This is a genomic window from Frankia sp. R82 (assembly GCF_023716925.1).
Taxonomy (GTDB): Bacteria; Actinomycetota; Actinomycetes; order Frankiales; family Frankiaceae; genus Frankia.
Genome location: NZ_JAMQQG010000280.1, coordinates 1 through 57,262, shown reverse-complemented (window position 1 = coordinate 57,262; position 57,262 = coordinate 1). Strand labels below are relative to the sequence as shown.

Here is a 57,262-nt window from a genome sequence, read left to right as displayed (position 1 = left end):
GGCGTCGGCCGGCCGACGCCGACCGAGCAGCCCGCGTCGCGCCCGTGGACGGCCCAGCTCGCCATCGCCACGGCGCTTACGGCTCTTGCGCGCCGAACCATCGCCCGCGTCCGTCGCATCCGCGTCCGTCTCGTCCCCGCCGGCCGGGGTCGCAGCCAACGCGGCCTGGTCGGACGCCTCATGGTCCGCCCCGGTCTGCTCCGGCGCGTCGCCAGCGACATCGACATCGACGTCGGCGCCCTGCGTCACCGTGATGCCTTCGGCCCCGGAGGCCGTGATCTCAGCGGGAGCGATGATCTCAGCGGGAGTCGCGGTGGCCGGAGCAGCCGCGTCGTCCGTCTCGGCCTCGGCCGGCGCAACCTCGCCGGACCCGGTGGATTCCGCCGCCCTGTCCGGCTCGGGTACCGGGCTGGCAGCGGCCGTGTCCACCAGCGCGGCGTCGCCCGGCCCGGGCTCGACCGTCGCGGCCGGCTCGGTCACGGCCGGCCCGGCGGACCCGGTCGCGACGGGAACCTCGGCCGTCACGGCCTCGAGCACGGCTTCGGACTCGGCCGCGGTGGGCGCGGTCACGTCAGGCGCCGCGGCGGTCACCGTGAGCACGGCCTCGGATGCGGACCGATCCGCGTCCACCGGCGCGGCGGAGACGCCGTTGGACTCCTTGTGGGCGATGGCCGCATCCTGCTCGGTCAGGACGTCGAGGGCGATCGTGCGCCAGCCCTCGAGCACGTCGGTGACGACGAAGCCGGCGGCCGACAGGCTCTCGCGGTAGCGGACCAGCAGGTCGTAGGACAGCGCCGGGTCCGGCCCGGCCGCGTCGTCGTCAGCCACCGCGGCCGACACCCGATAGGTGGTCACCACCTCGGCCGCGGAGGTGGCAGGAGTCGCAAGGTTCTCGGTCAGCGTCCACGCCCGGCTGGCTGTCCCAGCGCCGACCGTGGCCCTCCCGGTGCCGGCGTCGCCGGCAGCTGCCGTGGCCGCGCCGGTGCCGGCGGCAGCCGTGGTCTGCCGGCTGCCTTCCGCCAACAGCGTGGCGATCCGCACCGCGGTCGGCACGGGCGCGGGGGTGTCTGTTTCGGTCGCTCTGGGCGTCTGGCTGTCGCTCTTACCCCATCGCACGGGCGCACGTCCTTTCGTCACACGATCATTGCGCCGCCCACAGACGCCCGCCGGTCCGACCCGTCCACCCGAAGCCCCGGCAGCGGGCGACCCCGACACCTGACGCCCTCGGCTGCTCGCTGACACCAAGGTGTCGCGGGCCGGACGCGCGCCCGTGACCAGGCAACCCGGCCCGGGCCGGACACCTGGACAACCCGACCGGCAGCGGCGGGCGACGACCAGCATTCTGACGGACGGACCTGACGCGCTCCGCATCGGGGTGTGTTTGGACACAGTAACGACATAAGCGCGCAAAGTGGACTTTTCCGCCGACAAGATGGGGTGGGCGAAGATGACGAGGCGCGTCGCGACGGGACTCGTGACGCGTCGAGTCAGCTACTACAACACTGTGCTGTCACGAGGATCGCGCTGCCTCGATCGGCGGCGCCGCACCGAGGCCGCCCCAACGCGGGCCAATGCGGTAATATCCTGCTTGCCGAACGTGACGTGCAGCGATGTTCTTCCTTACGACGGCGAGGTCGGGCGGAGTCAACGTGTCAGACGAACCGGCGGGCAGGTCCGCCGTTGGCGGCGCGGCGACCCCTGGGCCATCCAGTGAGGCCGACCGGGCCGGTGGGGCCGGTGGGGCCGACCGGCCCATCCGGGTGTTCCTGCTGGACGACCACGAGGTCGTCCGACGAGGCCTGCGCGACCTCCTCACCGAGGAGGACGATCTCGAGGTCGTGGGTGAGGCCGGTCAGGCCAACCAGGCCGCCGAGCGGATCCTCGCCTTGGAACCCAACGTGGCGGTGCTCGACGCGCGGTTGGAGGACGGCAGCGGGATCGAGGTCTGCCGGCAGGTGCGCTCGGCGAATCCGAGCGTGGCCTGCCTGATCCTGACCTCCTTCGACGACGAGGAGGCGCTGTTCACCGCGATCATGGCGGGGGCGGCCGGGTACGTCCTGAAACAGATCCGCGGCAACGCGCTGGTCGAAGCCGTCCGCCAGGTGGCCGCCGGCAAGTCGCTGCTCGATCCCGCCGTCACTCCACGGGTGCTGGTCCGCCTGCGGGAGGGCCCGGCCGAGGACGAGCGCCTCGCGGGTCTGACCGACCAGGAACGACGCATCCTTCGACTGATCGCCGAGGGCCTGACCAACCGGCAGATCGCCAGTCGGATGTACCTGGCCGAGAAGACGGTCAAGAACTACGTTTCCAGCATGCTGGCCAAACTCGGTCTGGAAAGCCGTACCCAGGCCGCCGTCTTCGCCACCCGGCTGAACAGCTAGCCACCCGGCCCCGCCACGACGGCACGGGTCACCGCAGGGGCAGGCCGTCCGGTGGGGTGAACACCCGCAGCGCCTCAGGCGTGGTGATCAGCGGTACCTGCCAGCTGACGGTCGTGCCGATACCGCTCTCCCCCGGCCCGAACGCCATCCGTCCACCCAGATCCACCGCGCGGCGGCGCAGGTTCGTCAGCCCACTGCTGCGCGACGCCCCGCCCGGGCCGCAGCCGTCGTCGCGGACCTCCACCAGCACGTCGACGCCGGTGACCCGCAGCAGGACGTCGATGCGGGTGGCTCGGGCGTGGCGGGCGATGTTCGACAGCGCCTCACGCAGCGCGGCGAGCATGTGGGGCCGGATGCTCGGAGGGACCCGCCGGTCGATCGGCCCGTCCACCCGGATCTGCGGGGTGATACCCAGGGCACGTTCGGTCTGGGTGAGGATCGCGCGGATCTCCGCGGCGAGGTCCGCACCGTCGGCGTCCGCCGAGGTCAGCGAAAAGATCGTCTGGCGGATGTCGGCGATGGTCTGGTCGAGTTCGTCGGCGGCGACGTGCAGCCGGGCGGCGACCGGGCCGCCGGCCATCCGGGCCATGCCCTGCAGCTGCAGGCCGGTGGCGAACAACCGTTGGATCACGACGTCGTGCAGGTCGCGGGCGATACGATCGCGTTCCTCGAAGACGGCGAGCCGTTCCCGGTCGCGGTGGATGCGCCCGAACTCCAACGACAGCGCCGCCTGGCCGGCGAACGCGGCGGCCATCTCCAGGTCCAGCCCGTTGAAGGGCACGGACGTGCCCTCGATCCCCAGCACCAGCACGCCCAGTGCCCGGCCGGCCGCCATCAGCGGCACCACCATTCCGAGCTCGGCCGGTGGATCGGGAAGATCCTCGCCGAACAGCGGACCGTCGATCGCCCCGGGGCCGACCAGCGTCGCCCGTCCGGTGCGCATCGCGTCGAGCAGACGGTCGTTACGCTGCAGGACCCGGCGGCGCAACCGTGCCGCACCCGCGCCGTCGACGACCTCGACCACCAGAGTTCCCTCCTCCCCGTCGGGGACGAGGACGGCGGCCAGCCCGGCGGCAGTCACCTGCCGGGCGCGGCGTGCCACCAACGCCAACGCCTCCTTCGGGTCGGCGACCGACAGCAGCGCCGTGGTGATCTCGGCACTGGCATGCAGCCACGCCTGCCGGCGCCGGGCCGTCTCGTACAGCCGCGCGTTCTCGATGGCGAAGCCGACCGCCGCGGCCAGCGCGCAGGCCAGGCTCTCGTCCTCGCGGGAGAACTCGCCGCCGCCGCGTTTGGCCCCGAGGAACAGGGTGCCGAAGGCCGCCCCCCGGACCATGATCGGCACATTCAGGAACGTGTCGAACCGGGGATGGCCCGGCGGGAACCCCACGGCCGCCGGGTGGTGGCCGACGTCGGCCACCCGCAGCGGCCGAGGATCACGCAGACTCTGCCCGATCAGGCCACGACCCAGCGGCAGCCGGCCGATCCGATCCGACACCTCGTCGTCGAAGCCGACGTGGAACAGGTCGGCGATCTCCCCCGCCGCACCGATGACACCCAGGGCGCCGTAGTCGCAGTCGACCAGGTTCGCCGCGGCCTCGGCGATCCGGCGCAGGGTCACCGGCAGGCTCAACTCCTGCGCGACATCGACGACGGCGTCGAGCAGACCCTGCATTCGCGACTGCACGGCTGCCACCTCGTCGACCGACGCGGACAACCGGTCGTGCAGGTCGTCCATCCTGGCCGTCCCTCTCCGCTACCCGCCGACGCACCCCGTACCCGCCGACGCACCGCGCCGCCCCATCCGGCCTCGCGGGACGGGGATCGCCGAAGCGGTTCACGCTGTCTCGGAGGATATCCACCAGGATCACCCAGGGAAACACCAACGCGGCACCCCGTATCTCCCACCTCCACCGCGCCACGCCCGGTCGGGGCGGGCCGGCTGGACGCACCGTCCGCGGCCGGGCCGTCGTACACTGTGCGCATGGCAGCGACGCGCCTCTTTCTGCACCGCGATCGCGTGACCGACCTTGGCCGGGCCGTCAGCGCGGCCTGTACCGGGCGGGGTTGAGCCACCGCCCTCGGTCCGTCGGCGGGTATCGGCCGCACGGTGATCGCGCCGGCCGCACCCGCAGGTCGACTTCGCCCGGGCAGGCCCCCCGTCTTCCGGTTCTTCCAGCCCTGACCCGCGTCGGCCACGGCTTCACTGCGCCGTAGCGCGCTCAGGTCGCGGTCCGCGTCTTTGCCCAGGGCATCCGTCCAGGCCACGCCGCCGTTGCGTTCGGCTACCTCCCTGGTCCGGGCGACGCCAGTGCCCGGTGCACCCGGCTTCGCCGGCCGACCGGCGAGCCTGCCACAGGTACCCGACCGGTTTCGCGATCGACGGCGCGGGCGTACCGCTGTCCGCTCCCCTGGAGATTCTGTGCCTCTGCTGCATCCGTCCCTGCTCGCCCAACCGGCTCTGCTCGCCCAACCGGCTCTGCCCGTCCAACCGGCTCTGCCCGTCCAACCGGCTCTGCCCGCGCGGCCGGCGCCGTCCACCGAGCTGGCCGCGCTGGCCACACTGGCGCCACTCGTCCAGCCGGCGGTGTTCCTGCCGCCGAGCTGCCTCAGCGACGAGCCCGGACGGGTCGATCTGGCGACGCTGCGCACGCTGACCGCCACGATTGCCGGCGCCCCGCAGGTGTGGCGGCCCGTCATTCACCACCAGCCCGACCGGCGCTGGTACACCCGGCTGTTGCTGTCCGCGACGGTCGAGGTGTGGCTGATCGGCTGGTACCCGGGGCAGCAGACCGAGATTCACGATCATGGTGGTGCACTCGGCGCACTGACGGTCGCCGAGGGTGTACTCGAAGAGGACCACTACGACCGTGCCTGGTCACTCGTCGGCCAGCGGACGTACACATCCGGCGACAGCGTCGGTTTCAACATCGCCCATGTGCACCGGGTCGCGAACCGCGGCACCGCACTCGCGACGACGATTCACGCCTACTCGCCGCCCGAGCTGCCCCTGCGCTACCTCCCCGCCGACGCCGCTTGCCCCGACGCCACGCCCGTCGGGGTGCCGGCCGCCGGGGTGGCGGTCGAGACCGGGCCCGAGATTCCACGACCGCAGACCCGCACCGCGGCTGTGCTGGCGACCGGGGACCCGCGTTGACCAGCTCCCACGCGGCGTCCGGGGCCGACCCGACGTCGAGGCCGGCGGGTGGCAGCCGAATCGACGCGATGCTCGCGGCAGCCCGGGCCCGGCTGCACCGGCTGGAACCCGAGGCCGCCGCCGAGGCGCTCGCAACGGACGACCACAGCGTGCTGGTGGACATCCGACCGGCCGCGCAGCGGGCCGCCGAGGGAGAGATTCCAGCCGCCCTCGTCGTCGAGCGCAATGTGTTGGAGTGGCGCTTCGATCCGACCAGCGATGCCCGACTGGAGATCGCCACCGGTGACGATCTCCAGGTGATCGTGATCTGCTCGGAGGGCTACACGTCGAGTCTCGCGGCCGACGCACTGCGGCACCTCGGCCTGACCCGGGCCACCGATGTGATCGGCGGTTTTCACGCCTGGGCCGCCGCCGGCCTGCCCGTCCGGCCCGGCACCACCGCCCACTGATCCGTCACCGGTCCACACCGCCCATCACGGCCCGGCCCTGATGCCACCGACGCCAGGCTGCCCATCGCGGGCTCGGACCTGATCCCACGCCGGCCTCCGCGGACCGCCGCGCACTCCCGCGCCGGGCGCCCCACCGGACCGACCGCATCCACCGCGGACCTGCCCGCGCACGGCCGGATGGCGGGTCCACCCCCCGGCCTGCCGCCTGCGCGCTACCCCGAACGGGGCGTCACGCGCATGCTCCAGCAAAGGCATTAAATGTAATTCTCAACACATTTAGGCCCGATGGGCCGCCCGAACGCGCCATGGCGGGCGGACTTCGCGGACTCGACATCTGCCCGTAATCGGCCCGTAGGCTAGCTGGAACACCGATCGTAGACCCCCGCACGGGGGACTACCCGCCGGTTGTCCCACACCCGACAGCGATCTTGCCATGGCCTGTTTCCGCTGCCCAACAGTACTTCCAGACCCCGGCCCGCCCACCGGCCCGCGGGTGACGGAGCCCGCCCGACGCCTCTCGCCATGATCGATTCGATCGTCTCCGGCGGCCCGACGATCTCTGGCGCGGACGCGTCCGACCCCTCTCGAACGACCGTCGACCGCTCCGGACGTTCGCGTTCCGGAACCCTTGCTATCCGGTCGAGAGGCGTCTACGTTCCTCGGTTAACGAGGCGAGACGGGATCGTTTCCAGGCGGAGCCACACCCCGGTTCACCGGTAGGTGCTGCTCCGCCGGAATCGAACCCGTGGCTACGCAGTACATCTCGCCTCGCCAAGGTTGACCTGCCTGTCTGGAGTGTCGCGCAACGCCGGATGTGGCGGTCTGCAAAGCATGTGTCCGCCTTTGCAACGTCAGCAGGAGTCGGTATGCCCAGTCAGCTCAGCGTGCTTCCCGCACGTGTCGTCACCGCACTCAGCATCCACTCGTCCGCGTGTCACCTCGGCTGCGGCGGCGCACGATGAGCGCCGGCGTACCGGTCCTGCCCGGGCGTGATCTGCCGCCGCAGCCCTTCGGCGCCGGTTGGCCCGCCTACTGGCGCCAGGAGGCAGCCTGCCGCGATGGCGATCCCGACGCCTTCTTCCCACCGGACGGTCGCAACACCAAGGCCCGGGCCGCCGCCGAGTCCCGCGCCCGCAAGATCTGCTCCGAGTGCCCGGTGCAGCGCCCCTGCCTCGCCACCGCGATCTTCCGGCAGGAGGAGCACGGTGTGTGGGGTGGTCTGACCTCGGACGAACGAGCCACCGTCGTCCCCCGCGGACGGCTGTCCGCCGACGACGCACTGGCTTTCGCTGACCGCCTGCTGCTGTCGACCTCCGTCGCGAGCTGATCGCGACCGCGGATACCGTAGTGCCCCGGCCACGCCCGCCCGGCTGACCGCCGCCAGGCGGGCGGGCCACCCCGGCCGGGGCCCCGGCCCACCGCCATCCTCCGCACCGACTCCGGCGCTCCGGGTGCCGCTTTCCGCCTGCCGGCCACGCACCGTCGCCATCGCCGTTTATTCGCGATGCGAACTTTCGTTCGGCGCGTTGATCTTCGTGGCCCTGCTACCGGGTTCAATCCGACATTCTTGTGTTTCCTCCCGGTAGAAGGACCCACGACCTCCAGTCACCTTGACCTCAACGCCCCAGCGGTCGCGAGATGCCAATCGCCGAACTGATTGATCGTCCCTGAGCGCAGATATCGATGCGCCGTGTGTCCGAGTCGGGGCATGGTATGGCATCCGCCGGTGCGTGACGCCGTTACCGGCGTGGCTGTGGACGACCCGAGGCCAGTGCCGCCCGCTCCCCTGGACGGCGCAGGGCCGGAGGCGCCAGCTGGCCTCGGACGACGCGGGACGGCACTGCGGACCATTGACGGGCGGGGCACGCATTGGCAGGCTGAGCCAGGCGGGGGTGGCACCAGTGCGGCTGCGATCGGGCAGTCAGACACGGACGACCAGGTCATCGGGGAGACGGCGGTGGACACGGCGGTGAACGGGGCACATGGAGCCCAGCCGAACCCGGCTCCGGTGCGCTGATGGCGGCGCACCGGTTGTTGTTGCTGCGCCACGCCAAGTCCGACTGGGCCGAAGGCGAGACGCCCGATATCGAGCGACCGCTGTCCGCATCCGGCCGAAAGGCGTGCGCCCTGGTTGCCGACCATCTGCGTGAGCACGCTCTCACCCCGGATCTCGTCCTGTGCTCAGCGGCCCTGCGCACCCGGCAGACCGTCGAGGAAATCGCGGGAGCGTTGCCGGCGGGCGTGCCCGTCGTCCTGGAGGACCGGCTCTATCTCGCCGAGGCCCAGACCCTGCTAGACCGGCTCCGCGACGTGGACGACGGAGTGCCGACCGTCCTGCTCGTCGGGCACAATCCCGGCATCCACACCCTCGCGGTGGCCCTGCTCGCCGAGGCCGACCGACCGCGGATTCCCACCTTCCCGACGGCGGCGCTCGCCGTCGAGGATCTCATCGTGCCCCGTTGGGCCGAACTCGGCCAGGCCGTCACCCGGCTGGCCGCGTTCGTCACCCCTCGCGAGCTGCGGGAATCCGCCGGGTCGAGCTAGTAGGCCTGCTCCATGATGCGGGCGGCCAGCGCGATCGCAGCCCCGCCGACCAGCAGCACGGCGGTCACGATCCACAGCGGCGTCGAGGCCAGCGGAAGGGCAACCGCCCCGACCACGAAGCCCGCGATGATCAGAAACACCGCAAGCCACGAACCCCTGTTCGCCTTGTGGTGACCGGTCTCGCTCACGTACCACTCCCGTCCTTGCGCCGCAGCCGCCGGCCGACCGCCCAGTGGCGGCACGCCCCGGCGTGCCTCGTTCCCGATGCGACCCTACCCGCGAACCCGTCCCGCGGGCCCGGGATGCCCACCACTGTTGGCCGGTCCATCCGGCCCCCGTCACCCGAGCCCTCCGGCCCCCGGCCTGACGCCGGCGGGCGTCGGCTCGGCGAGGGCAGTTCAGGTTCAGGTTCAGAGGAAGCCGGCGATGCGCCGAAGGTCGGCGATCTGGTCGTCGAGCCAGCGGTGCACGTCGTGGGTACGAACCTGGTCGGCGGCGGCGGCCAGGCGGCTGTGGCGCTCGGCCATCGGCATGGTCAGGGCGGTGTAGAGGGCGTCGGCCATCTGCTGCACGTCGAAGGGCTGCAGGGTGACGGCGAATTCCCCGAGCTCCTCGTGCGCGCCGGCCATCTCGGACAGGGCGAGGACCCCGCCGCGGCGGTTGACGACGGCGACCTCCTTGGCGACGAGGTTCATGCCGTCGGCGATCGCGTTGACGATCAGGACGTCGCAGATGGAGTAGGCGGCGACGGCGAGCGGGAAGTCCTCGACCATGCGCAGGTCGATGGGCTGGCGGCCCTCCTTGGTGTGCCGGGCGTTGATCTCGGCGACGACACCGCCGATGAGGGCGATGTAGTCGGCGTACTCGGGGACGTCGGTGCGGCTGGGCTGGAGCAGGGCGAGGAAGCTGACCCGTCCGACCAGTTCGGGGTGCTGGTCGAGCAGGGTGCCGAAGGCGAGAAAGCCGCGCACGACGTTCTTGCTCGGATCGGTCCGGTCGACGCGCAGCAGCAGCTGGCGGTCGTCGTCGAGGAAGAGATAGCGCAGCATGGCGACGTGCGCGGCGACCTCCTCGGAGGCCTGGGTGGCGTCGAGGGCGGCCGGGTCCACCGAGATCGGGTAGTAGCGAGCGCGGATCACCCGGTCGCCGACGGTGACGGTGAGCTGGTCGAGATCGGCGGGCAGTCCGAGCAGCTCCGCGGCGCACAGCACGAAGTTGCGGGCGTAGCGGCGGGTGTGGAAGCCGACGACGTCGCTGCCGAGCAGGCCACGCAGCAGCCGTTCGCGGATTTCGGCGGGCAGGATGCGCCATTCGTCCGGGCCGGGCCAGGGAATGTGGACGAAGTGGGTGAGCACGACATCGGGGCACTGCTCCCGGACCCAGTCGGCCACCAGGTAGAAGTGGTAGTCCTGCAGCAGGACCAGAGCCTTGCCGCCGCGGGCGCGGACCTCGTCGACGACCGCGTCGGCGTAGGCCCGGTTGACCGCCGCATAGCCGTTTTCGAACGCGTCGTGCTCGGCGCGGGTGAGCACCGGCGACAGCGAGCGGCCGTACAGGCCGTGCTGGATGAACCACAGGATCGGGTTGGACCAGACGCTGTAGAAATCCGCATAGGCCGCCGGGTCGGTGACGACGAGCCGCACCCGGATCGCGGGGCCGTCGGGTTCACCGTCCACCAGATGGGGTTGGGGATGGGTCTGGACGAGGATGGAACTGCCGGGGTTCTCCCCGGCGACGGCGGTGTCCTCCTCGCTGGCCGCGCCGCACACCCACACGGCGTCATCGAGGTGTTCGGCGAGCCCGGACAGGGCGGAGACGAGACCGCCGGCGCCCCGGCCGACGGTGCGACCGGAGGCATCCCGGTCGAAGCTGACAGGGCCGCGATTGGACAGGAGTACAAGTGGCAGGTCGAGGGGGTTGAAGTCCGACACGACGGATGTGGCCTCCTGGTCACGGGCAGTACTTGGACGTCCCGGAGCCCCGGCCGGCGCCAGCGCAGGGGCGCACGGGGACAATCCGGACTGTAGTGAGCCCCGGACCCGGATGCACCGCGTTGCGGGGCGCCCAGATGGTTGTTACCCAGACCTTCACCGGATTACTGACGACCGGCCAGCATCCATCTCAGCGCGACGACCGCCGCCCCGCCGGGCCGGCAGGTCCACCCGACGCCTCCCGTACCTGCACCGATGGTGACCAGACGATGGCCTACAGCCCGTCGCGGTAGTCCCGAACCTCCTGGACGGCGGAGCCCAGGGACGCCAGCGACATCTGGAGTGTGTCACGCGTCTCCACCAGCGCACTGGTCAGTTGTTCGACCGCTCGGTGATCACTGCCGTCGGTCGCCGCGATCACCATCGCCTGCGCCTCCTCGAGCATGCCGAGGGCACCCTCGAGCTGACCGGCGACCTCCTCGGTCCGCCGAAACGCCTCGTCGAGCTGTGCCTTGACGTCGGCGATCGTGCCTGACACCCGTTTTCATCCCTTCCTGGAAGCACCGCTGCGCGAACCGGCCTGCGCCGGTGGCTCCGCCGGCGCGCCGACGCCCAGACCGAACCGGGCCGCGGCGGCGAGCGCGACGAGTGAGCCGGCGACGGCCACCGCGTCGGTGGGCGCCAGTCGGAACGTCGCGAGCACGGCCACCGCCGCGCAGCCCGCACCCAGCATGCCGGCCCGGGCGATCGGCTTCACCCCGACCTCCAGCCCGGCGGCCGCAGCCACCAGACCCGCGGCAACCAGTGCGGCACCGACGATGCACGGCATCCCGGGGGCGTGGGCGAACACCCGCAACAGCCCGACGACGGCGAGGCTGAGCAGGCTCGCCAGCGCCGTCATCAGCCCCGCGGACGCCGACGCGGCGCCCCTGCTGACCGCCCGTAGCTCCGCGGCCTTGCTCATCGCGTCCAGGCACAGCTCGTAGGCCTGCCGCGGCGCCGTACGCGGGTCGACCAGCCCGCCACCCGAATGATCCGCGCCGGCCGTGCCGCCCGTACCGCCCACGCCGGCATGTCCCGAACGGGCCAGCGGCCGGGCGGCCCGCCGTCGACGCCGGCCGGCGCTGTCACCCGCGCCGTGGCCTCCCGCCGGGGCGCCGCCCTTGGTGAGTTTCACCGCCCCGGCCGTGCTGGCCGTGCTGGCCGGTTCGGTGGGACGTAGCTGGTCGAGGTCGGTCAGTCCGTACTGGACCAGGGGCTCGGCCACCTGGCCCCACACGCCCTCGACCCGCGAGCGGATCTCCGCGGCGGCCTCCCGGTGGCGCCGGGCCTGGGCCTGGCTGCCCTGCCGCCGGTGGTGCGCGTCGCGCCCCGCCCGGGCGCGCACCACATCGGAGGTGCCGAGCAGCTGCCGGTAACGCAGGGCGGCCCGCCACGGATCCTCCGACTCCGCCGGCTCCAACCCTGCCGGCTCCAACCCTGCCGGCTCCAACCCTGCCGGCTCCGACCCTGCCGGCTCCAACCCTGCCGGCTCCGATCCCGCCCCGACCCCAGGCACCTGCACCGCCAGCGATGCCGATGCCGACACGGCCGCTCCTCCGGCCGGATACCCGGCTGGAACGGGGGGTGGGGTGGGGTCGGGCGGCAGGTCGAACGTGGGGCCGGCATGCGGCCAGGAGCCTGCGATCGACCACAGCTGCGCCGGATCGCGCGCTTCGGTTCCCGCCATGACCCCGACCACCTCCTCCCCTGCTCCCACAGCCGTACGAGCCGTACCAGGTGTACCAAATGTTCCAGAGTTACCCGAGGTTCCCGCTACACCCGATGTTCCCGGTACACCTGAGGTGTCAGACGGCTTCGGCTTCCCCGCCGCCTCGGGGCCAGCGTCCCGGGTCGGCCGCACGCCGACCTCCGGACGCCAGCCACCGACCTGCGCGGGACGCACGGACCGTTCGGCCCATGCGGCGTTCGGTGCGGCGGGGTCGTCGGCGTCCGCGGAACCGCGGTACGGATCATCCTGACCGATCATCTTGGTCTGCCTACCCTCGGACCAGCGGGGCGAACGGGACCACCGTGCGCGGTTCGGACTGGGAATGCCGGTCGAACAGAACGGCCCGGTTGGGCATCGTCCCGCCGGCGACCGGGCGGTGCCCGGCCAGGGCGAACAGCTCGCTGCCCGGTACGCCCACCGCCGCCCAGGCCGCGATGTCATCCCGGTTCACCGGACCGAGGTCCTCCGACATCCGCGACACCCCCCGCCACCAGCCGATCAGATGGACATGCTGGGCGGGTCCGCGACGGGTCAGGGTACGGAGATCCTCCAGGCCGGTGCGGCGGGTCTGCTCGTCGCGGGCCTCCAGGGCCGCCCGCCCGGCATCCAGCGCGAAGACCACCACGAGCCGCAGCGGCAGGCCCGCGCCGGCGGTGCCGGCCAGAGCCGACTCCTCCCTCGCCCGGGTTTCGCCGGCGGCCGCGGCGAGCACGGCCCGCAGCCCGGTGACGTCGGTGACCCGGGCCGGATGGTCGGCACGCCGGATCCGCTCGGCGAGCACCTCCGCGGCGCCCCGCGCGGTCGGTTCGGCGGCCACGATCTCGACGATCAGCCCGCCGGGCCCGGCCTGGGCGGCGACACTGGCCGCGGCCGCCTGCAGGATGCCCATCGCCTCGCGGCGCAGCGGCCCGAGCACCGCGAGATGCCGGCCGGGCGAGGCCGCCAGCCGCACCCCGACCGCCGCCGGCGCAAGATCCACCGGAACCCCGACAAGGGCCAGCGGATCCTCCCCCGGTGCCAGCCACCCGCCGGAACCGGTGCTGCCGACGGCAGCACCCATGGGATCGACACTGGTGGGTGCGTCCGCAGTGGTGGCGACGTCGAGGCCGGTGGCGACGTCGAGGCTCGCGGCGGCGGCACTGTCCAGACCGGTGCCGATGCCGATGCGTTCGACAGCCAGCGGTGCGGGGCGGCCGTCGAGCGCCCGGTAGACGGCGTTGTCGTCGAGCAGCGCGGGAGCGTGCCCGACGAACACCCGCGGAGGACGGGCACCCGGCAGGCTGCGGGCGGTGGCGCTGGCGAGCCGGTCACGCAGGCCCGCGATCGTGGCGGCGTCGGGATAGGCGACACGGACCAGTTCGTTGCCCGCCGGATGCCCGTTACGCCGGTTGACGATGGCCTCGCCGACACCGCCGAGGGCGCCCGCGGCCTCGTTCGCCGTCGACAGCAGGACCCGCGACTCCGAGATCGACGTGCGCAGCGCCACCCGCAACGCGAACTGCCCGAAGATCGAGCCCCGCTTGCCCGCGGTGGAGTCGAGCGCGTCGATGCCGGACAGGGTCTGGCTGGCGAGCAGCAGATGCACTCCGTACGCCCGGCCCTGGCGGGCGAGGACTTCCAGGTGCGCGACAGCCTCCCGGGCGATCTCGTCCAACGGGGTGAGCATCACCTGGAACTCGTCGACGACGACGATGATCCGCGGCCAGGCCGAGGAACGGTCGGTGGCGCGCAGGCCGCGCAGGTCACGGGCGCCGACGGCGCGCATCGCCACCGCGCGCCGACGCATCTGCTCCCGCACCGCGCGCAGCACCGCGACGCCGAACTCCCGGTCGCTCTCGATGCCGACGGTGTCGGCGTGCGGGAGGAAGAACGGATCGGCGGGGCCGCCGGCGAACTGGGCGAACTCGAGCCCTTCCTTGAAGTCCAGCAGGTGGAAGCGGACCTGTTCGGGTGAGTACCGGGCGGCGATGCCGTAGACGACGTCGAGCAGCAGGGTCGACTTGCCCGCGCCGGCCTGCCCGCCGACGAGCGCGTGCACGGTGTCGTCGTCGAAGGTCAGCGCGACCGGCCCGTCGACGCCCCGGGCCACCGAGACGGTGACCCCCGAGGAGCTGTCGGATTCCCACAGGACGTTCGGCAACAGCTCGGTGATGCCGGGCGGGCGGGCCGCGTGCTGACGCGCCGCGTCGGCGATCTGGTTGCTCACCAGGGTGACGATCGGAGTGGGCGGTGGCCCGTCCAGTTCGACGGGGAGCTGGCCGGTCAGCGAGGTACGCCACAGCCCGGGCGGAGTCTCCCGCCAGATGGCCCGGTGGGCGAGCAGGTCCACCGAGGTGAACACGACCGCGTTCGGCAGCGCCTGGGTCACTGGATCGGTCTCGTCGTCGAAGCCGAGGTCGGCGTCAGGGTCGGGCGGCAACGCGTCGTCGTCGGCCGCGAAACCGAGCTCGCCCGGCTGGCGTGGCGACGCCAGGACGACGGAGATCACGCTGACCCCGCAGGCCGGGCCCTGCGCGGCGATCGCGGCCAGGGACCGGCCGCCCTCCTCGTAGAGCTGCGGTTCACCCAGCAGAACGAGCACCTGCCACGGCTCCGGACGGCCGTGGCCGGCGTCCTCGCGGTCGCGCAGGGAGTCGAACTGCCCGCCGAGCCGCTCGACGGTGATCCGGCCCACCTCGTCGGACAACCGGGCCAGCCGCTCCTCGAGCCGGACCCGGGTGGTGATGGTCGCCTCGACCACGCCGGCGGCACGCAGCGGCGCGAGACCGGCCAGCCCCGCGCCGAGCTCGTGCGGGTCGTAGACGATGACCCGCACCCGGCCGGCCGGCACCGCGGCCAGGATCCGGGTGAGCAGGCCACGGACCAGGTCCACCGCCGCGCCGCGGTTCGCCCGCGACGTCTCGATCCGCAGGTTGCGGGCATCCAGCAGCGGCACGGCCAACGGCACTCGGGCCGCCGTCACCCCGGTGCCGACGATGACCTGCCCGGCCCGCCACAGACCCGGCCGGTATCGGGCCGGACGAGCCGTCCCGGCGCCGCCCCCCGCGGCTCCGAGATAGCCCGCGCGTGCGGTTTCGGTGCCGAGGCCGAGCAGGCCACGCTGCCAGTCGGAGGCGGACCAGGCGAGCCCGGCGAACCCGCGGGACTGGGCGCGGGCGATCGCGCGGGCCTCGGTGAGTTCCGCGTCGATGGCGAGCGGGTCGACCGGATCACCCGTCGTTCCCCGCGCGCCGGGGCCGCCGCCCTGCTCGAGCTCGTCGGCCTGCGCATCCAGCCGATAGGCCAGCGCCAGCGCCGCGCCCAGCGAGGACTGGATCCCGGCCACGAGCGTGCGTGCCCGCCGGGTACCCGACATCGACCCAACCTCCCCTCGCCCCGCCACGACGCGCGCCGCAGCCCACGATCATGATGCTGACGGCAGCTCTGACGACCATGACACGTCCAGGAGTGCAAACATCCCAGAACGCGCCGGACCGGCCGAACCACCATGCCCGATCGTGGCCTCGATCGACTGATCACGGTCACACCGACCGGACGGCCATGCCCCGTCCGGGCCAGCGCCCGTCCGCACCGGTCGACCGACTCCGCCCGCCCGCGCTGCCCGCTGATCCCGCTCACCGACGCTGCCCGCCGACCCCGGACACGCTAGCCACTGATCGGCCTCGCGGTGCCACCTCCGACCCGGATCACAGCGGCAGGACCATCCATGGACGACGGATGGACCACGCGGAAGCCCGTCGTCGTGGGCCTGCGGGAGCGCCCGGGCCGGCCAGGACCGCCCGGTGCACGACCCATGTGGGCGAGCTGACACCCGAGGCGGGCATCACCGACCGGCCACGGCGCAGGACGATGCCATGGTCTGGACCATCAGCCACCCGCCATCTGGCCCCCGCTGGCGCAACGACGCAACGTCACACCGTGGAGCGGGTGTCCCGTCCCGCGTGGAAAGGTGCGATGGTCAGGACGACACGAGGGAGGGGAGCCTGGTGACGGACGCGGCGCACAGCGCGGACAGCCTCGACGGGGTGGGCGAGGCGGTACCCGCACAGCAGCGGCCGCTCGCGGTTGTCGACGTGGACGGGGTGGTGGCCGACGTGCGGCACCGCCTGCGGTTCCTGCGGGCAAGCCCCGGCGACTGGGACTCGTTCTTCGCCGCGGCCCCGGCGGACCCGCCGCTGGCCGAGGGCGTCGAGCTGGTCGGCAGGCTCGCCCGCGACCATGAGGTCGTGTGGCTGACCGGCCGCCCGGAACGGTCCCGCGACGACACCGCGCGCTGGCTGCGGGAGCAGGGTCTGCCGCTGGGCGAGCTACGGATGCGCCCGGACGACGACCGGCGCCCGGCCCGGGTGTTCAAGCGCGCCGAGCTGCGCAGCCTCGGTGCACGGCGCCGGGTTGCCGTGGTGGTGGACGACGACCCCGCCGTCGTGGATCTGCTGCGCGCCGACGGCTGGCCGGTGCTGCGCGCCGAGTGGCTGGCCTACGAGGCCACTCTCGGCAACGCCCAGGAGGCCGAAGGCCGGACCTGAGCGGGCACCGAACCGGTCAGGCCGAGCTGCGGCGGGTGCGGCGGCTGGCCAGCTCGTCTCCGGGATGGGCCGCCGGGGGTGAACCGGGCCGCTCGCAGGGCAGTTCGGCGAGCTGGCCGCGCATGTCGCGCAGAGCCCGGCCGACGGCGATCGCGAACACGCCCTGCCCGCCGCGAACGAGATCGATCACCTGGTCGTCCGAGGTGCACTCGTAGACGGTCGACCCGTCGCTGATCAGCGTCAGGTGGGCCAGGTCGTCCACGCCGCGGGTGCGCAGATGCTCGACGGCGACCCGGATGTTCTGCAGCGACACCCCCGCCTCGAGCAGTTTGCGCACCACCCGCAGAACGAGGACGTCCCGAAACGAGTAGAGCCGCTGGCTGCCCGACCCCGACGCGTCACGCACGCTGGGCACGACCAGCCCGGTCCGGGCCCAGTAGTCGAGCTGGCGGTAGGTGATCCCCGCCGCCGCGCAGGCCGTCGGCCCGCGGTACCCGACGTCGTCCCCGGGTGGTTCGGGTATCTCACCCGGGAACAGCTGGCCCTGTTCGATCATCGCTGTACGCACTTCGCCGCCATAGCCAGCCTCATCCTCCGGATCGATCCGCGCCCATCCTCGGCAGCCGGCATCCAGGGGCCGCCGTCCCGGACATCCGGTCCGGTCGAGTCACCTTTCGCAGCGCACCAGAACGCCAGGCCACGCGGGCACCAGGACGGCCATGATGCCGAGGCGCCACATCATCCGCGACCTCGCGGTGCCCAGGGCCAGGCGTCGGCACACCCGGTGGAGCCGGCCAACGCTGACTGCGGGGTAGGGCTGTCCTGACCGTAGGAGCGGCGCGCGATTCCTTCAATGATCTAAGACGCCGTGTCCCTAGTCCAGCGGACACGGCGGTGCAGAATCGACAAAAAGGAATTGCTACTTCCGCTCCGCACCAGACCTGCGCTCCACTGACGGACATCGACGCACACAGTGTTGAAGCGAGCACCGACGTGACCCCGGCCGGCGACCCGGGCCCGGCCCGGCGACGCGGACCCGAGCGAGCTGGGCGTCGAAGCGCCGTCAGGAGCCAGGGGTGTTGAAGTCCTCGGGAGAGATCGTGTCGAGGAACTCGCGGAACTTCTCCAGCTCGCTCTCCTGCTCCTGTTCCTGCTCCTCGGGGACGGTGATCCCGGCTTCGGCCAGAACGGCCTCGACGCCGTAGACCGGCGCCCCCATCCGCATCGCGAGCGCGATCGCGTCCGACGGCCGGGCGGAGACCTCCACGCCGTTGCCGAACACGAGCGTGGCAAAGAAGACCCCGTCCTGCAGGTCGGTGATGGTCACCCGGGTCAGGTCCGTCTGCAGGGCGCGCAGCACGTCCCGCATCAGGTCATGCGTCATCGGACGCGCCGTGGTGATGCCTTCCTGGGCGAACGCGATCGCGGTCGCCTCGACAGCGCCGATCCAGATGGGCAGGTACCGCTCACCGCCCACCTCCTTGAGCAGGACGATCGGCTGCTTCGACGGAAGCTCGACTCGCACGCCGACGATGTCCAGCCGATGCACCGATCTACCTCCTCGCGCAGGTGGGGCAGGGCGGGATGTTGGGACCGGAGCCAGAAAACCCCACAGGGGAGACAGTATCCCCGCTTGGGTCCCGCGTCAGCGCGCCGAGGGGTTCCGCTGCCCACCACGACGGTTCCGGCCACCCACCCGAAGCCGGCCCGTCCCGGCCGAACTGGCCGTTCAGCCGGGGCGACCGGCGCTGAGCCGGGAACGCAGCAGGGCCGCATGCAGCCGCACCAGCAAGGCAGCGAGCTCGTCCGCGGTCTGCGCATGCCGGCCGGCGCCGTCCTCACCGCGCGGCCCGCGCAGGGGGGCGGCGGCGGCCTCGATGAGACCAGCCTCACGATCGGCCACCGTCCGGGCGGCCCGCAGATGCCGGGGCTGCACGCCGTGCCCGGCGAGCAGCGCCACGGTGCGGGCCACAAGCACCGCATCGGAGTCGTAGTAGCTGCCTCCGCCGATCGGGGCGACCAGACCGTGACGTTCCAGGTCTGTCAGGGTCTCCTCGTCGAGCCCCACGGTTGCCAGGAGCTCACGACGCGACATCCGCACCCGCTCGGCACCGAGAATCGCGTCCAGGCCGGTAGGGGCCGGATGCGGGGGCAGCGCGCGGGGGCCGGGACGGTGCACCGGAGCCTCGTCCCGATCGAGCGAGGCCAGCTCTTCCTTGATCACCCGCAACGGGAGAAAGCGCTCACGTTGCGCATGCAGCACATAACGCAGACGCGCAACGTCGTCGGCAGAGTACTTTCGGTAATTGGCGGAGGTGCGGGCCGGCTCGACCAGCCCCTCCGCCTCCAGGTAACGGATCTTCGACAGCGTGATGTCGGCGAAGTCCGCCCGCAGCTGCTCGAGGACCTGGCCGATGGTGAGCACCTTCGCGGCCGGGCCTTTCGCGTTGCCACGGCCCCGACCCGGCAGCTCCTGGTGCGACGCGGACGCCGCCGCGGTCGCGGCGAACCCACTCACCGTTGGACCTTCCCGATCACCGCGCCGCCGACCCCCCGTAGCTCGTGCCGGTGAGGAACACCAGCCGGAACTTGCCGATCTGCACCTCGTCGCCGCTGGTGAGCTCGGCGGAGTCGATGCGCTCGCGGTTGAGGTAGGTGCCGTTGAGGCTGCCGACGTCCCGCACGGAGAAGCCCTTCGTGTACGGCGAACGATGGAACTCCGCATGCCGTCGCGAGACCGTCACGTCGTCGAGAAAGATGTCGCTCTCCGGATGCCGCCCGACGCTGGTCATGTCCGCGTCGAGCAGGAACCGGCTGCCCGCGTTCGGGCCCCGTTTGACCACCAGCAGCGCCGAGCCCGGCGGCAACGCGTCGACCGCGGCGACCGCGTCGCGCTCGGTCGACTCGTCGACATGGTCTCCCTCGATACCCGACAGCGCGGCGGCCAGGTTAAGGGTCGACGTCTGTTCGGCGGGCCGCTCCGGCGCCACGGGCTCCCCCGGGCGCACCAGAGGGGACCCGCACCGCGCGCAGTACAGCGCGTCGGACGGGTTCTGCTGTCCGCACCTCGTGCAGAACACAGTCGCGTCCGCTTCCTGCCGTCGATCCCCGCGTGAGCGGGCTCGCCAGCCGCCTCGGCCGCCACCGAGGCGGCGGCGGGAATGTCTTTACCAGCATTGCGATGGTGAAAGCCTGACACACCCAGCCCACCGCCACCACCGGGATGATCACATGCCGACGGCCGGACCGTTCATGACCGTACCCCCGGCGCACTCCGAGGCTAGTGCATCGGGGGCACGGTCGCGAAAAGGGTGCGACCCGTGTTGTTCGGCGTGGCGTGACCCAGCCCCCACCACCCGACCACACCAGCTACTATGAGTGCTCCTTGACGTACTCCTCGTACTCTGCGGCAGTCAGCAGCTCCCCGAGGCCGGCGTCCGCGAGGGTGAGCTCGACCAGCCATCCGTCACCGAAAGGATCAGAGTTGATCAGCTCGGGCGAGGTGGCCAGCACCTCGTTACTGGCGATCACCCGCCCCGCGGCGGGAGCGTAGATCTCCGAGACGCTCTTGGTCGACTCGACCTCGCCGAAGGACTCGCCGGCGGCGATCTCGGCCCCCACCTCGGGTAGGGACACGAACACGATGTCGCCCAGCGCCTCCTGCGCGAACGACGTGATACCGATCACGGCCGTGCTCCCGGAAAGCCGAACCCACTCGTGCTCACGGGTGTACTTCAGGTCGTCCGGATACACCGGAAGATCGCCTCCCCTTGATCGACGTGCTCCCGCGGCCACGGCACAGCCACGGAACCAGCCGCAAGGCCATGTGGCCCTGCGGCTGCGCGGTCAGCCTGCCGGGCGAGCGTAGCGGGGACTGGGCGTCGGCCGCAGGCTCCGGATCTCCATCCGTCCGAAGGTCCGCACACCGGCCTGCGCACCGTCCCGCGCCGCTACCGTATCGAGCACCCCACCGGGGATCCGCAGCGCCCGGTCCAGGGTGTGCGCATCACCGATCGCCCGCAGCACATAGGGCGCCGTGATCGGCCGTCCGTCCACGACGAGTCCGTGCCCCGGATGGTCGGCGACATACGTCGACACCCCTGCCCGCACCCCGGCGATCTCGATGGCCTCCGCCCCGGCATCCCGCAGTTCCTGCAGCGCGTCCAGCAGTACCGAGGCATCCACCGACCGGTTCGGGTCCCGCACGGTCAGCTCCAGCCCTGGTCCCGTCACCGGCACGGTTCCCGCCAGCACCGCCAGCTCGTCCGCCGCGTCACCCGGCCCGGTCCCGCCGGCCACGGCCAGGTCGCCGGTGCCGGCCGGATCGCCGTCAGCTGTGCCGGTCGCCGGCGACCGGGTGGACGTTCCGGACGGCCTGCCCACCCCGGGCACCGATGCGGCGGGCGAGGCGGAGGTAACACCGGCCGTCTGGCGCAGTCGTCCCTCCTGCGCCGCGAGAGACCGGTCCGCGGCACCGATCGCACGCAGGGTCGCGGCAAGCCGGTCCGGACCCGCCCGCGCCACCGAGAAGGACGGGCTGGCCGACCGGACGGCGACCACACCCCCGAAGCCGAGCGCCGCCAACAGCACCAACGTCGCGATCCGCAGCACCCGCCCCGCATGGCCGGCCGCACCACCGTCGGCCGCACCGCCGTCGGCCGGCCCGACCGGGTTCCCGGTGCCGGCCCGCTCCTCGACCTCCGCCCGCTCCTCGACCTCCGCCCGCTCCTCAGCCTCTGTCCGGTCCGGAGCCTCCGCCCGGTCCGCAGCCTCCGCCCGGTCCGCAGCCTCCGCCCGGGGCGCAGCCTTGGTTTTCGGCGCCGACGACTGCCGCTGTGGGGCGGCGACCGAGGTGGGATCCGCCTCCTGTGCGGACTCTGCCGGCTCGTTCATGGGCACCCCGCGACCTTCCAGCCACCAGATTCACAAGCTGCAACGGGCACACGGGCGGCCAGGGGGGCGGCAGATCCAAAGGGGTCGCCGTGGGGGCATGTGTGTCCGATTTGTCCCCCACGACAACCCGTGTAGCGCCATCTTGTTGGATGGCCCGTCACGGGACGTGGCGAGCACGGGATTCGGGTGCCCAAGGGCACGCTCGGTGTACTTTTTAGTTGCAGTGCGTACCCATTCTGGTGGGGGACGGGCATGTCAGCGGCCGACCAGGGCACGGCGCAGGGCCGTCGCGGTGGTGAAGATGCGGATGCCGAGAACGACGACGACCGCGGTCGACAGGGCGTCGGCGAAGCCGACGAGCTCGCCCACCAGGACCAACAGCACGGCGACGGCGACATCACCGAGGAAGGACACGACGAACACCCGGTCGTCGAAGGTCCGCTCGACGAAGGCCCGCGCAGCCCCGAGGACGGCGTCGAGGGCCGCGACCACCGCCACCGCCAGGTAGGGGACGAGCCAGCCGGGTGCGGCGGGCCCCAGCAGCAGGCCGGCCACGACACCGACGACAAGGGCGAGCAGGGCGGTCGTCATCCGGTTCGCCACCATCCTGGTGATCATCCGTGCCATGGGGTCAGCCGCTCCGGCGGGCGTCGCGCAGCACCGGCAGCTGCGCGGCGGGCAGGATGACGGTCCCCGCCGGGGACACCGTCAGCGTGGTCGCCGGAGAGTCCGGGCGATGCCGCAGCCGATCGATGACGGCGGAGTGTCCCAGACGGGTGGTGAGCTCGTCCGCGTCGCCGACAGCCTCGATCACGTATGGCGCGGTGACCGGGACGAGGCCGACGAGGATGACGTCCGCAGCCGCCCGGATGGCGCTCAGGGTCGTGAGCCGCACCTGGTTCACGCTGATCGCCTCCGCACCCGCGATCCACAGCACGTTGACCAGGTCGGCGACGTCATGGTCGGTGATGCGACCGCGATCATCCCCCGCTCCGGAGCCCGCCCCGGAGTCGGAGTCCGCCCCGGAACCGGTGGCGCCCACGCCGGCCGGGAGGCGACCGGACACGGTGATCCGAACTCCTGGGCCGCGCACCGCCACCCAGCCGCCGGGCGGGCCGAGTGCGGCGACCTCGGCGGCGGAGCGGGCCTGCCGTTCCGCGGCCCGGCGCTGCTGCGCGCGTCCGGCCGCCACCTGCCGGCCCAGCTCACCGACCCGGTCCCGGGTGAGCGCGAGCTCGGCAGACCGGACCCGCACCTGGACGCGCAGCGCCTGCTCGAGGCGATCTCGGGCCGGCGCATCGGCGGCACCCCGGCACACCCCGAGCGTGACCACACCAGCGAGCAGGATCAGCGTCCCGGCCAGCGCCACCAGCCGACCGCCCACCAGCCGCTCCGGCCGCCCATCGATCGGTGGACTCCCGCCGAGCGCACCGTCCGTCTCGGGCCGGCCCGAGACTGGGCCGTCCGAGACAGGGCCGTCCGAGACAGGGCCGTCCGGAGCGGTGTCGCTCTCGGGGCGCCTGCGCAGCCGTCCGGCCAGATCCCGCACAAGGGGCATTTTGACGGACGGCGGCCGGGTTTCCGCCGAGCGTCGCCCCGCGCGCCACGTCGGATGTCCAACCACGCACGCCAGGTGGGGTATCCGGCCGGCGTCCCACGTCGGATGTCCGGCCGCGCGGTGTCCGGCCGCGCGATGTCCGGCCGCGCGATGTCCGGCCGCGCGATGTCCGGCCGCGCGATGTCCGGCCCGCGGGTGCAGGCCGCGGACCGCGGGCGGCGGCGTTCAGCGGGACTCGACGACGTCGGCCCAGTGGCGCAGCAGGGTATGCGCCTCGGTCAGGTCGGCACCCTCGGCCCACAGATGGGTGACCGCTTCGCTGGGGTCGGGCAGGACGAGGATCCAGGAGCCGTCGGCGCCCACGACGCGCACGCCGTCGGTGGTGTCCAGGACGTAGCCGGCGTCGACGTCGACGGACTCGACGATGCGGCGCATCACGGTGCCCTTGACGGCCCACGGGGTGGGCACGGAACGGCGCAGGATCGCGATCGCGGGAATCCGGGCGTCGATCACGGACAGGGTGAGGCGGGTGCGGGAGACCAGGGCGAGCAGCTTGACGAAGGCGGCGAGGCCGTCAATGGCGGGGCCGAACTCGGGGACGACGAAGCCGCCGCGCCCGTCGGCGGCGAAGACCACGCCGTCCTCACGGGCGACCTGGGACAGCGCCGGCGCGGACATGGCGGTGCGCCGCACGCTCAGGCCATGGAACTGGGTGACCTGATCGGCGACCCGGGTGGTCGTGACGGGCAGGGCGACGGCGGCGCCGCGGCTCTCGGCGGCGACCAGGTCGAGGAAGACCAGCAGGGCGCGGTCGTCGTCGATGAGGTCGCCACGCTCGTCGACGATCGCCAACCGCTCACCGGTGTGGTCGAAGCGCACGCCGAAGGCCGCGCCGGAGCTGGCGACGAGCGCGCCGAGGCGGTCGGTGGCCCGCAGGTCCTCGGCGACGTCGTGGGCGGGAACGGTCTCGTCGACCCGTCCGTTCACGGTCAGCACGTCGACGCCGAGCCGGCCGAGCAGGGTCGGCAGCACCAGGGAGGCCGCGCCCCCCGAGGGATCGACCACGATCTTGAGCGCGGCGTCGGCGACGCCGGTCGTGTCCACCCGGTCGAGCAGGTCCTGGATGTAGAGGTCCACGGTGCGCGCGGGGAAGCGCAGGTCGCCGATCTCGCCGGGGAAGGCCCGGCGGAACTCCTGGCGGGAGAAGACCCGGTCGAGCTTGCGCTGGGCGGCCGGGGAGAGATCGTCCCCGTCCGCGTCGAGGAACAGGATGTCGATGCGTTCCGGGTCGCCGGGGGTGGTACGCACCATGATGCCGCCGGCCGCGTTGGACGAGCGGACGTCGAAACGGGTCACCGGCATCGGCGCGACCTCGAGGTCGCGAATGTTGATCGCCCCGGTGGTCAGGGCGCTGATCACGGCGCGTTTGAGGGCGCGGGCGGCCCGGGAGCCGTCCCGGGCGGTGGTGACCGTGGCGCCCTTCTTCAGGGTGGTGGCATAGGCGGCGGCGAGGCGAACCACCAGCTCCGGGGTGATCTCGGCGTTGATCAGGCCGGAGACGCCGCGCGGACCGAACAGGGTGCGCTGCCCACGGGACTCCCAGATCACCGAGGTGTTGACGACCGCGCCCGCCTCGATCGTCTTGAACGGGTAGACCTTCACGTCGTGGGAGACGAAGGCCTCCTCCCGCACGACGCACTCGTCGCCGATGACCGCGCCCTCTTCGATCCTTGCCGCGCGCAGCACGTCGGTGCTGCGGCCGATGACACAGCCGCGCAGGTTGGTCTGCGGGCCGATGAGCGCGTTGTCCTGCACGATCGCCCGGTGCAGGAACGCCCCGGACTTGACCAGCACGTTGCTGCCGAGCACGGAGTACTCACGCAGTTCCGCGCCGGCCTCGACCTTGCTGTAGTCGCCGACGACGAGCGGGCCCTTGAGGACGGCGTCCGGGTGCACCTCGGCGTCCTCACCGATCCACACCCCGGGTGACACCTCGAACCCGCCGATCTCGACATCGACCCGGCGACCCAGCACGTCGGCATGGGCGCGCTGGAAACTGGCGATGGTGCCGACGTCCTCCCAGTAGCCGGCGGCCACATAGCCGAACACCGGGGCGCCGGCCTCGACCAGGCGGGGGAACACGTCCCCGGACCAGTCCACCGCCTCGCCGGGCGGCACGTACGCGAGGACCTCGGGTTCCATCACGTAGATGCCGGTGTTGACGGTGTCGGAGAACACCTGGCCCCACGTCGGCTTCTCCAGGAAGCGCTGGATGCGGCCGTCCTCACCGGTGATGACGATGCCGAACTCCAGCGGGTCGGGCACCGACTTGAGCGCCACGGTGACCAGGGCGCCGACCCGGCGATGGTAGGCGACCAGATCCGACAGGTCGATGTCGGTCAGCGCATCCCCGCTGATCACCAGGAACGCCTCGTCGCGCAGCGCGTCCTCGGCGTTCTTCACGCTGCCGGCGGTACCCAGCGGCGTCGTCTCGGTCGCATAGGACAGATGCATGCCCAGCTCGTCGCCCGCGCCGAAGTAGGTGCGGATCATCGAGGCGAGGAACTGCACCGTCACGACCGTCTCGTCGAAGCCATGCCGCTTGAGCAGCCGCAGCACGTGCTCCATGATCGGCCGGTTGACCACGGGCAGCAGCGGCTTGGGCAGGTTGGCGGTCAGCGGACGCAGCCGGGTGCCCTCCCCGCCCGCCATGACGACCGCTCTCACCGCTGACCTCCCGCCGCTGCCGCGCTGCCGGCTGACCCGGCGCTCCCGGCCGGTCGCCCTGGCCCGACTGGACCGCCAGGGCGACCGCGATGTGCCCGGATCAGCTGCGCCGCCTGGACGAAATAGAGCACACCGGACCACCAGTACAGGGCGATACCCCAGATCGCGAACGCCCATCCGACCGGACGGGCCGCAGTTGCCAGCCACGAGTCACCGGCGGACAGCAGCAGCAGCGGGAAGGCGTAGAGCAGGTTGAACGTCGCCGCCTTGCCCAGGTAGTGCACCGGCAGCGCGACCCCGACCCCGATCCGGCGCAGCAGCGGCGGCAGGGCGAGCAGCGCCACGTCCCGGGCGAGCAGCGCGACGGCGAACCAGACCGGAACGATGCCGCGCACGGTCAGCGCGATGATCGTGGAAAGGATGTAGAGCCGGTCGGCGAGCGGGTCGAGCAGCACCCCGAGCCGGCTGGTCTGGTTGAGCATGCGGGCGAGCTTGCCGTCGAGGTAGTCGCTGATCCCGGCGAAGGCGAGGACGCCGAGAGCGGCACCGTCCGCCTCGGGCCCCAGCACCAGCCACAGAAACAGCGGCACGCCGAGCAGGCGCAGGGCCGACAGCGCGTTGGGGATCGTCCAGATCCGGTCCGGCGGCGCCTCGGCTGGCGCGGCGTCTGACATGCGACGTCCTCCTCCACCGGGCGCCCCATCGACCACACGGTCGGACGGCGCTGTCGCTCGACCCGGCGGGCCGGACAGTGCTGACGCTAGCGGATGCCCCGCTCAGAGGATGCGGCCGACCTTGTAGGTGGAGCTGTAGATCGGACGCAGCGACACCACACCACCGGTCTGCGGAGCGGCCCACATATACCCGTTGCCGGCGTAGATGCCCACATGGTAGATGTTGCCCGGCGTCCCGTAGAAGATGAGGTCACCGGGCTGCTTGCCGGACTGCGGGACCTTGGTGGAGACGTCGTACTGCCCCTGCGCCGTGCGCGGCAGGGAGCGGCCGAGCTGCTTGAACACGTACTGGACGAGCCCGGAGCAGTCGAACGAGTACGGGCCCTCCGCGCCCCACACGTACGGCTTGCCCTTGTTCAACGAGGCCAGGTAGACGGCCTTCTCCCCGATGGAGCTACCCGGAATCACCTTCGGGATGGCCTGGCCGATGACCGAGCCGTCGATCCCACCGACCCCACCGATACCCGAGCCGGCCCGGGTGGGGCTGGAGATCGTCACGGTGGCGGCGCCGGCCAGGGAGGGCCGCAGCGCGCTCGAACCGTCGAAGACGGCGGTGATCGTCGTGGTGGACAGCAGCCGCGCGGTGATCTGGGCGTTGCCGCCGGCGTCGGTGTGCAGCCGGGTGGACGTCTGCCACTGCGGCCCGTTGACCACGACGATGCGGATGTCCTGGCCGGCCAGCGGCGCACCGGTGTCGGCCTCGGTGGCGCGCACGCTCAGCACCACCGGGGTGTTCGGGGCGACGTCGGTCTTGTCCGCGGTGATGGAGACGTTGGTGAAGACCGGGTCGTGGTCGGCGATCGCGGTGGCCAGGGGCGCGAGGGTGCGGGCCGCCGTCTGCGCGGCGGAGGCGCCCTGGGTGGAGACCATGGACGCCTCACGCGGCAGCGAGTTCGCCTCCAGCGAGGCGGCTCCGTCCGCACCACCGGGGACGGTGGCGGCAAAGGCCGCGGTCGAGGCGGCGATCGTGCCGGTGGTGAAGGCCGCGATGGTCACGGCCCGGCGAGGCGGGGCGGCGTTACGGCGGCGGGCCACGCCGGAACCGGTACCGGAGGCGCTGCGGGGCACCGGCGGGCGCTGGCGACCACGGACGAGCTGTTCCCAGTCGTCCGGCAACCAGGCCATACCACGACGTGGCAAAACGCGTCCTTCCCGTGCGCTGGCGAGGTGAGACGCCGGAGGCGGGCCGGGGTGCCCGATTGCCGGCGGACCCAGGCGACACGAGGGCACACCACCCCGCGACGAACGACGGTGGTGCTCCCCCGGGACCATGAGTCCCCACGCCTGCCCCGGCATACTCGGAGGGGCCGCCGAACCGGGGGCAGGACTAGGCGCATCGGTTCGGCGGGTATCGCTGTTGGCTTGCAGGTACGCGGCGCTTCGCAGCCCGTGCATCACCACTGAAGGCCTCGGCCGGAAGTGCTGTGGATGACGATAGTGGACATACCGCTATTGCCGGCAACCACCCCGAACCCAACGCTTGAACACCCCCCGCCGACACCCTCGCCCGCCAGCGCGTTACGCCCAACCCATCACTTTGGGTAGGCGCCGGCGGGTACCCGGGCCAAGGTCGGGAACCGGCTGCGCCGGTAAGCACCTGACCCCTGACGTGACGTGGCAGGTACCCGCATAATTACGACCATCTGCGTGCATACCGGTATGCCATCCAGGGGCCGACCACATCCGGCACCCCCACCCGAACTCGCTCCGCGCGGTCTCGCCTTCTTTCGGGACTCCGCAGGCCAATGCGGTGGCGACAGAGGCGTCCTGATTCCGGCGCCGCGGGCCCGCTCACCAGCCTGGTCACTATCCGTAGAAAAAAGCCATCCCATTCGCACGGAAAGTAACTCCGCTCCCACCACCATCACGCCCCGCAACGAACCCCGAAGCAAGATCCACCCACGGGGGTCGCCGTAGTCCGCACGGACACGAACCCGACCATGACCACCCCTGTGCACCCGGCACGACGCGGCCTCCCGAAACAGCGTCTCCGAAGGTGGCCATGGTCGAGGGGTGGCGCCGCATCGCATGAACACGCCGGCAGGATCCCTCGGCCCTCGGCTGGTCGAGCGCCACGATGGTGGTGGTGGCCGGGGTCGGATGTCGGGGCCCACAGGTGCGCCGACAACGGTGTCGACCGAGGTCGCAGGTGTGTCAGGACGCCGCGGGCGGCCGGGGTGGGCCGGCGCCGGGCCGGGGCGGGTCGGCGGCGCGTCGAGGCGGGCCCGGTGTCACGCAGGATGGACGGATGACGTCCGATCCCCTGATGACCGTGACCGAGGTGGCCAACCACCTGCGTCTGACCGCGTCGTCATGGCGCGAGCAGGTCGCGGAGGGCACCGCCCCTCCCCCTGACGAACCGGACGCCGACAACGACAAGCCCGACTACCGGCGCCGCCCCCGCTGGCACCGCTCCACGGTGGACGCCTGGAGCGAACAACGCCGCGCCGAACGGCGCGCCCGCGCCGCCGGCGGCGGCTGAGCCCGTCCCCCCGGCTTCCCACCCACAAAAAGCCCGCTGACCAGGTACCACCTGTTCAGCGGGCGAGAAAATCACTCTGTCGATCAGAAGTGCATTCTGTCGGGACGACAGGATTTGAACCTGCGACCCCCAGACCCCCAGTCTGGTGCGCTACCAAGCTGCGCCACGTCCCGTACGGGAGCAACACTACCGTATCCGCGGGCGAAGCTGTGACCGGGGGTCGCGTCGGCGCTCGACGCGACCCCCGACCCTCGGGCGCGGCCCCGCGTGGGACCAGGCCGAGGCCGTCACCCACGAGGGAGTCCGTGCGTGTCTCCAGCCGTCAGGCAACCGCGGCACGGGGCCGCTCGGGAGGTGCGGCTGACGACCGCGGGGATTCTGACTACCGCAGGGAGAGCGAGCCTCAGCTGGCACCCTGGGTGCGACGGCGGGCAACCCCGGCACCGATCAGCAGGGCACCCATGGTCGCCCCGGCGACCGGAAGGAGGGGCGAGGACGCGCCACGCTCGGCCATGCCGCCACCACCGGCGGGCACGCCCCCGGCGACCCCGCCGACACCGACGCCGACACCGACACCGGCGACAACGCCGGTACCGACCGGGCAGTCATCCTTCTTGTCCTTGTCATCCCAGTTGAACCAGTCGCCGTCCTTGTCCTTGTCACCGTCCTTCCCGTCGTCCTTGGCCTTGTCGGCGCCGAGACCGTTGCCCCCGTCACCCTTGTTGAGCTCGTCAGCCTCGGCCTTCTTCTCCGGGTTGTCCTTGCCCCCGTCCTTGTTCTTGTCGTCGAAGATGCCCCAGTCGTCCTTGTCCTTGTCCTTGTCCTGATTCCCACAGTTGGTCTTCTTGTCGTCGAACGCGTGGGCCGCGGAGGTACCAACTCCCGCGGTGAAGGCGACGGTCGCGATGCCAGAGATCGCAAGCGCGGCGGCGCGACGACCCATACCCTTCGTCATCTGGTCCCCTCTCTCACTGACGGTGATCTATGCATCACTGCGAGTGACACCATAGCGACCGGCTGTGAGCATCCGCGCCAGGCTGGGCGGGCGTGGTGCGCCCCGCCTCGGCGTCCGACCCGGGGTTGATCGCGCAATCGCGTAGGCGGATGTCGGATAAGGATTGATCTGCACCCCGGCAGGACGGCCCACCACACACATCCCCGCCATGGTCACCCATTGTTTTCGCCCCGATCGCTAGAGTGACGCTCTGTCAGGGGCGATGCGGGCGCGATTCCTGCCGTCCCGGCGAGGACAGGGGGTGCGAGATGGGCGAGCAGACGCGGTGGCAGCGGTTGTCGGCGTGGCACGGTCTGCTGCTGATCGGCGTCATGCTCGTGCTGGTCAGCGGATTCCGACTGGCGGAACCGGCATTCGACGCCGTCCGCGGCGGTTCCGGGACGGACGCGGCGAACGAGCTGCCGCCGATCCCGGCACCGCCCCCGTCACCGCCACCGCCACCGAGCCCGACCGGGACGGCCACGGCGGGGATCCCCACCCGGCCCGCGGTGGTGATCAGCGATCCGACCCGGCTGCAGATCCCGCGGCTGAGCGTCGACGCACCGGTCGTCCATCTCGGCCTCGCCGCGGATGGCACGATCGCGGTGCCCACCGCGTGGGGGGACGTGGGCTGGTACGACCGGGGGCCCGCGCCGGGCGGTGTCGGGCCGTCGGTGCTCGTCGGGCACTACGACTCGACCTCGGGGCCGGCGGTGTTCTACCGGCTCAACCGGCTCGTTGTCGGGGACCGGGTGGTGGTGGTCGGGGCGTCCGGAACCAGTCAGGCATTCATCGTCGACCGTTCCGAGCAGGCCACCAAGACGACGTTCCCAACCGAACGGGTCTACGGGCCGGTGGCCCGCCCCGAGCTACGACTGATCACCTGCGGGGGGGCGTTCGACTTCACCACCCACCACTACCTGAGCAATCTGATCGTGTATGCCCATGCCGACACCACCGCGCTCCCGGCCGCCCCGGCAGCCGTACCAGCCTCGGCTTCGGTTCTGGGCGCCGCGGCGGCGGTGCCACCGCCGGCCGCAACACCGACACCAACCGCAACACCGGCACCGGCACCGGCACCGGCACCGGCGGGACGCTGACCGCCCGTCAGCTGGGACGGCGGCGGTCGCCGCGCTCGCGGACGCGCACGGAGATGGAGATCGGGGACCCGGCGAAGCCGAAGTCCTCACGCAGGCGACGCTCGAGGAAACGGCGGTAGGTGGGCTCGAGGAATCCGGTGGTGAACACGACGAAGCGAGGTGGGCGCACCCCGGCCTGGGTGGCAAAAAGGATCTTCGGCACCCGGCCGCCGCGCGGGGGCGGCGGGGTGGCCGCGACGACCTCGCCGAGCCAGGTGTTGAGCCGGCCGGTGGGCACGCGGGTGCCCCACGAGTCCAGGGCCGTGTGCAGCGCGGGGGCGAGTCGGTCGGTGGCCCGGCCGGTGCGGGCGGAGACGTTCACCCGCGGGGCCCAGGCGACCCGGCCGAGGTCGTGCACGATCTCACGTTCGAGGGTGAGGCGGCGGTCCTCGTCGACGAGGTCCCACTTGTTGAACGCGAGCACCAGCGCACGGCCGGCGTCGACGACCATCGAGATGACCCGCTGGTCCTGTTCGGTGAGCGGCTCCCCGGCGTCCAGCAGGACGATCGCGACCTCGGCGGCCTCCAGCGCGGAGGCGGTGCGCAGCGAGGAGTAGTACTCGGCGCCGGAGGCCTCCCGCACCCGGCGGCGCAGGCCGGCGGTGTCGATGAACATCCACTGCTGCCCACCGACGGTGACGAGCTCGTCGACCGGGTCCCGGGTGGTGCCGGCGACCTCGTCCACCAGTGAGCGCCGACTACCGGCGATCTTGTTCAGCAGGCTGGACTTGCCGACGTTCGGCCGCCCGATCAGCGCGACCCGGCGCGGACCGGTGGTCTCGGCGAACACCTCGCGGGGTGCCTCCGGCAACGCGGCGAGGACGGCGTCGAGCAGGTCGCCGCTGCCCCGGCCGTGCAGGGCGGACACCGGGTGCGGCTCGCCGAGCCCGAGACTCCACAGCGCCGCCGCGTCCGCCTCGAACCGCAGGTCGTCGACCTTGTTCGCGACCAGGATGACCGGCAGACCGCTGCGGTGCAGAACCCGGGCGACGGCCTCGTCGGCGTCGGTCGCGCCGGTGACGACGTCAACGATGAACAGCACCGCGTCGGCGGTGTCCAGCGCGGCGCGCGCCTGCTCGGAGACCTGGGCGGCGAGCCCGGACGCGTCCGGCTCCCACCCGCCGGTGTCGACCAGGGTGAACCGCCGACCGTTCCACGTCGCGTCGTAGGCGATGCGGTCCCGGGTGACACCGGGGACGTCCTCGACGACGGCAGCGCGACGGCCGAGAACCCGGTTGACCAGCGTCGACTTGCCCACGTTCGGCCGGCCGACGACAGCCACGACCGGCTGGCCCAGCGCCGGGCCGCCGAACTCGCCGCCGTCGTCGGTCGGGTCGAACCCGGCGAGTTCCGCCGCCTCGGCCAGCCAGTCGGCCTGCTCGGCGCTGTGCCCTGCGGCGCTGCCGCGCTTGAGGCCGTCCAGTTCGTTCGTCACTGTCATCGTCTCGTCACTGGCATTGCTGCCATACCTGTCGTCAGAGCCGGTGATCCTCGCTGATCACGCGGTGGAGTCGCCGTGGGTCGCCCGGGCCGTCTCGAGATGGTCGAGCAGGCGTACCCGGATGTCCTCGGCGACGGCGGCGAGCGCACGACGCGAGCGGGGGTTCGCCGGCACCTCCACCTCGAACGGCTTGCCGTACACCACCCGCACCCGCACCGACCGGCGTGGCCAGCGCGCGCCCTTGGGCAGCGCCGCGGCGGTGTTGAGGCAGGCCACCGGAAGCACCCGACAGCGCCCGTGGACCGCCAGGTAGGCGATGCCGTGCTGGACGGCGGCCATCTCGCCGCTGCCGCGGGTGCCTTCGGGGAACACCCCGATCGCGCCGCCGCGGGACAACTCGTCGAGCGCGGTGTGCAGGGCATCCCGGTCAGGCCGACCGCGGTCGATCGGGATCTGCCCGCTGAAGCGGAGCAGCCGACCAGCGATGCCAGTGTACATCTCGGACTTCACCAGACACCGCACGGTCCGTGGTGCCTCGATCACGACGAGCGGCCCGTCCAGCCAGCTGCTGTGGTTACCGGCGAAGATCAGCGGCTCGCCGTGCGGAACGTTCTCCACACCCTCCAGGCTGACCCGCATGACCAGCCGGTTGAGTACCGCCCGCACGCCGGGCTTGAGCAGCCGGTGCGGCCGGTCGCTGTAGACCGGCGACGCCGCCCCCCGGTGCGCCGCCGAGGCGGTGGGGGACGCGGTAGCGACGGCGGGTGTCGGCTCGGGGGTGGCCAGGGGGTCGGCGGTCATGACGCGACGTTGGTTGGCTGACCTGCACCGGACGGCTCGGCCGCACCGGTGGGCTGGGTGCAGTGGCGCAGCACCTCCTCGACCACTTCGGGGACGCCCATCGCCGTCGAGTCGAGCACGATCGCGCCGTCGGGGACGGCCAGCGGGTCGGCGGCGCGGGTGCTGTCGAGGACGTCGCGCCGGTCGAGCTCGGCCAGGGTGCGGGCGACGTCGTCCACCCCCTTCTCGCCCAGCTGGCGGGACCGGCGCAGGGCGCGGACCTCGGTGGACGCGGTCAGGAACACCTTGATGGCGGCGTCCGGCACGACCACGGAGCCGATGTCACGGCCCTCGACGACGATGCCACCGCCGGGACCGGCCGCCTCGATGATCTGACGCTGCTGGGCGACGAGCCGCCCGCGCACGGCGGGCACGGCGGCGATCGCACTGACCGCGTTGGTGACCGCCCGGGTGCGGATCTCGGCGTCGACCCGGGTGCCGTCGACGGCGATCGTCGGGGCATCGGGATCGATCCCGACCGAGATCACCGCCCGCTCGGCGAGTTCGCCGACGGCGGCCGCGTCCTCGATGTCGATGCGCTGCTCCAGCGCCAGCTGGGTGAGCGCGCGGTACATCGCACCGGTGTCGAGATAGCGCAGACCGAGGCGGCGCGCGAGCTCGCGGGCCACGGTGCTCTTACCCGAACCGCCGGGGCCGTCGACCGCGACGACCAGCCCCTGCCCGTGCGATGTGGTCGCTGCCTGCCCCGCGTCGTCGGCGCTCGCGCCGGTCGACAACGAAGACCCGTGGTCGGGCTCCACCCGATTCCTCCGTCCGGATACGTGCGGATCATCGGGTCGCGTCCGTCGCGTGCGACCCGGATCAGGCTACTCGGTACCGCTTCACGATCGTCGGTATGCCGTCCAACCGGTATCGGTCAACCGACGGACCACCTCGTCGGTGACCGCCGGATCGACGGCGAGCTCGACGATGCCGGCGGGGGCGTCCAGGCTGTGCTCGAAGGGGCCCACATCCTCGATGTTGACGCCCCAGTCGCTGATCAGGCCGACGATCGCGGCGAGCTGGCCGGGCCGGTCGTCGAGCACGACTCCCACCCAGCCCCACTCGCGCACGGTGGCACCGGCCTTGCGGGGCAGCCGTGCGCGCCCCGCATGCCCGTCCTGCATCAGTCGGGTGATGGCGGTGGCGACCTGCGCCGCATCACCCGTCTCGAGGACGTCGGCGAGGGCGACGAGCGCGCCGCCGAGGGTCCGCACCCGCTGCCCGATCGGCTCCCGGTTGCCCTCGATGATGCCGGCCCACAGCGCCGCGTCGCTGTCGGCAAGCCGGGTGGTGTCCCGGAAACCCTGGCCGGCCAGCGGCACGTCGTGCGCGTCCAGCCCGCGCAGCGCCCCGGCGAGCACGCTCGCGACCAGCTGCGGGACGTGGGAGACCGTGGCCATCGCCTCGTCGTGACGCCCCGGGGTGGTACGCACCGGCGTCGCCCCGCAGGCCAGCGCCACCGCGATGGTGGCCGACAGCGCGGCCTCGACGGTCTGCGGCAGCGGGCACACCGCCCAGACCCGCTCGGCGAACAGGTCGGCCCGGGCGGAGACGGCGCCATGGCGTTCCCGCCCGGCGATGGGATGCGCCGGGCACCACGACGACAGGTCGCCCCCCAACCGCGCCCCGTCATCGACGGGACGGGCCTTCACACTGCCGGCGTCACTGACAGTGTCGGCCAGGCCGCCCACCACCAGCCCGTGAACCTCCCGGGCGATCGTGGGCAGCGGGGTGGCGACCACGGCGTGCTCGACCCGCTCCCCCGCCCACCGCCGCCCGGCCCCCATCTTCTCGGCGATGGTGACCTGGGCGTCGTCGGCGTCCCGCAGCAGCACCTCGACGCCCTGGGCGGACAGCGCCAGGCCGATGCTGGTGCCGATCAGGCCGGTGCCGACGATCCCGACCCGGCGTGGCATCCCGTCCCCCGCGGCGGCAGCAGCGGCGGTCACGCCAGTGGCTGCGGCTGCGGCGGACGGGGCGTGGTTACTCAAAGGCCGACGTCGCGGTAGAGCGCGCCGATCTCCCCGCGACTGAGGTGCCGCGGCCGACCGGCGCGCAGCGTCCCGAGCGTGACCGGACCGAGCTGGGTGCGGACCAGGCGGTGCACCGGATAGCCGACGGCCTCGAGCATCCGGCGCACGATGCGCTTGCGTCCCTCGTGGATGATGACCTCGAGCATGACCCGCCCGTTGGCGTTGTCGATGACCCGCACCGAGTCCGCCCGGGCCGGCCCGTCCTCCAGCTCGATGCCGATCTGCAGCGTGCGCGGCACCTCCCGGCGCATCGGCCCGGACACCTCGACCAGGTAGGTCTTGGCCACCTCGAAGGACGGGTGGGTCAGCCGGTGGGCGAGCTCACCGTCGTTGGTGACCAGTAGCAGGCCCTCGCTGTCGGCGTCGAGCCGCCCGACGTGGAACAGCCCGGGCCCGAACTCGGTGAGCAGGTCGGCGACGGTCGGCCGGCCACGGTCGTCCGACATGGTGCTGAGCACCCCGCGCGGTTTGTTCAGCGCCAGATGGACGAGCCCGCTGCGGGTGACGACCCGCGCACCGTCCACCTCGATGATGGCGGTCTCGGGGTCGACGCGGCGCCCCTGCTCGCGCACCACTTTTCCGTCGACGCGGACGCGACCCTCGTCGATCATCTCCTCGCTGGCCCGCCGCGATCCGACCCCGGCTGCCGCCAGGACCTTCTGCAGGCGGATGCCCTCGGAGGCCGCATCGCCCCGCCGGGCTCGGCTGTCGCCCGTGACCGGCTCTTCTCGACGAGCGGGGACGTCCCGACGAGCGGGGACGTCCCGACGAGCCGCACCGTCCCGGTGCGCGGGGACGTCCCGGTAGGCCGGCGCGTCCCGACGAGCGGGGTTGTCGCCGCGGACAGGGACCGCGCGGCGCGCGGGAGCGTCCCGACGGGGCGGAACGTCCCGGCGAGCTGAGGGATCTCGGCGAACGGAGCCGTCGCTGCGGGTGGCCGGATCCCGACGCGCGGGAGCGTCTCGGCGAGGTGCCGCGTCCCGCCCGGCCGGAGCGTCTCTGCGGGCTGGGGCCTCCCGGCGGCTTGGAGCGTCCCGACCCGCGGGAGCGTTCCGACCCGCGGAAGCGTCCCGACGAGGCGCCGCGCCCCGACGGTCTGGGGCGTCCCGACGGTCTGGGGCGTCCCGGCGAGGTGCCACGTCCCGGCGGGCCGGCGCATCCCGGCGAGCTGCGGCATCCCGGCGAGCGGGGCCATCCCCCCGCACAGGGGCATCCCGACGCGCAGGAGCATCCCGACGCGCAGGAGCATCCCGACGCGCAGGGCCGTCTCCCCGCGTGGGTGCGTCCCGGCGGGCAGGAGCATCCCGGCGGGCGGGCGCGTTCTGCCGGCGCGAAGCTGGGTTTTCACGGCTGGAACCGGCGCGTTCACGGCGGGTACCAGGGTTTTCAGGGTGCGACAAGGTCATCCAGATCGTCGAGTCCTGGCAGCAGGGGGGCCAGCGGGGGCAGCTCCTCGAGGCTGCGCAGGCCCATCCGTTCCAGGAAGTAGTCGGTCGTGCCGTAGAGGATCGCACCCGTCTCCGGGTCGTGCCCCACCTCCTCGACCAGCCTACGGGCGGTCAGGGTACGGATGACGCCGTCGGCGGAGACTCCGCGCACCGCGGAGATCCGGCCACGGCTTACCGGCTGCTGGTAGGCGACGACGGCGAGGGTTTCCAGCGCGGCCTGGCTCAGCCGCGCCGACTGGCCGGCGAGCACGAAACCCTCCACCCAGGGCGCGCACTCGTCGGCGGTGTAGAACCGCCAGCCGGTCCCGACGTGACGCAGCCGAAAGCCGCGGCCGTCGTCCACGTAGGACTCGGCGAGCCTGGGCAACAGCCGTTCGATCTCCCTGGCGGAGGCGCCGAGCCCGGTGGCGAGCTCGGCTACGCCGACCGGCTGTTCGGCGACCATCAGCACCGCCTCCAGCAGGGCGGCCAACGGTGGCCGCTCCCCCCGCGGCACCGGCGTCGGCTGGGACGGAGTCGGCAGCGGCGGCACGGCGGCGGTCTCCTGCGGAGGTTGCGGCTGCGTCACGAGGCCTCCTGTCGCGCGATGTCGTCGGCATCGGGGTACGGTCCGTCGTCTCCGTACGAGGCGTCGTCCCCGTACAGGCCGCGTCCGACGGCGTGCAGGTCGGCGGCCGGGTCGTCGGTGGCGATCCAGCGCACGATCAGCTCTCCCAGGGGGACCTCCTGGTCGAAGGACACCCGGCCCTCCCGGAACAGCTCGAGCAGCGCGAGGAAGCGCGCGACGACCTCGATCGTCTGGCGGCAGCCGGCGCACAGGGTGCGAAAGTCCGCGCCGCCGAGTTCCCGCAGCAGTCCGATGATAGCGATCATGTGTTCGCGGACGCTGACCCGGGGCAGGTGGACGTGGTCCGTCGCGACCAGCGGCGGCAGCGGCGGCTCACGCAGTCGGGCGGCCATCGCCGCGAGCTCGCTCGGGCCGATGCCGATCTGTACCTCGGGCAGCGCGTCGGCGTAGCGGGACTCCAGTGCCACCGCCCGCGGAACATGGCGGGACTCCAGGGCCATCAGACCGGCGAACAGGGCTGCCGCCTCCTTGTACGCCCGGTACTGCAGCAGCCGGGCGAACAGCAGGTCACGGGCCTCGAGCAGGGCGAGGTCCTCCGCCTCGTCCTCGGACAGCGCCCCAGGCAGCAGCCGGGCGGCCTTGAGATCGAGCAGGGTCGCGGCGATGACCAGAAACTCGGTGGCCTGGCCGAGGTCGAACCGGTCACCCAGGCGGCGCAGATGTGCGACGAACTCGTCGGTGACCTGGGACAGGGCCACCTCGGTGACGTCCAGGCGGTGCTTGGCGATGAGGGAGAGCAACAGGTCGAACGGCCCGGAGAAGTTGGCGAGTTCGACGACGAACGGCTCCGGCTGCCCGCCGCGCGCCGTCATCGCCGGCCTCGCACCCGAGGTGCCGGCAGGCTCACCCGCGGACGCGTCGTCGGCGCCCGTGTCCTGCGTGGCAGCTCGGGAACGGGTCATACGGCCACGCTACGCCTGGCCCTGCCGGCATGATCGCCCGACTCCGGTGGGCGTCTGACCGGGCTGCGCACACCGTCCGACCTGGTGCGCAGCGCGGCCGACCCGGGCGCGCACCGCCGTCCGGACAGGTGCGCACCTCCCTCCGGACAGGCGCACGCTGCCGCAGAGCCGGGTATGCGGTGTCACCGAGCGGAGTACGCGGTGTCACCGAGCGGGGTACGCCGCGGCGGCGGACCGTCAGAGCAGATGCAGGCCGATGAGCGAGCCGAGGCCGCGCAGCAGCGGGGCGACGAGCTGACCGACGACCGAGGGGAACCCGACGAACAGCGCCGGCAGCAACAGCAGCGCCAGCAGGATCACCAGGCCGATGTTGCCCTCGGTAAGCCGGTGGTGGGCGTTACGCCAGCCTTCGGAGGTGCCACCGAGCAGAAACACCAGCCGGCCGGCGTCCGTCGGCGGGACGGGAATGAGGCTGACGATGAACATCGACGCGAACGTGACCGCAAGCCAGAGGGTGAACTCCGCGCCGAAACCGTTCACCACGGTCACCTCGGTGACCCGATCGCCGAGGTCGATGGACGCCCGGTCGCCGAGCAGGCCGAACAGGGCCAGGGAGCCGAGGGCGAGCAGCAGGTACGCGAGCGGCCCGGCGAGGACCGCGGCGGCCACGTGGAAACGGCGCCGGCGCCAGACGTCGTTCATCGGCACCGACTCGGCCCAGCCGTGGCCGACGATGAACACGGCCAGGCCGCTGAACGGGGACAGCCGCTCCTTCACCCTGGTGGTGGTCAGCCGGCCGGCCCGCATCGGGGTCGGGTCCCGCACCAGCCGGGCCGCGAGTACCTGGGCGGCATCGTGCACGAACACGCCGATCACGAAGGCCACGATGATGCCGAGCAGGACCGCCGGTTCGGCGAGATGGAACAGCACGGTGTCACCTTTTCACGTACGTCCCCGGGCAGTACGCCCCGGCGTCCGACTCGGCCGGCTCGACCGTCGGCGGACGGGCTCAGCCGACGGCCGGACGGGCTCGGCCGACTCAGCCGACGGCGGGCGGCGTGTGGTGGCGGACCATCAGCTCGCGAGCCAGCCGCCGGTAGCCGGCAGCGCCGACCGAGGTCGGGGCATAGGTGGTGATCGGCTCGCCGGCGACGGTGGTCTCCGGGAAGCGCACCGTCCGGTTGATCACCGTGTGGAACACCTCGGCCGGGAAGCGTTCGACCACCCGGGCGAGCACCTCGCGGGCGTGCAGGGTGCGCGCGTCGTACATGGTGGCGAGGATGCCGGCGACCTCCAGCCGCGAGTTGAGCCGCTCGCGGACCTTGTCGATGGTCTGTAGCAGCAGCGCCACCCCGCGCAGTGCGAAGTACTCGCATTCCAGCGGCACGATCACGGCGTCGGCGGCGGTGAGCGCGTTGACGGTGAGCAGACCCAGCGAGGGCTGGCAGTCGACCAGGATGACGTCGTACTCGTCGAGGACGGGGGCGAGTGCGCGGGCCAGTGAGTGCTCCCGGCCTACCTCGGTGACGAGCAGCACCTCGGCGGCTGACAGGTCTATGTTGCTCGGCAGCAGGTCAAGCCCCTCGACCTGGGTCTCGACGATGACCTCGCGGACGTCGCCGGTCCCGCCGAGCAGCAGGTCGTGCACGGTCAGTTCGAACTGCATCGGGTTGATCCCGAGCCCGACCGACAGCGCCCCCTGCGGATCGAAGTCGACGAGCAGGACGCGCCGGCCGTACTCGGCCAGCGCCGCGCCGAGATTGATCGTGCTCGTGGTCTTGCCGACCCCGCCCTTCTGGTTACACATGGCGACGATCCAGGCCGGACCGTGAGCGGTCAGCGGAGCCGGGACCGGGAAGGACGGCAGCGGCCGACCGGTCGGGCCAGGCTCGCCGACCCCGTCGTCCAGGTGCTCGCCGCCGGTCTCGAGCTTTCCCTCCTCGGACAGTCGGGGATCACCGACAGTCACTTCGCCATAGGACAGGCGGATGGGCGGATCGACGGAGGGGGCGTCGGCGGAAGGGACCACGGAGGGGTTGCTCCTTCTACAAAGAGCAGAAACGGACCGGTAGGAGCGTACCGACCCTGACCCGTTCCGGGCGTTCCCGGGTGGTCGTAAAGCGGCGTGTCGCGTGATGGGCGGCGTGTGCACGTTGCCACGGGCACGTGCGGCGAAACCCTAATCAGGTACCCGGTGTAACGAGTGGGATGCGATCTGACCTGCATGTCCCGATGTCACCGCCGGTGAGCACCGGCGTCGGCCCGGCCGCGCCGACGCCCGCCGCCCCGCCCGCCGTGCGACCTTCGGGCCGCAACGGTCCGCACCCTTTGGTGGGTTCGGCGATGGCCCGGAAGCGGCAGTCCGCCCGCCTGCGCGGCCGTTGTCGCGCTCGGACGTCCGGCCGGGCGTCCAAGCGGCCCGTGGTCGCGCGCCGTAACGGTCGTCGAGGCACGGGCGGCAGGTCGGCCACCGCGGAGCTACCCCGTTCGGGGGCCACCGGAACACGCTCACCGCGCGGAGATGCATACCAGCCCGGCCTGGTACCGCAAGCCACCGATGCGACGGATACGGTCGGGCCACGGAGACCGTCGCCGGAGGGCCGCCCGGCCGGCCGACCGGGCGGCCGACCGGGCGGACACACCGCGCCGCGGATCGCCGGCCGCCCGCACCGGGCGGGCAGCTCCGCGTTCGGGTCGGAGTCAGGTTCGGGGTGAGGAGCGGGCGGCATGACCGGCAGTGCGAATCTCCGGGTGGACCGGGTCATCACTCGTGGCGGGTTCACTCTGGACGGCCAGACCTTCATGGTCGACAACAACGTCTGGCTGATCGGCGACGATCACGAGGTTCTCGTCGTCGACGCGGCCCATGATCCATCCGTGATCGCCGCCGCGGTGGGCGGTCGCACTGTCACCGGCATCGTCGCCACCCACGGTCACAACGACCACATCAACGCGGCCGCCGAACTTGCCGACCTCGTCCGGGCCCCGATCGCACTGCACCCCGCGGATCTCGAACTGTGGCGGATGGTCTATCCACACCGCGCCCCCGACCGGGAGCTGGCCGACAACCAGATCCTGACCCTGCCCGGCGGCGGCGTCCTGCAGGTGCTGCACACCCCCGGTCACTCGCCCGGCGGGATCTGCCTCTACGGCCAGCTGCAGAACAGCCCCGTGCTGTTCAGCGGCGACACTCTCTTCCGCGGCGGCCCCGGCGCCACCGGACGGTCCTTCTCCGACTTCCCGACCATCCTTGCCTCGATCCGCAGTCGCCTGCTGACCCTGCCGGCCGCGACGATCGTCCACACCGGCCACGGCGATGACACCACCATCGGCGAGGAGGCCCTCGATGCCGACGAGTGGGCCCGCCGCGGCCACTGACGGCCGGGTCCGGCCCGGACAGCCACCGGCCCGGCCTGGAGGTCGAGCCATCTGGTCGCGGCCTCGGCGGCGGCCGACCACGGCGTCGGCGTCAGAGCCGACCGGCGGTGTGATGGCGGTCGTTGTGGTGATGGGAGCTGCCTGATCCGCGGGCGGCCCACAGCGGCGCCACGACCAGCACCAGACCGACGGCAACCCCGACCTGCAGAACGTGGCGGATCCAGTCGATTCCGCCAGTGTGACGCACCCCGATCGCACTGGCGATGAGGTTGCCGACGAGCGCACCGACGATACCGATCACAACCGTCAGCCACACCGGGATGTCCTGGCGTCCCCGCACGATCAGACGTGCCAGCACACCGATCACCACACCAGCGATGACTATCCAGATGGCTTGGAACATCCTGCACCCCCAGGTAGAGATCCTCCCTGTTTTCTCTCCGCCAGTGCCCGCTCACAAACCCGGCCCCGGCCCGGTGGCCGGTGCCGGTCACGGGCCGTGGCCTGCGGCTGCCGGAGGAGGGTTGGGTGGAGGAGGATCGGGGCTGATCAGCGGCTTTCGGCAGCGCTGTCCGGGAGCGTGTCGGGGTCGACGGCGAGCAGATTGACGGCGGTGATGCCCGTCCGTGTCGTGCCGATGATGTGGACGCGGAAGTAGCCGTGCAGCCGGTAGAAGCCCCGGGAGGAGTCGAAGGTGGCGCCACGGCCAGCCATGTCGCTCAGCCGATAGGTGGTTCCGGTGCAGCCCAGGGCGGCATCTGGTCCAGGGACCTGACCGAGGGTGAGCCCGTCGCAGGAGTCGTAAAGGGTGAAGTTCGGCACCGACTCGCCGCCGAGATCCGGTCCGGGGAAGAAGGCCTGGCCGTTGCCGTCGGTCGGGGCGAGCAGGTCCAGCAGGACGACCTCGGCCTCGTGGTCCCCCACGAACGCGACGAAGGACTGCCCGGCGGCGAGCTGGCCGACCGCGCCACGAAACGCCGGCACGTCGTTGCGCGTGGGAAGCGGCGCATCGGTGGGCGACGACGAACCGTTGGCCGAGGTGAACCCGCTGGCCAGCGCCGCGCCACTGGCCGCCGGCCCGGTCAGGCGCGTCCCGACCCTCGGGTACGGAACGGAGCCGGCCATGTCCGGGGAGACCATCCGGACCACGGGCGTCGGTGCCGAACGGCCCGCCCCACCGGAACCCTCGCCGTCGGACCCGCTGGAAGCGTGGGCCGCCCCCAGCGCCGCGACCGTGGCGATCGCGGCTGCCAGCGCCGCGACCATGGCATTGCGCCGAGGATGACGCCCCGACTGCGCTGCGGACGATCGACCTGGCGACGCCCCGCCGACCCGCACAAGCGCGCCGCCGCCGGCACCGGCACCGGCACCGACACCGACACCGACATTGCCTGCATCGACGCCGATCTGAGCCACGACCAACCGCTCCCGCGCCCACGCCGGCCCCGCTGGCACCGCTGGCACCGCTGGCACCGCGCCCGCGTCTGTCAGGCTCGGGCTGGCGTTGACGTGGACGTCCTCACCGGCATCGCGATCATCGTCGTGGGCACCCGCCCCATGGGCACCGCCCGCAGGGAAACCGTCGCCAGCGACGTTGTCGTCATGGGCGCCGTCCCCACGGGCGCCGTCCCCAGCCGGTCCGTCGTCGATGGCATGCGCGTCGCGCGCCTCATGCCTGTCGTGGACCTCATGACGGAGGTCGAGATCCTGGTCTGCGTTCCGCCGACGGTCCGCTTCGTGGTCCGGATCGACCTTGCCGGCCTGGACGTCCTCGGCACCGGAGTGGAGGGCCGGGAGGCCACCGGCAGACTCCTCCTGACCAGGCGCACCAGCCTGGCTGGTCTGCTCGGGCGCTCCGTCCGGGACAGCCGCGACACCGGGCAACCGAGCTGCGGCTCGCCTCAGACGACCAGGCGCGGGCAGCATGTCCTGCCCCCCGACCTGGTCACTCACCTCGGTCTGGTGATCCACGCCAGCTCGGTCGACGGCGTCCGGATGCTCCGCGCCTTCCCAGGCGGCCTGGACCGAGGCGCCGGCCATGGCCGCGGCCATGGCGGTAGCCCGGCCGGCCCTGGCCGACGGCCCGGCGGGCAGCTCCAGAGCACGCCGCTGGTTGGGCACCTCGGCATCCCGGGCCGCACCGCCGTTGCCGTCAGCACCGCCCTTGCCGTCAGCAATGCCGTTGTCGTCAGCACCGGCATTGTCGTGAGCACCGCCGTTGCCGTCAGCACCGCCATTGCCGTCAGCACCGCCATTGCCGTCAGCACCGGCATCGTCGTCAGCACCACCGTCCCAGGCAGCAGCGTTACCCTGGGCACCTCGGCCGTCACGAACGGCATCGCCATCACGAACGGTGGCGTCGTCTCGTCGGCGCGGCGAGGGCGGGCCACCGAGGGTGTGCCAGGGGCTGAGTGCCTGCGGGTCGAGCAGGCCGGTGACGTTGTCGGACGCCGCGGCTCCTGCACCGTCTGCGCCGGCGTCGCCGTCGGTCCGGCCACGGCGGGCGGCGTCGCGGCCGGAGGGGCTGCGACGCGAGGAGCGACCGCGGCGACCGGTGCCGGTGCGCCAGCCCGCCGGGGAGCCGGTCACACCAGGGGCTACCGGTGCCGGCGGGACCGGTGGCGCGCCCACGCCCGTCGATCCGGCCCCGGGCAGCTGGCCCGGCTGGAGCCGTCCATGGGCGATGCCGGAGGGGAAGGCGTCACTTTCGGGCGCGGTGAAACCGCCGGGACCCCAGGCCCGCAGCCGGCGGGCGGCCCGTCCGGAGGGACGGGCCGACTCGGGACGGCGTTCGCGGAACGCGTCCATGCTCACCGACGGTCGCGGCAATGGCAGGCCGGCCAACGTCTGGCTGTCGTGGAAGTCGATGTCGCGCAGGCTGTCGCCCTGCGACGAGCCGGATCCGGAGAACCCGGAGGAGCCGGACGGGGTCCGCGCCGCGACGGCCAGCAACTCCGCCGGGTCGACCGACGGAATGTCCCAGGCCTCGTCCAGCAGCCGTCGGGTGGCGGCGGCCGGGTCGTCGCTGCGTCCGATCAGGTCGCGCAGCAGGGCGGCGGCGGTGGGTCGGGCGGAAGGATCCTTCGCCAGCGCCGAACGCACGACCCGTCGCAGCCGGCCGGGAACGTTGCCGGTGTCGGCCTCGCTGTGCACGACCCGGTAGAGCAGGGCATCCGCCCGCCCGGTGCCGAACGGCGGACGGCCGGTCGCCGCGTACAGCACGGTGAGGCCCCAGGCGAACACGTCCGCGGCCGGACCGACCTCGCCGTGTCCGGTGACCTGCTCGGGCGCCATGTAGCCGGGGCTGCCGAGCAGGACTCCGGTGCGGGTGGCGGCGGTGGCGTCGACGGCGGCGGCGATGCCGAAGTCGATCACCTTGGGACCGTCGCCGCTGAGGATGACATTGCCGGGCTTGAGGTCCCGGTGGACGATCCCGGCACCGTGGATCGCGGTGAGAGCCTCGGCCAGGCCTGCGGCCAGGGCAACGACGACCGGAGTCGCCATCGCACCCTTGGTCGCGATCGCCTCGGCGAGACTCTGGCCGCCGATCAGTTCGGTGGCCATCCACGGGTCGTCGGCGTCGGGGTCGGCATCGACGAGCCGGGCAGTGCAGGCGCCACCGACCGCGCGGGCCGCCTCGATCTCCCGGCGGAAGCGGGAGCGGAACTCCGGGTCGGCGGCGAAGTCCGACCGGATGACCTTGATGGCCACCGCCTGCCCGGTGCTGTCATCGGATCCGAGGAACACCACGCCCATGCCGCCGGAACCCAGACGCGCCTTCAGCGCGAACCGGGCGATCTGCTGGGGGTCTCCCGCGCGCAGCGACCTCGGCGGCACGTCGACCTCCTCATGTCGTCGGTGTCCACGGCCTTGCCGGCTGTGGCTCCGGCCTTACCCGGTATGCCCGGTATGCCCGGTTCGGCAACCTGTGTGCGGGGCCGAAGGTCCCCACACCGGTCGCCGCACCGTGTTCTGCGTTCACCATGGCGCCGCAACCTGTGGTCCGGTTGTGAACCTGACCTGCGCAACCCGTGAAACCTGCGCCAGCCACCAGAGCCGTGCGGCCCGGATGGGCTACCCGATCCGGGCGGGGTGTGCCAACCCACCGGGCATGCCCGGATGGACGGCTTCCCGCACCGGATGAGGGACTTTCGGTCCCGGCGCGCCCACCGCCCAGGGGCCGCGGACGGCCCCATCAGACGGATCGGTTCGCTGCGGCGTCACAAATTGGACTGTACCGATGGAACCGCAGCTACCCGGCCATTCGGCTCTCGGAGGACACACCTATCGGTTACCCCAACCGGCCAGTGATCTCGGTGATCTGGGGGCCGTTCTGCACAAACGCGTCGAAGAGGTGACGGAAATAGCGGCGGCGGCGCCCGTTGGACGCCGCCGCCGAAGTGCCCTGTGCGCTCAGTTCAGCTGCGGGCTCCGCCGGCCTCGAACCAGAATGAAACGATCCACGAGTTCACCCTGGCCGCCGTCCGGCCCGGTCCCGCGCTGGGCCGGAACCGCTGTCGCCCGTACGGTTTCCCGGGCCCCCGCAGGGCCTGGGACGGCTGCCGCCGCCGGTGCAGCCGCGCAGGCAGGCGGACTCTGCACCGTTCGCACCACCTGCCCCTCGGCAGTGACGCAGGACGCGCCCGAATGGATGATGACATGCCGCACCGGGGATCGACCCAGTCGGCGAATGGCGCGTGTTTCCGCCATGAAACCCCTCCCAGATCAGGATGCCTTTTAAGGCCAACATGACCACACAAAAACGACAGGGACCCAACCGAATTTCTTTGCCACGAATCGGTTGGTGCGCCTGCCAGCCACCCGCACGCGCCGTTGGAACGCCTGGGCGAATATCGCCCGGCCACGGCGCTCGTCCCGGCCAACCGGGCGGCCACGAACATTACGACCAGCTATAGCCGCACCCCGCGGGACCACCTGCGATGACCCCCGCCCCGACCACCCGCCGCCACCACACCACGCAACCATCTCGCCCCTCGCCTCCAGCACCGCCGGCCCGGCCGTCCGACCGCCTCCCGACCGTCCGACCGCCCCCCGACAGCCCGCCCGTCCCCGGCAGCCCCAGCCGCCCCCCGACAGCCCCACCCGTCCCCGGCAGCCCCACCGTCCCCGACCCGGCGAGTGCGTTGTCCATGAATGTTCCCGGTTGTGGTCCGGTGCTGGCGGGGTGACTGCGGGCGCCCCATCCGCGGCGGTAGGCAGCTACCGGCCACCGGCCACCGGTCACCGGCACCCACCTACTCATGTCACACATCGTGACCACATTGGCTCCACGGGTCGAGACAATCCCGGGCGTGTCGATCTTTGTGGTCCTTCTACAGGGTTCAAGGCGGAATTTTGTCCGTTTCATCCCAGTAGAAGGACCCATCCGCCTGACCAGGCCGCCGACATCGACGACGGTCCGTGACTGCGGCGACGTCGACCGTTCGGACCAACCCAACGGAGCGACGTGATACCGGATGGCGCCCGGAAACACCGGAAAGCACCAATGGATGGCGGCGCCCCGGCCAGCCAGCCACAGACCTGGGACGGCCACCAGCACAGGCGAGATCGTGCCCCACGACCCGCTGCAGACCGTAGCGAACGCGGGCCGCGGCCCGGCCCGGCATACGCAGCCGGTGCATGCAGCCGGTGCGTGCTGTCGGTGTGCGCTGTCGGTGTGCGCTGTCGGCCGCGGAGAGGGGTGGAACCTGCGCGATCAGCCCCGGGCGGCGCGGCGGAGCTGGCGGAGCTCGCGGCGTAGTCGGATCTGCGGGATCACGCCGACGAGCAGGCCGACGACCAGCCCGGCACCGGCGGAGGCGGCAAGCGCCCCGGCGACCGACATCCGCCGGGTCGTCCCGAACAGCCAGATGCTTACCTGGGCGTCGTTCTGGACCACGAACACGACGACCAGGATCGCGATGATCGCCACCAGCACGGTGATCGCATAGGTGGTGTACCCGACCCCCCGCCGCGCCGGCCGCCCCCCGGCCGGACCACCCGGCACCTGGCCCAGCCCGCCAGCGACGGGCGGACTGCCGGGCAGCGCTCCGGTACCAGGCCCCGTGGCACCGGGCTGGCTCGGCTGACCCGCCGCCGGGTAGGCCGCGGTCGAGGGCGTCGGCGCCGGAATCTGCCCGGTCGCCGGTGGTGTGCCTGCGCCGGTGGCCGGCGCGGTCTGCGCCGGTCGGGTGTAGTCCATCCGCTTACCCGGCTGCTCAGGTCCCACCATCGTCCCGCCCCATTGTGTGCGTGGGCCCGCGCGTCGCCTGTCCGGCTGCGCCCGTACCGTCCACCCCTGTGCCCTGGAAGTCTAGGCCGCCGGGTGCCCTATGCTGAACAACGCGGACGAGGTGGTCGGACGGCCGCGTCGGTGTCGGGGCTCACCCCGGTGCCGCCGAGGAAAGTCCGGGCTCCGCAGGGCAGGGCGGTGGGTAACACCCACCCGGGGTAACCCGCGGGACAGTGCCACAGAAAACAGACCGCCGGAGCCGGTAACGGCCCCGGTAAGGGTGAAACGGTGCGGTAAGAGCGCACCAGCGCCCAGGGTGACCTGGGCGGCTCGGTAAACCCCGCCCGGAGCAAGGTCAACAAGGTTCGCGGCCGGCAACGGCCACGGGCCGCGCAGGTGTCTGAGGGCTGCCCGCCCGAGCCTGCGGGTAGACCGCTTGAGGCCGCCGGCAACGGCGGCCCTAGAGAGATGGCCGTCACCGGGGCGCCGTAAGGCTCCCCGGCCACAGAACCCGGCTTACAGGCCACCTCGTCCGCTCCATGGCCGCCGACCTGCGGCGACATCCCGAGCGGTCGGCGCTTCCCCAGCCCGGCCGAAGAAGCCGGAGCGCGCAGCCGGCCGCCGTCGGTTGAACACGTTCAACCCACGGCTTACGGTAAGAAAATCCTGTCGACCGGAGGAGCTCGGCGTGACCGTGAGGGGAACGGACGGCCACGACGCCGTCAGCGGGTCGGGCACAGTGGGCAGCGCTGCGGCCGGCCGGTGCGCTGCCGATGACCCGGTTACCGCCCAGGGCGGCACTGGCGGCGGCGGCGCGACCCGGGCACTGATTCTGGACGCGGCCCTGGCATCGTTTCGGGAGCGCGGATATGACCGGACGACCATGCGCGGGATCGCCCAGTCGGCCCACGTCTCACTGGGAAACGCCTACTATTACTTCGATTCGAAGGAAGTGCTTGTCCAGGAGTTCTACGCCACCATCCAGGACGGGCATCGACGGCGGGCTGCCGAGGCCCTACAGCACTCCGTGTTTGCCGACCGGCTCCGCGGGGTGCTCCACGCCGGTATCGACGAGATGGCGCCCTACCATGCCTTCGCCGGATCGTTCCTCAAGACGGCGATCTTGCCATCGTCGCCGGCCAGTCCGTTCAGCGGGGAATCCACCGCTGCCCGCGAGGCCGCCATCGGCCTTTTTCGGGAGGTGGTCGAGGGATCCGCCGGAGGAATCAGCGAAGCGCTGGCCCGGGATCTACCGGAGCTTCTCTGGCTCGCCTATCTCGGTATCACGCTGTTCTGGGTCGGCGACCGGTCACCCGACCAGATACGCACCCGCCGGCTGGTCGATACGACCAGCCGGCTGATCAGCCGGCTCCTGCCGTTGAGCCGGATTCCGGGGCTTCGCTCGGTGACCGCCGATATCCACGCCCTGCTGGTCGAGATGCGGCAACCCATGCCCCAGGCGACACAGGCACGCGGAAGCCGGACGCGATGAAGGTCGTCATTCCCGGCGGTACCGGGCATCTCGGCCTTCTGCTCGCGCACGCACTGGACCGCGCCGGGAACGAGGTGGTCGTCCTGAGCCGACGGGCGGACGCCCGCATACCCGGGGCGCGGGTGGTCTGGTGGGACGGCCGCAACGCAGGAACGTGGCTGGCGGAGATCGACGGTGCCGACGCCGTGCTCAATCTGGCCGGGCGAAGCGTGAACTGCCGTTACTCCAAACGTCACCTGCGGGAGATGCTGGATTCGCGGGTGGATTCGGCCACGGTCGTGGGTACGGCGATCACCCAGGCCGCCCGCCCGCCGGCGGTCTGGCTCCAGATGAGTACCGCCACGATCTACGCGCACAGCGTCGACCGGGCCAACGACGAGGCGACCGGCATTCTCGGAGGCTCGGAGGACGGCGTTCCCGCCTACTGGGCCCACAGCGTGAAGATCGCACGGGACTGGGAACGCGCACAGGCCGATGCGCAGACCCCGAGCACACGGAAAGTCGCACTGCGAACGAGCATCGTGATGGCTTCCGGCGCGGGCGGCGCCTTCGAGATGATGATGCGCCTGACCCGGTGCGGTCTCGGCGGGCCGATCGCCGGGGGGCGGCAGTACATGTCCTGGATTCACGGTGTCGACCTGGTGCGGGCGATCGAGTTTCTGCTGCACCGCGGCGATGTGGACGGCCCGGTGAATCTCGCGTCACCGAACCCGCTGCCGTACCGGGAGTTCATGGCGGTGCTGCGCCGAGCAGCCGGCGTACGGGGCGGCCTGCCCGCCACGGCCTGGATGGCCGAAGTCGGCGCGTTCGCCCTGCGCACCGACACCGAGCTGCTCCTCAAGAGCCGCCGGGTGGTACCCGGGCGATTGCTGGACGCGGGCTTCACCTTCGACTTTCCCGACTGGCCGGAGGCAGCTCGCGATCTTGTCATCCGGCGTCGAAGCCGCGACTGACACCACTGGCCACGCCGGTAGCGATGCCACACCGCCCTGATGGCACCGGGCCGCCCACGCTCGGTCCGTCCCAGTGGGCCGCGACAGGAGACCACTCGCAGCCACCCGCCCTGGCCCTCATCTGACGTCCGCGCGCAACTAGCGTCCGCGTGGTACGTGGTCGGGCAAAGTACGGGGGCGCACATGGAAGTGGGTCCGGTCCAGGTCCGTCCGCAAACGGACGATGTTCCCGCTCGGCGGGAGACCTACCAGGGCACAGGTGCACTATGCATGAAATCAGCAGGCGACGGTTCTTCCGGCTGTCCGCAGACGTGGGAACGGCGCTTCCCGCCGGCCTGCTGCTGCTGCGGGGCATCGGCATGATCCCGTCCCAGGACGTTCTTGGGCACGTCGAATCCCGCATCGGTCAGCTCACCGCCGGTTACGAACGGAACCCGATCGGCGCGACCGCGCTGTACCTGCGGCGGCATCAACCGGTGGTGCGCGCGATGCTGGTCGAGGGCGGACATCCCACCGCCGTCGATGCTCGCCTGCACCGGGCCGCCGGCCGGCTGGCCGCGCTGTGGGCCACCACGCGTCACGACGTCGGCGACACCACGTGCGCCCGGGTCTCGTTCGCCGAGGCCTTCGAGCACGCGGACCTGGCCCGGGACCGACCGCTGCAGGCCTGGGTGCGACTGTGGCAGTCGTCGCTCGCCCGCAAGGCCGGTCGCCTCGACGATGCGCTGCAGCTGGCCCGGGACGCCTCGACCCACGTCGGGCCACGGGCACCGGTGGCCGGCCGGGCGGCCGCGATCGAGGCCCGGGTGCTGGCCGCGATGGGTGATCGGCCCGGTGTGCACCTGGCGATCGACCGGGCCTGGCGGGTCGAGGGCACGCTCAACGCAGAGCAGCAGGGCGTTCCGGGCTTCTCGATCGACACGTTGAACCCGCTCACGCTCGCGGAGCTGTCGGCAGCCGCCTACGTGGAACTCGGTGCGACCAGTGCCGCCCGGGTCTACACCGATGCCGCCCTGCACCGCCTCGACCAGGCCGGGGCGACCGGGCTACGGTCGATGGCCCGGATCGCCGCCGCCACCGCCGAGCTGCACCAGGGTGACGTCGACCGGGCCGAGGCCCTGGTCATCGAGGCCCTGGACATCTCCGCCCACCGGCCCAACGCGGTGATGACCCGCCGGGCAAGACGTTTTCTGGTCGACGCCCGCTGCCGCGTCGGCCACCATCGCGGGATGACCGGCATTGCCACCCGCCTCGACACCTGGGACCGCCCCGCCGTCCCCGCCTGACGCCGTCACCCCCGACCTGCGCACCCGCGCTGACACCGGCCCCTCCCTCGTTCTGATCGACCTCCCCGCCTCCACCATGCCTTCTGAGAGCCGTATCGCAACGACCAGCGCGCCACAAACTCAGGCAGATCTCATCGGCGCGGTTTGTCCGCATCGAAAGCAAGCATTCTTCGCTGCTGGTCGGCCTCCTCGAACCGACCCAGAAGATCCAGAACGAGTATCAGAATAAACGGGCGTCGATTTTTCCCGAATGGGTGGCTCCTCGGGTGGTCGCTGCAAGCCAGCCCGCTACAGGGACGTGGCGGCCGGTTCGCTGGTTGGCGGGGGGCCGGCGGGATCGACGCTGCCGGTCGGGTCGGCGGGCGTGGCGGGGTGGTCGGTGGCGGGGTGGTCGGTGGCGGGACGGATGACGATGGTGCCGTTCTGGGTGCGGGCGCGGACCTCGGTCTTGTCCTCGGCCGAGGAGGGGCCGCTGCGCGGTGGCAGCAGGGTGCGGACCTCGCCGTTCTTGCTGAACGCGTCCACCCAGGCGGCCAGACCCGCGCGGATGCCGACCTCGACGTCGCCGGTTCCGGTGGCGAGGTCGACCCGCCCGCCGGCCACCTCCCCGACCCGCAGGTTGCCCCATGCGGTGCGGACGGTGACGTTCGCGGCCGCGTGGTCGACGGCGACATCGCCGCCGGCGGTGGCCACCACCAGGTCGCCCCCGGCCGTTCCGATGACGACCGGGCCGGTCGCGGCCTTGACGGTTGCCGCGCCCCGGATCTCGTCGATGTGCACCGAGCTTCGCCCGCTGCGCACCACGACATCTCCGTTCACACAGCCGATCCGCAGGTCACCGTCGGCGAGGTTCACCTGCACCTCGTCCGTCCGGTCCAGGTCGACGAAACCGGTGGCACCGTTCAGCCGGCAGGTACCAAGAATTCCCCGGGCACGAATGTCGGTGTTGGCGGTCCTCGTCACCAGACTGGACCGGTTCGGTACCTCGACCGTCACGCCGACCGGGCCACGGTTGCCGGCACGTCCACCCGTGGGTTTCGTCGACCTGATCTCCAGCTTGTTACCGGTGAAATTGACCCGGACCCGTCCCGACGCCGTTCCCGGTCCGTCCGACTCGACCTGCACGACGGTGTCCTGACGGTCACTGGCAATGATCTGCACCTGACCGTCCCCCAGCTTCAGGTCGACGGTAATGGGTTCGGGCGTACTGAATGTGTCCATACGAACTCCTCCTCGTTCACGCTTGTCCGGTCAGCTTTTCGAGGTCTTCCGCACGATGCCCGCCGGGACTACGGGCCGACTCCGGGGTCAGCCGACCCAGCCGACAAAGCGTCCGCCGCCACCCGGGTCGCGGCGTGCTCGGCGCCGGCCGGCATCCGGCTCGGTGCCGGGGTCGGCGAGAGCCGCGCTGACCACTCGGACGAGCCAGGCGTTGACCGACAGCCCCTCCTGCGCGGCGGCGGCCTCGATGCGCAGCTTCAGCTGCTCCGGTGGCCGGAAGTTGATGCGTGACACGGCGCCGTCCCGGCCGTCCGCGAACTCCGCCGGCATCGGCGGCAAGCCCACCGACGACGCCCCCGCACCCCCCGCGCTCCCGGTGGCCACGCCCGACCGACCCGGTCGAACCCAGGTCGCCGACGCATCTCGCCACTGCGGCCCGTCGTGCTCGTCATAGCCGCTGGGCCCGTTTCGGACCTGCGGGCTGCTCGGTTCGTCCTGCTCGCCCGGCGCGCTCCCACCTCCCGCCGACGCGCCCGTGACAGGAGGGCCCCCCTGGCCGTGGCGCTGGCCGCCGGGGGGCTCCGGCGGGGTCACGACGAAGTACGGGTTGCGCCCGCGCAACCGGATCTCCACCGAGCCGGGGGCGAGGTCGCGGGTGACCTCGTCGGCGGCGGCGGACAGCACCTCGAGCAACGTGAGCCGGGACGCCGAGGCCACCGCGGCCGTCAACCGCTCGGCCAGCGCCCGGGCCTCCCCCGAGTCCGCCGCCGCCAGCAGCTCGCTCCGGAGGTTCTCCACATACGGCGTGAGGTCCATGACCGTCAGTCTGGCGCCATAATGGCGCCATGTCAACGCCGACTATGACGCCATTGTGGCCCAACCATGCGCTACCTTGGCGCTATACAGAGGCCCAATCAGGCACCACCTTGGCGCCACGACTAACGGGTCACCCTGACTGTGGTCACTCAGCCCGATCTCCGTCGTGCCCAGCGACCACAGCTCGCACCCGGACCGCAACCGCCCCCTGAGCCACAGGAAACGGCGTATCCGTAGCGCATCGGATACGGATCCTGCTGCCGGCTCGTTCCTGCAACGCGGCGCCACTGCTCAACCGTGGTCACGTTCCATGACGCCACTACGGGGGCTGCGGGTGTGCAGGGTGCACCCGGGTCGCCGCGGGGGTGCCCGTGTCCGATATGCCCCCTCATGGCGACCCGGGTGGACGGATCTTGTCCTGGAGCTCGTCGCGGGGCGTGGTGGCGGCGGGAGCAATGGCGCCGCCCGTGTGGAGAAGATCCGCTTTGACTACGGCGAGCGCAACGGCTGCCGAGCGGGTTCACGGCGATCGACGATGGCGTCGAGCTCCTCGGCGATGTGGTCATCCGGGGGCATGGTGCCGCACGTCCAGACGGCAGACCCGACTACCCCCGCCCGCCACCGGTCGCCACTCGCCAGAGCGGCGGCTACTCGCCAGCGGTGGTGAGATGCGCGACGTGGTGGGTGTCGTTGAAGCCGCGCAGGACGGCGGGGCCGTCGGAGTACCAGTCGATGGTGGTCAGTGCGACGAGATCGAGGTGCAGGCGGTACAGGACGCCGGGTTCGGCACCGAGGGCGAGCTGGGTGAGGCCCTTGATCGGGGTGACGTGCGAGACGATCAGCACCCGGGCGCCGGCATGCTCGGCGAGCAGGCGGTCGCGGACCCGACCGACACGGGCGACCGTGTCGAGCAGGCTCTCCCCGCCGGGCGGCGCGACGGCGGGGTCGGCGAGCCAGGCGTCCAGGTCGTCCGGGAAACGTTCGCGGACCTCGGCGAAGGTCATGCCCTCCCAGGCCCCGAAGCTGGACTCGCGCAGGTCATCCTCGACGGTGTAGTCGCGACCGAGGGCCTCGGCGGTCTGACGGGCGCGCTTGAGCGGGGAACTGAGGATGAGATCGAACGGCTCGTCACGCAGCCGGCGGGCGGCGGCGGCGGCCTGTTCGAGGCCGAGGTCGGTCAGTGCTGCCTCGACGGTGCCGGAGAAGCGCTTCTCCGCCGACAGCGGGGTCTGGCCGTGGCGCAGCAGGACGGTGACGGTCGGCGGGGCGGGTGGGGCCATCCAGCCGGAGAGACGGTTGGTGGTGGGGGCGCGGTGCGGCTCCGGGTCGGGTGACTGGGGTACGGACGGCTCCCAGCTGCGCCCGGCGGCGGCCGCGTCCATCGCCTCGTTGGCGAGCCGATCGGCGTCGGCGTTGCGGGCGCGGGGGATCCAGCTGTAGCGGACCGCGGCGAAGCCGCGGGCGAGTTCGGTCGCCTCCGCGGCGAGCGGACGCATCGACGGGTGCTTGATCTTCCAGCGACCGCTCATCTGCTCGACGACGAGCTTCGAGTCCATGCGGACCTCGAGGGTGACGGTTGCGGTGGCATCCGAGGCAAGGTCGGCGGCGGCCCGCAGGCCCGCGATCAAGCCGGAGTACTCGGCGACGTTGTTCGTCGCCGTCCCGATCGCGGCGGCGCGTTCGGCGAGGACGCGGCCGCTGGCGCCGTCGCGGACGACGGCGCCGTAGCCGGCCGGACCCGGGTTGCCGCGGGACCCGCCGTCAGCCTCGATGATCAGCGTGCGCTCGGTGCCCATCCGCGTCTCCCCTCACACCCTGCCCCCGCTGCAAGCCTGCCACCGCCACCCCGGTGCACAACCCCCACCCCCGCCACGGCCCTGCGGCGTCATGCCGGCCTTGGCCCACAGCGTCAAGCACGCCTGGCCCACCGCGTCGTCCTAGCCCACCGGGTCGCACTGCCCACCGGGTCGCACTGGCCAGGCCGGCGGCGTCGTGCCGGTTACAGGCCGGACTCGGCGGTACGGATCAGGATGCGCTGGCATTCCTCGCACCGCACCACGTCATCGGCGGCCGCGGCGGCGACCTCACGCAGGTCTCCCCCGGACAGTTCCAGGTGGCAGCCCTGGCAGCGCCGCCGCAGCAGGGCCGCCGCGCCGACTCCGCCGGAGGACGCCCGGATCCGCTCATACAGGGTGACCAGCGGGACGGGCAGGGACGGGGCGAGCGCGCCGCGCCTGTCACGCAGGCGGGCCGCCTCGGCGTCGATCTCACCGAAGGCCTTGTCCCGGGCGGTGCTCGCCACGTCGATCTCGGCGCGCACGTCGGCCTCGCGGCGCTCCAGCTCGGCGAGGCGGCTGTCCAGGCCCTCCACCGCCTCCATCCGCTCGAGGGCCTCGTCCTCGAGCACGCCCTGGCGGCGGGCGAGCGAGGCCACCTCGGACTGGAGGTTCTCCAGCTCACGGGCGTTGGAGATGGCGCCGGAGCCGAGCCGCTCGGTGTCGCGCGCGGCCCGGGTGCGGACCAGCTCGATCTCGTCCTCCAGCCGACGCTGGGCGCGGGTCACATCACCGAGTTCGGTGCGGACCCCGACCAGATCGTCGCTGATCGCGTCCAGATCGGCGGTGCGTGCGGTGATGACCTCGAGTTCGGGCAGCGTGCGGCGGCGCGCAGCCAGCCGGTCGATGCCGGAGTCGAGCGCCTGCAGCTCAAGCAGGCGGAGCTGGGTTGCTGGGTCGGCCTTCATGGACTCCTCACCGGTGTGCCCTCGGGATGCGGCGCGCCCTCGCCGACGCGACCGGCTGCGACACCGCCGGTACCGCGGCCCGGCCGGCCGACCGGCGGGACGGACTAGCGGGACGCAACGTGCAGGCGCCAGGGATCGGTCACGAGAGTGGACACCGTCGTACTCACCGTACGTCCCCGGGCCGCGAGACCGGCCGTCAACCGGGCCGCGGCCTGCTCCAGCCACGGCCATTCGCTGGCCCAGTGCGCCACATCCACGATGACGACCGGATGGGCGCCGACCGCGTCGAGCACGTGATGGTGGCGACCGTCCGCCGTGACCAACACGTCCGCACCGGCGGCCCGGGCCGCGCCGACCAGTTCGCCGCCGGACCCACCGCAGACGGCCACCCGCCGCACGGGGGTGTCCGCGGGTCCGGTCGCGCGCACTCCTGCGGCCGTGGCAGGCAGGGCGCGGGCGATGCGGGCGCAGAACGCCCCGAGCGGCTCGGGCTCCGCCAGCTCGCCGATCCGCCCGAGCCCGCGGCACACCGCCGGACCGGGATCGCCGCCGTCCGCGGC

48 protein-coding genes, 1 tRNA gene, 1 other RNA gene and 1 pseudogene are annotated in these 57,262 nt (G+C 72.2%); 13 read left to right on the top strand and 38 right to left on the bottom strand.

The genetic code is table 11. From position 1 onward, the window contains the following. Window positions 1-1,116, bottom strand: a pseudogene (locus tag ND747_RS20475) (hypothetical protein); the annotation flags it as partial. Window positions 1,117-1,649: 533 nt separating this feature from the next. Between ND747_RS20475 and ND747_RS20470 the strand changes: the two are divergent. After that, the gene (locus tag ND747_RS20470; protein ID WP_374216281.1) at window positions 1,650-2,381 is read left to right on the top strand and encodes a response regulator; all 732 of its coding nucleotides are present in this window, start codon (window positions 1,650-1,652) and stop codon (window positions 2,379-2,381) included. A 28-nt stretch (window positions 2,382-2,409) separates the two neighbouring features. On the opposite strand, the gene ND747_RS20465 is transcribed toward ND747_RS20470, so the two are convergent. Further along, the gene (locus ND747_RS20465) at window positions 2,410-4,119 is read right to left on the bottom strand and encodes a GAF domain-containing protein (RefSeq protein ID WP_251735478.1); all 1,710 of its coding nucleotides are present in this window, start codon (window positions 4,117-4,119) and stop codon (window positions 2,410-2,412) included. Between the two features lie 684 nt (window positions 4,120-4,803). Between ND747_RS20465 and ND747_RS20460 the strand changes: the two genes are divergently transcribed. The 4 genes from ND747_RS20460 to ND747_RS20445 all read left to right on the top strand — a co-directional run bounded on the left by ND747_RS20460 (window position 4,804) and on the right by ND747_RS20445 (window position 8,531). Continuing rightward, window positions 4,804-5,538 (top strand): cysteine dioxygenase family protein, encoded by a 735-nt coding sequence (locus ND747_RS20460; protein WP_251735477.1) that lies wholly within the window; start codon window positions 4,804-4,806, stop codon window positions 5,536-5,538. A 68-nt stretch (window positions 5,539-5,606) separates the two neighbouring features. Beyond that, window positions 5,607-5,987: a rhodanese-like domain-containing protein gene (locus ND747_RS20455; RefSeq protein WP_251735488.1), complete on the top strand. Its 381-nt coding sequence runs from the start codon at window positions 5,607-5,609 to the stop codon at window positions 5,985-5,987. Window positions 5,988-6,945: 958 nt separating this feature from the next. Beyond that, a complete protein-coding gene (locus tag ND747_RS20450; RefSeq protein ID WP_251735475.1) occupies window positions 6,946-7,314 on the top strand; it encodes a WhiB family transcriptional regulator in 369 nt (122 codons plus the stop codon). Window positions 7,315-8,003: 689 nt separating this feature from the next. After that, complete coding sequence (locus ND747_RS20445) at window positions 8,004-8,531, top strand: histidine phosphatase family protein (protein WP_251735473.1); 528 nt, start codon at window positions 8,004-8,006, stop codon at window positions 8,529-8,531. Here the strand turns inward: ND747_RS20445 and ND747_RS20440 are convergent. The 5 genes from ND747_RS20440 to ND747_RS20420 all read right to left on the bottom strand — a co-directional run bounded on the left by ND747_RS20440 (window position 8,528) and on the right by ND747_RS20420 (window position 15,588). Further along, window positions 8,528-8,719, bottom strand: a complete 192-nt coding sequence (locus ND747_RS20440; protein WP_251735472.1) for a hypothetical protein — start codon at window positions 8,717-8,719, stop codon at window positions 8,528-8,530. The genes ND747_RS20445 and ND747_RS20440 overlap by 4 nt on opposite strands. Window positions 8,720-8,941: 222 nt before the next feature. Next, window positions 8,942-10,462 (bottom strand): trehalose-6-phosphate synthase, encoded by a 1,521-nt coding sequence (locus tag ND747_RS20435; protein ID WP_251735471.1) that lies wholly within the window; start codon window positions 10,460-10,462, stop codon window positions 8,942-8,944. Between the two features lie 274 nt (window positions 10,463-10,736). Further along, window positions 10,737-11,000, bottom strand: coding sequence for a hypothetical protein (locus ND747_RS20430; protein WP_251735470.1), 264 nt, complete (start codon window positions 10,998-11,000; stop codon window positions 10,737-10,739). A gap of 6 nt (window positions 11,001-11,006) precedes the next feature. Beyond that, complete coding sequence (locus ND747_RS20425; protein ID WP_251735469.1) at window positions 11,007-12,191, bottom strand: hypothetical protein; 1,185 nt, start codon at window positions 12,189-12,191, stop codon at window positions 11,007-11,009. Window positions 12,192-12,501: 310 nt separating this feature from the next. Beyond that, window positions 12,502-15,588 carry an FtsK/SpoIIIE domain-containing protein gene (locus ND747_RS20420; protein ID WP_251735468.1) on the bottom strand — a complete coding sequence of 1,029 codons (3,087 nt, stop codon included), beginning with the start codon at window positions 15,586-15,588 and terminating at the stop codon, window positions 12,502-12,504. 631 nt (window positions 15,589-16,219) lie between these two features. On the opposite strand from ND747_RS20420, the gene ND747_RS20415 reads away from it, so the two are divergent. Beyond that, on the top strand, window positions 16,220-16,759 hold the full coding sequence (locus ND747_RS20415; protein ID WP_251735467.1) for a hypothetical protein: 540 nt from the start codon (window positions 16,220-16,222) through the stop codon (window positions 16,757-16,759). Between the two features lie 16 nt (window positions 16,760-16,775). Here ND747_RS20415 and ND747_RS20410 read toward each other — a convergent pair whose 3' ends face one another. The 11 genes from ND747_RS20410 to ND747_RS20360 form a co-directional block, all read right to left on the bottom strand. Then, window positions 16,776-17,315, bottom strand: coding sequence for a MerR family transcriptional regulator (locus tag ND747_RS20410; RefSeq protein ID WP_251735466.1), 540 nt, complete (start codon window positions 17,313-17,315; stop codon window positions 16,776-16,778). Window positions 17,316-17,822: 507 nt separating this feature from the next. Then, window positions 17,823-18,308 carry a bifunctional nuclease family protein gene (locus ND747_RS20405; protein ID WP_009739504.1) on the bottom strand — a complete coding sequence of 162 codons (486 nt, stop codon included), beginning with the start codon at window positions 18,306-18,308 and terminating at the stop codon, window positions 17,823-17,825. A 180-nt stretch (window positions 18,309-18,488) separates the two neighbouring features. Then, window positions 18,489-19,277: a MerR family transcriptional regulator gene (locus ND747_RS20400; RefSeq protein ID WP_374216280.1), complete on the bottom strand. Its 789-nt coding sequence runs from the start codon at window positions 19,275-19,277 to the stop codon at window positions 18,489-18,491. Window positions 19,278-19,293: 16 nt separating this feature from the next. Beyond that, window positions 19,294-19,839 (bottom strand): FHA domain-containing protein, encoded by a 546-nt coding sequence (locus tag ND747_RS20395; protein ID WP_251735464.1) that lies wholly within the window; start codon window positions 19,837-19,839, stop codon window positions 19,294-19,296. A gap of 292 nt (window positions 19,840-20,131) precedes the next feature. Next, complete coding sequence (gene gcvH, locus ND747_RS20390) at window positions 20,132-20,512, bottom strand: glycine cleavage system protein GcvH (protein WP_251735462.1); 381 nt, start codon at window positions 20,510-20,512, stop codon at window positions 20,132-20,134. Window positions 20,513-20,605: 93 nt separating this feature from the next. Continuing rightward, window positions 20,606-21,652 carry a DUF881 domain-containing protein gene (locus ND747_RS20385; protein ID WP_251735460.1) on the bottom strand — a complete coding sequence of 349 codons (1,047 nt, stop codon included), beginning with the start codon at window positions 21,650-21,652 and terminating at the stop codon, window positions 20,606-20,608. A gap of 255 nt (window positions 21,653-21,907) precedes the next feature. Next, window positions 21,908-22,243, bottom strand: coding sequence for a DUF1290 domain-containing protein (locus ND747_RS20380; protein ID WP_251735458.1), 336 nt, complete (start codon window positions 22,241-22,243; stop codon window positions 21,908-21,910). A 40-nt stretch (window positions 22,244-22,283) separates the two neighbouring features. Beyond that, window positions 22,284-23,036 (bottom strand): DUF881 domain-containing protein, encoded by a 753-nt coding sequence (locus tag ND747_RS20375; RefSeq protein WP_251735457.1) that lies wholly within the window; start codon window positions 23,034-23,036, stop codon window positions 22,284-22,286. 399 nt (window positions 23,037-23,435) lie between these two features. Beyond that, window positions 23,436-25,922, bottom strand: coding sequence for a mannose-1-phosphate guanyltransferase (locus ND747_RS20370; RefSeq protein ID WP_251735486.1), 2,487 nt, complete (start codon window positions 25,920-25,922; stop codon window positions 23,436-23,438). A gap of 11 nt (window positions 25,923-25,933) precedes the next feature. Beyond that, the gene (locus tag ND747_RS20365) at window positions 25,934-26,611 is read right to left on the bottom strand and encodes a CDP-alcohol phosphatidyltransferase family protein (protein ID WP_251735456.1); all 678 of its coding nucleotides are present in this window, start codon (window positions 26,609-26,611) and stop codon (window positions 25,934-25,936) included. 102 nt (window positions 26,612-26,713) lie between these two features. After that, a complete protein-coding gene (locus ND747_RS20360) occupies window positions 26,714-27,811 on the bottom strand; it encodes a C40 family peptidase (protein ID WP_251735454.1) in 1,098 nt (365 codons plus the stop codon). A gap of 1,108 nt (window positions 27,812-28,919) precedes the next feature. Between ND747_RS20360 and ND747_RS20355 the strand changes: the two genes are divergently transcribed. After that, the gene (locus ND747_RS20355) at window positions 28,920-29,153 is read left to right on the top strand and encodes an AlpA family transcriptional regulator (RefSeq protein ID WP_251735453.1); all 234 of its coding nucleotides are present in this window, start codon (window positions 28,920-28,922) and stop codon (window positions 29,151-29,153) included. 99 nt (window positions 29,154-29,252) lie between these two features. Here the strand turns inward: ND747_RS20355 and ND747_RS20350 are convergent. After that, window positions 29,253-29,326 (bottom strand) — tRNA-Pro (locus ND747_RS20350). 230 nt (window positions 29,327-29,556) lie between these two features. After that, the gene (locus ND747_RS20345) at window positions 29,557-30,108 is read right to left on the bottom strand and encodes a hypothetical protein (RefSeq protein WP_251735451.1); all 552 of its coding nucleotides are present in this window, start codon (window positions 30,106-30,108) and stop codon (window positions 29,557-29,559) included. 308 nt (window positions 30,109-30,416) lie between these two features. Here ND747_RS20345 and ND747_RS20340 point away from each other — a divergent pair, with 308 nt between their 5' ends. After that, window positions 30,417-31,247: a class F sortase gene (locus tag ND747_RS20340; RefSeq protein WP_251735449.1), complete on the top strand. Its 831-nt coding sequence runs from the start codon at window positions 30,417-30,419 to the stop codon at window positions 31,245-31,247. A 7-nt stretch (window positions 31,248-31,254) separates the two neighbouring features. Here ND747_RS20340 and der read toward each other — a convergent pair whose 3' ends face one another. The 10 genes from der to ND747_RS20290 all read right to left on the bottom strand — a co-directional run bounded on the left by der (window position 31,255) and on the right by ND747_RS20290 (window position 40,610). After that, a complete protein-coding gene (gene der, locus ND747_RS20335) occupies window positions 31,255-32,727 on the bottom strand; it encodes a ribosome biogenesis GTPase Der (RefSeq protein ID WP_251735447.1) in 1,473 nt (490 codons plus the stop codon). Window positions 32,728-32,784: 57 nt separating this feature from the next. Continuing rightward, window positions 32,785-33,528: a 1-acyl-sn-glycerol-3-phosphate acyltransferase gene (locus ND747_RS20330; RefSeq protein WP_251735446.1), complete on the bottom strand. Its 744-nt coding sequence runs from the start codon at window positions 33,526-33,528 to the stop codon at window positions 32,785-32,787. Further along, complete coding sequence (gene cmk, locus ND747_RS20325) at window positions 33,525-34,304, bottom strand: (d)CMP kinase (RefSeq protein ID WP_251735485.1); 780 nt, start codon at window positions 34,302-34,304, stop codon at window positions 33,525-33,527. Before cmk ends, ND747_RS20330 begins: the two co-directional genes overlap by 4 nt. 105 nt (window positions 34,305-34,409) lie before the next feature. Beyond that, window positions 34,410-35,486 carry a prephenate dehydrogenase gene (locus tag ND747_RS20320; RefSeq protein ID WP_251735484.1) on the bottom strand — a complete coding sequence of 359 codons (1,077 nt, stop codon included), beginning with the start codon at window positions 35,484-35,486 and terminating at the stop codon, window positions 34,410-34,412. Window positions 35,487-35,557: 71 nt separating this feature from the next. Continuing rightward, a complete protein-coding gene (locus ND747_RS20315) occupies window positions 35,558-36,274 on the bottom strand; it encodes a pseudouridine synthase (protein ID WP_374216283.1) in 717 nt (238 codons plus the stop codon). Continuing rightward, window positions 36,211-36,951 carry a hypothetical protein gene (locus ND747_RS20310; protein ID WP_251735442.1) on the bottom strand — a complete coding sequence of 247 codons (741 nt, stop codon included), beginning with the start codon at window positions 36,949-36,951 and terminating at the stop codon, window positions 36,211-36,213. Before ND747_RS20310 ends, ND747_RS20315 begins: the two co-directional genes overlap by 64 nt. Before the next feature lie 38 nt (window positions 36,952-36,989). Then, window positions 36,990-37,583, bottom strand: a complete 594-nt coding sequence (scpB, locus tag ND747_RS20305) for an SMC-Scp complex subunit ScpB (protein ID WP_374216282.1) — start codon at window positions 37,581-37,583, stop codon at window positions 36,990-36,992. Window positions 37,584-37,615: 32 nt separating this feature from the next. Next, on the bottom strand, window positions 37,616-38,581 hold the full coding sequence (locus tag ND747_RS20300; protein ID WP_251735441.1) for a ScpA family protein: 966 nt from the start codon (window positions 38,579-38,581) through the stop codon (window positions 37,616-37,618). Between the two features lie 237 nt (window positions 38,582-38,818). Continuing rightward, window positions 38,819-39,511 (bottom strand): Zn-dependent membrane protease, encoded by a 693-nt coding sequence (locus ND747_RS20295; protein ID WP_251735440.1) that lies wholly within the window; start codon window positions 39,509-39,511, stop codon window positions 38,819-38,821. 109 nt (window positions 39,512-39,620) lie between these two features. Beyond that, entirely contained in the window at window positions 39,621-40,610 is a 990-nt protein-coding gene (locus ND747_RS20290) for an AAA family ATPase (RefSeq protein ID WP_308204666.1), read from the bottom strand. Between the two features lie 698 nt (window positions 40,611-41,308). On the opposite strand from ND747_RS20290, the gene ND747_RS20285 reads away from it, so the two are divergent. After that, window positions 41,309-41,959: an MBL fold metallo-hydrolase gene (locus tag ND747_RS20285; protein ID WP_251735439.1), complete on the top strand. Its 651-nt coding sequence runs from the start codon at window positions 41,309-41,311 to the stop codon at window positions 41,957-41,959. A gap of 91 nt (window positions 41,960-42,050) precedes the next feature. Here ND747_RS20285 and ND747_RS20280 read toward each other — a convergent pair whose 3' ends face one another. The 3 genes from ND747_RS20280 to ND747_RS20270 form a co-directional block, all read right to left on the bottom strand. After that, on the bottom strand, window positions 42,051-42,362 hold the full coding sequence (locus ND747_RS20280) for a GlsB/YeaQ/YmgE family stress response membrane protein (protein ID WP_251735437.1): 312 nt from the start codon (window positions 42,360-42,362) through the stop codon (window positions 42,051-42,053). A 146-nt stretch (window positions 42,363-42,508) separates the two neighbouring features. Next, the gene (locus ND747_RS20275; RefSeq protein ID WP_251735436.1) at window positions 42,509-45,796 is read right to left on the bottom strand and encodes a serine/threonine-protein kinase; all 3,288 of its coding nucleotides are present in this window, start codon (window positions 45,794-45,796) and stop codon (window positions 42,509-42,511) included. 1,879 nt (window positions 45,797-47,675) lie between these two features. Further along, the gene (locus ND747_RS20270) at window positions 47,676-48,191 is read right to left on the bottom strand and encodes a lipopolysaccharide assembly protein LapA domain-containing protein (protein ID WP_251735434.1); all 516 of its coding nucleotides are present in this window, start codon (window positions 48,189-48,191) and stop codon (window positions 47,676-47,678) included. A gap of 117 nt (window positions 48,192-48,308) precedes the next feature. On the opposite strand from ND747_RS20270, the gene rnpB reads away from it, so the two are divergent. The 4 genes from rnpB to ND747_RS20250 all read left to right on the top strand — a co-directional run bounded on the left by rnpB (window position 48,309) and on the right by ND747_RS20250 (window position 51,922). Continuing rightward, window positions 48,309-48,726: RNase P RNA component class A (rnpB, locus tag ND747_RS20265), an RNA gene on the top strand. 153 nt (window positions 48,727-48,879) lie between these two features. Beyond that, window positions 48,880-49,683, top strand: coding sequence for a TetR family transcriptional regulator (locus tag ND747_RS20260; RefSeq protein WP_251735432.1), 804 nt, complete (start codon window positions 48,880-48,882; stop codon window positions 49,681-49,683). Continuing rightward, window positions 49,680-50,636: a TIGR01777 family oxidoreductase gene (locus ND747_RS20255; RefSeq protein WP_251735430.1), complete on the top strand. Its 957-nt coding sequence runs from the start codon at window positions 49,680-49,682 to the stop codon at window positions 50,634-50,636. The genes ND747_RS20260 and ND747_RS20255 overlap by 4 nt, the downstream gene beginning before the upstream one ends. A gap of 266 nt (window positions 50,637-50,902) precedes the next feature. Further along, entirely contained in the window at window positions 50,903-51,922 is a 1,020-nt protein-coding gene (locus tag ND747_RS20250) for a hypothetical protein (protein WP_251735428.1), read from the top strand. Between the two features lie 288 nt (window positions 51,923-52,210). Here ND747_RS20250 and ND747_RS20245 read toward each other — a convergent pair whose 3' ends face one another. From ND747_RS20245 to ND747_RS20225, 5 genes are all read right to left on the bottom strand, one after another. Then, window positions 52,211-53,143 carry a DUF4097 family beta strand repeat-containing protein gene (locus tag ND747_RS20245; RefSeq protein WP_251735427.1) on the bottom strand — a complete coding sequence of 311 codons (933 nt, stop codon included), beginning with the start codon at window positions 53,141-53,143 and terminating at the stop codon, window positions 52,211-52,213. Between the two features lie 87 nt (window positions 53,144-53,230). Further along, window positions 53,231-53,959, bottom strand: coding sequence for a hypothetical protein (locus ND747_RS20240; protein ID WP_251735426.1), 729 nt, complete (start codon window positions 53,957-53,959; stop codon window positions 53,231-53,233). A 647-nt stretch (window positions 53,960-54,606) separates the two neighbouring features. Continuing rightward, window positions 54,607-55,755, bottom strand: a complete 1,149-nt coding sequence (locus ND747_RS20235) for a bifunctional RNase H/acid phosphatase (protein WP_251735425.1) — start codon at window positions 55,753-55,755, stop codon at window positions 54,607-54,609. Between the two features lie 203 nt (window positions 55,756-55,958). Continuing rightward, window positions 55,959-56,702 carry a zinc ribbon domain-containing protein gene (locus tag ND747_RS20230; RefSeq protein WP_251735423.1) on the bottom strand — a complete coding sequence of 248 codons (744 nt, stop codon included), beginning with the start codon at window positions 56,700-56,702 and terminating at the stop codon, window positions 55,959-55,961. A gap of 104 nt (window positions 56,703-56,806) precedes the next feature. Continuing rightward, window positions 56,807-57,262: Nif3-like dinuclear metal center hexameric protein (locus tag ND747_RS20225; protein ID WP_251735421.1), on the bottom strand; the 456-nt coding region annotated here is incomplete at its 5' end.

What these genes read in the sequence shown, in the direction of transcription:
- ND747_RS20465 (WP_251735478.1), bottom strand. Translation starts at nt 4,119, where the DNA reads ATGGACGACCTGCACGACCGGTTGTCCGCGTCGGTCGACGAGGTGGCA.
- ND747_RS20455 (WP_251735488.1), top strand. Translation starts at nt 5,607, where the DNA reads ATGCTCGCGGCAGCCCGGGCCCGGCTGCACCGGCTGGAACCCGAGGCC.
- ND747_RS20450 (WP_251735475.1), top strand. Translation starts at nt 6,946, where the DNA reads ATGAGCGCCGGCGTACCGGTCCTGCCCGGGCGTGATCTGCCGCCGCAG.
- ND747_RS20445 (WP_251735473.1), top strand. Translation starts at nt 8,004, where the DNA reads ATGGCGGCGCACCGGTTGTTGTTGCTGCGCCACGCCAAGTCCGACTGG.
- ND747_RS20425 (WP_251735469.1), bottom strand. Translation starts at nt 12,191, where the DNA reads ATGGCGGGAACCGAAGCGCGCGATCCGGCGCAGCTGTGGTCGATCGCA.
- ND747_RS20420 (WP_251735468.1), bottom strand. Translation starts at nt 15,588, where the DNA reads ATGTCGGGTACCCGGCGGGCACGCACGCTCGTGGCCGGGATCCAGTCC.
- ND747_RS20410 (WP_251735466.1), bottom strand. Translation starts at nt 17,315, where the DNA reads ATGATCGAACAGGGCCAGCTGTTCCCGGGTGAGATACCCGAACCACCC.
- ND747_RS20385 (WP_251735460.1), bottom strand. Translation starts at nt 21,652, where the DNA reads ATGAACGAGCCGGCAGAGTCCGCACAGGAGGCGGATCCCACCTCGGTC.
- ND747_RS20380 (WP_251735458.1), bottom strand. Translation starts at nt 22,243, where the DNA reads ATGACGACCGCCCTGCTCGCCCTTGTCGTCGGTGTCGTGGCCGGCCTG.
- ND747_RS20370 (WP_251735486.1), bottom strand. Translation starts at nt 25,922, where the DNA reads ATGGCGGGCGGGGAGGGCACCCGGCTGCGTCCGCTGACCGCCAACCTG.
- ND747_RS20365 (WP_251735456.1), bottom strand. Translation starts at nt 26,611, where the DNA reads ATGTCAGACGCCGCGCCAGCCGAGGCGCCGCCGGACCGGATCTGGACG.
- ND747_RS20355 (WP_251735453.1), top strand. Translation starts at nt 28,920, where the DNA reads ATGACGTCCGATCCCCTGATGACCGTGACCGAGGTGGCCAACCACCTG.
- ND747_RS20345 (WP_251735451.1), bottom strand. Translation starts at nt 30,108, where the DNA reads ATGACGAAGGGTATGGGTCGTCGCGCCGCCGCGCTTGCGATCTCTGGC.
- ND747_RS20340 (WP_251735449.1), top strand. Translation starts at nt 30,417, where the DNA reads ATGGGCGAGCAGACGCGGTGGCAGCGGTTGTCGGCGTGGCACGGTCTG.
- der (WP_251735447.1), bottom strand. Translation starts at nt 32,727, where the DNA reads ATGACAGTGACGAACGAACTGGACGGCCTCAAGCGCGGCAGCGCCGCA.
- ND747_RS20330 (WP_251735446.1), bottom strand. Translation starts at nt 33,528, where the DNA reads ATGACCGCCGACCCCCTGGCCACCCCCGAGCCGACACCCGCCGTCGCT.
- ND747_RS20320 (WP_251735484.1), bottom strand. Translation starts at nt 35,486, where the DNA reads ATGCCACGCCGGGTCGGGATCGTCGGCACCGGCCTGATCGGCACCAGC.
- ND747_RS20300 (WP_251735441.1), bottom strand. Translation starts at nt 38,581, where the DNA reads ATGACCCGTTCCCGAGCTGCCACGCAGGACACGGGCGCCGACGACGCG.
- ND747_RS20285 (WP_251735439.1), top strand. Translation starts at nt 41,309, where the DNA reads ATGACCGGCAGTGCGAATCTCCGGGTGGACCGGGTCATCACTCGTGGC.
- ND747_RS20280 (WP_251735437.1), bottom strand. Translation starts at nt 42,362, where the DNA reads ATGTTCCAAGCCATCTGGATAGTCATCGCTGGTGTGGTGATCGGTGTG.
- ND747_RS20270 (WP_251735434.1), bottom strand. Translation starts at nt 48,191, where the DNA reads ATGGTGGGACCTGAGCAGCCGGGTAAGCGGATGGACTACACCCGACCG.
- ND747_RS20255 (WP_251735430.1), top strand. Translation starts at nt 49,680, where the DNA reads ATGAAGGTCGTCATTCCCGGCGGTACCGGGCATCTCGGCCTTCTGCTC.
- ND747_RS20250 (WP_251735428.1), top strand. Translation starts at nt 50,903, where the DNA reads ATGCATGAAATCAGCAGGCGACGGTTCTTCCGGCTGTCCGCAGACGTG.
- ND747_RS20245 (WP_251735427.1), bottom strand. Translation starts at nt 53,143, where the DNA reads ATGGACACATTCAGTACGCCCGAACCCATTACCGTCGACCTGAAGCTG.
- ND747_RS20240 (WP_251735426.1), bottom strand. Translation starts at nt 53,959, where the DNA reads ATGGACCTCACGCCGTATGTGGAGAACCTCCGGAGCGAGCTGCTGGCG.
- ND747_RS20235 (WP_251735425.1), bottom strand. Translation starts at nt 55,755, where the DNA reads ATGGGCACCGAGCGCACGCTGATCATCGAGGCTGACGGCGGGTCCCGC.
- ND747_RS20230 (WP_251735423.1), bottom strand. Translation starts at nt 56,702, where the DNA reads ATGAAGGCCGACCCAGCAACCCAGCTCCGCCTGCTTGAGCTGCAGGCG.